General features: G+C 65.4%; 56 protein-coding genes. 35 read left to right on the forward strand and 21 right to left on the reverse strand.

Features of this window, described 5'->3' with window-relative positions; translation table 11 throughout:
* Positions 1–413: transposase (locus EZM81_RS15745; protein WP_371685765.1), on the forward strand; the 413-nt coding region annotated here is incomplete at its 5' end.
* A gap of 149 nt (positions 414–562) precedes the next feature.
* Here EZM81_RS15745 and EZM81_RS15750 read toward each other — a convergent pair.
* Positions 563–1,477, reverse strand: coding sequence for an SMP-30/gluconolactonase/LRE family protein (locus tag EZM81_RS15750; protein WP_136646365.1), 915 nt, complete (start codon positions 1,475–1,477; stop codon positions 563–565).
* A gap of 90 nt (positions 1,478–1,567) precedes the next feature.
* Here EZM81_RS15750 and EZM81_RS15755 point away from each other — a divergent pair, with 90 nt between their 5' ends.
* The 8 genes from EZM81_RS15755 to EZM81_RS15790 are packed head-to-tail and all read left to right on the forward strand — an operon-like array spanning position 1,568 to position 9,015.
* Entirely contained in the window at positions 1,568–2,275 is a 708-nt protein-coding gene (locus EZM81_RS15755) for a FadR/GntR family transcriptional regulator (RefSeq protein ID WP_135451252.1), read from the forward strand.
* A gap of 7 nt (positions 2,276–2,282) precedes the next feature.
* The gene (locus EZM81_RS15760; RefSeq protein ID WP_136646366.1) at positions 2,283–3,488 is read left to right on the forward strand and encodes a mandelate racemase/muconate lactonizing enzyme family protein; all 1,206 of its coding nucleotides are present in this window, start codon (positions 2,283–2,285) and stop codon (positions 3,486–3,488) included.
* 23 nt (positions 3,489–3,511) lie between these two features.
* Positions 3,512–4,492: a sugar ABC transporter substrate-binding protein gene (locus tag EZM81_RS15765; RefSeq protein ID WP_136646367.1), complete on the forward strand. Its 981-nt coding sequence runs from the start codon at positions 3,512–3,514 to the stop codon at positions 4,490–4,492.
* Between the two features lie 59 nt (positions 4,493–4,551).
* Positions 4,552–5,532, forward strand: coding sequence for an ABC transporter permease (locus EZM81_RS15770; RefSeq protein ID WP_135451249.1), 981 nt, complete (start codon positions 4,552–4,554; stop codon positions 5,530–5,532).
* A 3-nt stretch (positions 5,533–5,535) separates the two neighbouring features.
* The gene (locus EZM81_RS15775; protein ID WP_135451248.1) at positions 5,536–6,288 is read left to right on the forward strand and encodes an ATP-binding cassette domain-containing protein; all 753 of its coding nucleotides are present in this window, start codon (positions 5,536–5,538) and stop codon (positions 6,286–6,288) included.
* A 10-nt stretch (positions 6,289–6,298) separates the two neighbouring features.
* Positions 6,299–7,009 carry an SDR family oxidoreductase gene (locus tag EZM81_RS15780; RefSeq protein ID WP_136646368.1) on the forward strand — a complete coding sequence of 237 codons (711 nt, stop codon included), beginning with the start codon at positions 6,299–6,301 and terminating at the stop codon, positions 7,007–7,009.
* A 10-nt stretch (positions 7,010–7,019) separates the two neighbouring features.
* Entirely contained in the window at positions 7,020–7,895 is an 876-nt protein-coding gene (locus EZM81_RS15785) for an aldose 1-epimerase (RefSeq protein ID WP_167851058.1), read from the forward strand.
* Positions 7,873–9,015, forward strand: coding sequence for a fumarylacetoacetate hydrolase family protein (locus EZM81_RS15790; RefSeq protein ID WP_136646370.1), 1,143 nt, complete (start codon positions 7,873–7,875; stop codon positions 9,013–9,015). The genes EZM81_RS15785 and EZM81_RS15790 overlap by 23 nt, the downstream gene beginning before the upstream one ends.
* 55 nt (positions 9,016–9,070) lie before the next feature.
* On the opposite strand, the gene EZM81_RS15795 is transcribed toward EZM81_RS15790, so the two are convergent.
* Complete coding sequence (locus tag EZM81_RS15795) at positions 9,071–10,429, reverse strand: ATP-binding protein (protein ID WP_136646371.1); 1,359 nt, start codon at positions 10,427–10,429, stop codon at positions 9,071–9,073.
* A complete protein-coding gene (locus tag EZM81_RS15800; RefSeq protein WP_136646372.1) occupies positions 10,426–11,085 on the reverse strand; it encodes a response regulator transcription factor in 660 nt (219 codons plus the stop codon). The genes EZM81_RS15795 and EZM81_RS15800 overlap by 4 nt, the downstream gene beginning before the upstream one ends.
* Positions 11,086–11,238: 153 nt before the next feature.
* Between EZM81_RS15800 and EZM81_RS15805 the strand changes: the two genes are divergently transcribed.
* The 6 genes from EZM81_RS15805 to EZM81_RS15830 all read left to right on the forward strand — a co-directional run bounded on the left by EZM81_RS15805 (position 11,239) and on the right by EZM81_RS15830 (position 16,463).
* Positions 11,239–11,547, forward strand: a complete 309-nt coding sequence (locus tag EZM81_RS15805) for a PepSY domain-containing protein (RefSeq protein ID WP_136646373.1) — start codon at positions 11,239–11,241, stop codon at positions 11,545–11,547.
* Positions 11,540–12,202, forward strand: coding sequence for a cytochrome b/b6 domain-containing protein (locus EZM81_RS15810; protein WP_248298246.1), 663 nt, complete (start codon positions 11,540–11,542; stop codon positions 12,200–12,202). The genes EZM81_RS15805 and EZM81_RS15810 overlap by 8 nt, the downstream gene beginning before the upstream one ends.
* Positions 12,203–12,365: 163 nt before the next feature.
* On the forward strand, positions 12,366–12,749 hold the full coding sequence (locus EZM81_RS15815) for a hypothetical protein (protein WP_136646374.1): 384 nt from the start codon (positions 12,366–12,368) through the stop codon (positions 12,747–12,749).
* A 64-nt stretch (positions 12,750–12,813) separates the two neighbouring features.
* On the forward strand, positions 12,814–13,281 hold the full coding sequence (locus EZM81_RS15820; RefSeq protein WP_135451278.1) for a DUF2271 domain-containing protein: 468 nt from the start codon (positions 12,814–12,816) through the stop codon (positions 13,279–13,281).
* 13 nt (positions 13,282–13,294) lie between these two features.
* Entirely contained in the window at positions 13,295–15,502 is a 2,208-nt protein-coding gene (locus EZM81_RS15825) for a PepSY domain-containing protein (protein ID WP_136646375.1), read from the forward strand.
* Entirely contained in the window at positions 15,483–16,463 is a 981-nt protein-coding gene (locus EZM81_RS15830) for an FAD:protein FMN transferase (protein ID WP_136646376.1), read from the forward strand. The genes EZM81_RS15825 and EZM81_RS15830 overlap by 20 nt, the downstream gene beginning before the upstream one ends.
* A gap of 676 nt (positions 16,464–17,139) precedes the next feature.
* Here the strand turns inward: EZM81_RS15830 and EZM81_RS15835 are convergent.
* From EZM81_RS15835 to EZM81_RS15845, 3 genes are all read right to left on the reverse strand, one after another.
* Positions 17,140–18,465 carry an MFS transporter gene (locus EZM81_RS15835; protein ID WP_136646377.1) on the reverse strand — a complete coding sequence of 442 codons (1,326 nt, stop codon included), beginning with the start codon at positions 18,463–18,465 and terminating at the stop codon, positions 17,140–17,142.
* Positions 18,466–18,675: 210 nt separating this feature from the next.
* Positions 18,676–19,158, reverse strand: a complete 483-nt coding sequence (locus EZM81_RS15840) for a DUF411 domain-containing protein (RefSeq protein ID WP_136646378.1) — start codon at positions 19,156–19,158, stop codon at positions 18,676–18,678.
* A gap of 43 nt (positions 19,159–19,201) precedes the next feature.
* Complete coding sequence (locus EZM81_RS15845; protein ID WP_136646379.1) at positions 19,202–19,588, reverse strand: DUF302 domain-containing protein; 387 nt, start codon at positions 19,586–19,588, stop codon at positions 19,202–19,204.
* Between the two features lie 630 nt (positions 19,589–20,218).
* Between EZM81_RS15845 and ftsH the strand changes: the two genes are divergently transcribed.
* The 7 genes from ftsH to EZM81_RS15880 all read left to right on the forward strand — a co-directional run bounded on the left by ftsH (position 20,219) and on the right by EZM81_RS15880 (position 28,580).
* Entirely contained in the window at positions 20,219–22,036 is a 1,818-nt protein-coding gene (gene ftsH, locus EZM81_RS15850) for an ATP-dependent zinc metalloprotease FtsH (protein ID WP_136646380.1), read from the forward strand.
* Positions 22,037–22,040: 4 nt separating this feature from the next.
* Positions 22,041–22,568, forward strand: a complete 528-nt coding sequence (locus EZM81_RS15855; RefSeq protein ID WP_135451159.1) for a phosphate-starvation-inducible PsiE family protein — start codon at positions 22,041–22,043, stop codon at positions 22,566–22,568.
* Positions 22,569–22,593: 25 nt separating this feature from the next.
* Positions 22,594–25,422 carry an ATP-dependent Clp protease ATP-binding subunit gene (locus tag EZM81_RS15860; RefSeq protein WP_135451160.1) on the forward strand — a complete coding sequence of 943 codons (2,829 nt, stop codon included), beginning with the start codon at positions 22,594–22,596 and terminating at the stop codon, positions 25,420–25,422.
* A 287-nt stretch (positions 25,423–25,709) separates the two neighbouring features.
* Positions 25,710–26,129 (forward strand): Hsp20/alpha crystallin family protein, encoded by a 420-nt coding sequence (locus tag EZM81_RS15865; RefSeq protein ID WP_135451161.1) that lies wholly within the window; start codon positions 25,710–25,712, stop codon positions 26,127–26,129.
* Between the two features lie 17 nt (positions 26,130–26,146).
* Positions 26,147–26,548: an Hsp20/alpha crystallin family protein gene (locus EZM81_RS15870; protein WP_136646381.1), complete on the forward strand. Its 402-nt coding sequence runs from the start codon at positions 26,147–26,149 to the stop codon at positions 26,546–26,548.
* Positions 26,549–26,569: 21 nt separating this feature from the next.
* On the forward strand, positions 26,570–27,070 hold the full coding sequence (locus EZM81_RS15875; protein ID WP_135451163.1) for an Hsp20/alpha crystallin family protein: 501 nt from the start codon (positions 26,570–26,572) through the stop codon (positions 27,068–27,070).
* 94 nt (positions 27,071–27,164) lie between these two features.
* Complete coding sequence (locus EZM81_RS15880; RefSeq protein ID WP_136646382.1) at positions 27,165–28,580, forward strand: Do family serine endopeptidase; 1,416 nt, start codon at positions 27,165–27,167, stop codon at positions 28,578–28,580.
* 285 nt (positions 28,581–28,865) lie between these two features.
* Here the strand turns inward: EZM81_RS15880 and EZM81_RS15885 are convergent, their stop codons facing one another.
* The 3 genes from EZM81_RS15885 to secG form a co-directional block, all read right to left on the reverse strand.
* Entirely contained in the window at positions 28,866–29,789 is a 924-nt protein-coding gene (locus tag EZM81_RS15885) for a porin (RefSeq protein WP_136646383.1), read from the reverse strand.
* Positions 29,790–29,985: 196 nt separating this feature from the next.
* Positions 29,986–31,629 carry a CTP synthase gene (locus EZM81_RS15890; RefSeq protein WP_135450336.1) on the reverse strand — a complete coding sequence of 548 codons (1,644 nt, stop codon included), beginning with the start codon at positions 31,627–31,629 and terminating at the stop codon, positions 29,986–29,988.
* A gap of 149 nt (positions 31,630–31,778) precedes the next feature.
* Positions 31,779–32,186 carry a preprotein translocase subunit SecG gene (gene secG / locus EZM81_RS15895; protein ID WP_136646384.1) on the reverse strand — a complete coding sequence of 136 codons (408 nt, stop codon included), beginning with the start codon at positions 32,184–32,186 and terminating at the stop codon, positions 31,779–31,781.
* 407 nt (positions 32,187–32,593) lie between these two features.
* Here secG and EZM81_RS15900 point away from each other — a divergent pair, with 407 nt between their 5' ends.
* Positions 32,594–33,886 carry an adenylosuccinate synthase gene (locus EZM81_RS15900; protein ID WP_136646385.1) on the forward strand — a complete coding sequence of 431 codons (1,293 nt, stop codon included), beginning with the start codon at positions 32,594–32,596 and terminating at the stop codon, positions 33,884–33,886.
* 35 nt (positions 33,887–33,921) lie between these two features.
* A complete protein-coding gene (locus tag EZM81_RS15905) occupies positions 33,922–34,164 on the forward strand; it encodes a DUF2842 domain-containing protein (protein WP_135450350.1) in 243 nt (80 codons plus the stop codon).
* Positions 34,165–34,182: 18 nt separating this feature from the next.
* On the opposite strand, the gene EZM81_RS15910 is transcribed toward EZM81_RS15905, so the two are convergent.
* The gene (locus tag EZM81_RS15910; protein WP_136646386.1) at positions 34,183–36,327 is read right to left on the reverse strand and encodes a hypothetical protein; all 2,145 of its coding nucleotides are present in this window, start codon (positions 36,325–36,327) and stop codon (positions 34,183–34,185) included.
* A gap of 136 nt (positions 36,328–36,463) precedes the next feature.
* On the opposite strand from EZM81_RS15910, the gene EZM81_RS15915 reads away from it, so the two are divergent.
* Positions 36,464–37,147, forward strand: a complete 684-nt coding sequence (locus EZM81_RS15915) for a thiamine diphosphokinase (RefSeq protein WP_136646387.1) — start codon at positions 36,464–36,466, stop codon at positions 37,145–37,147.
* On the opposite strand, the gene EZM81_RS15920 is transcribed toward EZM81_RS15915, so the two are convergent.
* The 4 genes from EZM81_RS15920 to EZM81_RS15935 form a co-directional block, all read right to left on the reverse strand.
* Positions 37,107–38,039: a DMT family transporter gene (locus EZM81_RS15920; protein WP_248298247.1), complete on the reverse strand. Its 933-nt coding sequence runs from the start codon at positions 38,037–38,039 to the stop codon at positions 37,107–37,109. The genes EZM81_RS15915 and EZM81_RS15920 overlap by 41 nt on opposite strands.
* 172 nt (positions 38,040–38,211) lie before the next feature.
* Complete coding sequence (locus tag EZM81_RS15925; protein WP_136646388.1) at positions 38,212–39,591, reverse strand: L-serine ammonia-lyase; 1,380 nt, start codon at positions 39,589–39,591, stop codon at positions 38,212–38,214.
* The gene (locus tag EZM81_RS15930) at positions 39,591–40,256 is read right to left on the reverse strand and encodes a glutathione S-transferase family protein (protein ID WP_240784126.1); all 666 of its coding nucleotides are present in this window, start codon (positions 40,254–40,256) and stop codon (positions 39,591–39,593) included. The genes EZM81_RS15925 and EZM81_RS15930 overlap by 1 nt, the downstream gene beginning before the upstream one ends.
* Positions 40,253–40,933 carry a glutathione S-transferase family protein gene (locus EZM81_RS15935; protein ID WP_135450331.1) on the reverse strand — a complete coding sequence of 227 codons (681 nt, stop codon included), beginning with the start codon at positions 40,931–40,933 and terminating at the stop codon, positions 40,253–40,255. Before EZM81_RS15935 ends, EZM81_RS15930 begins: the two co-directional genes overlap by 4 nt.
* 281 nt (positions 40,934–41,214) lie before the next feature.
* On the opposite strand from EZM81_RS15935, the gene rpiA reads away from it, so the two are divergent.
* The 6 genes from rpiA (at position 41,215) to EZM81_RS15965 (ending at position 47,423) form a co-directional block, all read left to right on the forward strand.
* Entirely contained in the window at positions 41,215–42,003 is a 789-nt protein-coding gene (gene rpiA / locus EZM81_RS15940; RefSeq protein ID WP_136646389.1) for a ribose-5-phosphate isomerase RpiA, read from the forward strand.
* A 112-nt stretch (positions 42,004–42,115) separates the two neighbouring features.
* Positions 42,116–43,474 carry a glutathione-disulfide reductase gene (gene gor / locus EZM81_RS15945; protein WP_136646390.1) on the forward strand — a complete coding sequence of 453 codons (1,359 nt, stop codon included), beginning with the start codon at positions 42,116–42,118 and terminating at the stop codon, positions 43,472–43,474.
* A 77-nt stretch (positions 43,475–43,551) separates the two neighbouring features.
* Positions 43,552–44,736, forward strand: coding sequence for an FtsH protease activity modulator HflK (hflK, locus tag EZM81_RS15950; protein ID WP_136646391.1), 1,185 nt, complete (start codon positions 43,552–43,554; stop codon positions 44,734–44,736).
* Positions 44,736–45,641 (forward strand): protease modulator HflC, encoded by a 906-nt coding sequence (hflC, locus tag EZM81_RS15955; RefSeq protein WP_371685766.1) that lies wholly within the window; start codon positions 44,736–44,738, stop codon positions 45,639–45,641. Before hflK ends, hflC begins: the two co-directional genes overlap by 1 nt.
* Entirely contained in the window at positions 45,638–45,826 is a 189-nt protein-coding gene (locus tag EZM81_RS15960; RefSeq protein ID WP_135450326.1) for a DUF2065 domain-containing protein, read from the forward strand. The genes hflC and EZM81_RS15960 overlap by 4 nt, the downstream gene beginning before the upstream one ends.
* Positions 45,827–45,965: 139 nt before the next feature.
* Positions 45,966–47,423, forward strand: coding sequence for a Do family serine endopeptidase (locus EZM81_RS15965; RefSeq protein WP_240784124.1), 1,458 nt, complete (start codon positions 45,966–45,968; stop codon positions 47,421–47,423).
* Positions 47,424–47,514: 91 nt separating this feature from the next.
* On the opposite strand, the gene EZM81_RS15970 is transcribed toward EZM81_RS15965, so the two are convergent.
* Positions 47,515–47,910 (reverse strand): OB-fold nucleic acid binding domain-containing protein, encoded by a 396-nt coding sequence (locus EZM81_RS15970; RefSeq protein WP_135450325.1) that lies wholly within the window; start codon positions 47,908–47,910, stop codon positions 47,515–47,517.
* Positions 47,911–48,017: 107 nt separating this feature from the next.
* Here EZM81_RS15970 and EZM81_RS15975 point away from each other — a divergent pair, with 107 nt between their 5' ends.
* Positions 48,018–48,341: a 2Fe-2S iron-sulfur cluster-binding protein gene (locus EZM81_RS15975; RefSeq protein ID WP_136646392.1), complete on the forward strand. Its 324-nt coding sequence runs from the start codon at positions 48,018–48,020 to the stop codon at positions 48,339–48,341.
* A 68-nt stretch (positions 48,342–48,409) separates the two neighbouring features.
* Here the strand turns inward: EZM81_RS15975 and EZM81_RS15980 are convergent, their stop codons facing one another.
* Positions 48,410–48,817 carry a hypothetical protein gene (locus tag EZM81_RS15980; RefSeq protein ID WP_136646393.1) on the reverse strand — a complete coding sequence of 136 codons (408 nt, stop codon included), beginning with the start codon at positions 48,815–48,817 and terminating at the stop codon, positions 48,410–48,412.
* Between the two features lie 81 nt (positions 48,818–48,898).
* Positions 48,899–50,101, reverse strand: a complete 1,203-nt coding sequence (locus EZM81_RS15985; protein WP_135450322.1) for a pyridoxal phosphate-dependent aminotransferase — start codon at positions 50,099–50,101, stop codon at positions 48,899–48,901.
* A 97-nt stretch (positions 50,102–50,198) separates the two neighbouring features.
* Here EZM81_RS15985 and EZM81_RS15990 point away from each other — a divergent pair, with 97 nt between their 5' ends.
* The 3 genes from EZM81_RS15990 to EZM81_RS16000 all read left to right on the forward strand — a co-directional run bounded on the left by EZM81_RS15990 (position 50,199) and on the right by EZM81_RS16000 (position 51,481).
* The gene (locus EZM81_RS15990) at positions 50,199–50,612 is read left to right on the forward strand and encodes a helix-turn-helix transcriptional regulator (RefSeq protein ID WP_136646394.1); all 414 of its coding nucleotides are present in this window, start codon (positions 50,199–50,201) and stop codon (positions 50,610–50,612) included.
* Positions 50,613–50,627: 15 nt separating this feature from the next.
* Complete coding sequence (locus tag EZM81_RS15995; RefSeq protein WP_371685767.1) at positions 50,628–50,906, forward strand: succinate dehydrogenase assembly factor 2; 279 nt, start codon at positions 50,628–50,630, stop codon at positions 50,904–50,906.
* Between the two features lie 77 nt (positions 50,907–50,983).
* Entirely contained in the window at positions 50,984–51,481 is a 498-nt protein-coding gene (locus tag EZM81_RS16000; protein WP_135450320.1) for a MarR family winged helix-turn-helix transcriptional regulator, read from the forward strand.
* 132 nt (positions 51,482–51,613) lie between these two features.
* Here the strand turns inward: EZM81_RS16000 and EZM81_RS16005 are convergent, their stop codons facing one another.
* The 4 genes from EZM81_RS16005 to EZM81_RS16020 all read right to left on the reverse strand — a co-directional run bounded on the left by EZM81_RS16005 (position 51,614) and on the right by EZM81_RS16020 (position 55,061).
* Positions 51,614–52,243 (reverse strand): HAD family hydrolase, encoded by a 630-nt coding sequence (locus tag EZM81_RS16005; RefSeq protein ID WP_135450319.1) that lies wholly within the window; start codon positions 52,241–52,243, stop codon positions 51,614–51,616.
* The gene (gene kdsB / locus EZM81_RS16010) at positions 52,240–53,001 is read right to left on the reverse strand and encodes a 3-deoxy-manno-octulosonate cytidylyltransferase (RefSeq protein ID WP_136646395.1); all 762 of its coding nucleotides are present in this window, start codon (positions 52,999–53,001) and stop codon (positions 52,240–52,242) included. Before kdsB ends, EZM81_RS16005 begins: the two co-directional genes overlap by 4 nt.
* A gap of 76 nt (positions 53,002–53,077) precedes the next feature.
* Positions 53,078–54,418 carry a 3-deoxy-D-manno-octulosonic acid transferase gene (locus tag EZM81_RS16015; RefSeq protein ID WP_169052394.1) on the reverse strand — a complete coding sequence of 447 codons (1,341 nt, stop codon included), beginning with the start codon at positions 54,416–54,418 and terminating at the stop codon, positions 53,078–53,080.
* 199 nt (positions 54,419–54,617) lie between these two features.
* Positions 54,618–55,061, reverse strand: coding sequence for a DUF1178 family protein (locus tag EZM81_RS16020; protein WP_136646397.1), 444 nt, complete (start codon positions 55,059–55,061; stop codon positions 54,618–54,620).
* Between the last annotated feature and the right edge of the window lie 41 nt (positions 55,062–55,102).

Below are 55,102 nucleotides of genomic sequence, written 5' to 3' on the forward strand. Positions count from 1 at the left end.
CGCGCCGCCTCCTACACCATCACCCGGGGCACTATCCCGAGTTCACCTCGAACGCGATCCTGAAGTTCGCGGATGACCGCAAGTTTGACTGCCACTACATCGCCCCCGGCAAGCCAACCCAGAATGCCTTTATCGAGAGCTTCAACGGCCGCCTGCGCGATGAGCTGTTGAACGAGACCCTGTTCCCGTCCCTGCACCATGCCCGCGCCACGCTGGCCGCCTGGCGCGCCGACTACAATAACGAACGCCCCCACTCCCGCCTCGGGTGGCAAACGCCGGCCGCCTTCGCCCAAACCTTCACCCCGCAACGGGGCCTGACGCTGCGCGACCCGCAAAGCTCCGCGCCAGCCCCCGTTGCCCAACCCGCCCAAATGGGCAAAACTCAGACCAGGAGTCTCGCTCACCCTGGATAAAAGTTGGGGGCAACGTCACCGCGTAACTAACGCTAATCAGTCTCCGGCAAACCCAGTACGGTTCAGTTGCCCAATTCAAGGCCGTTTCGAGATGGCCGGCCAGTTGGTTCTCCCTGGCCTCAAGCGCAATAAAATGGGCACTCCACCGTTCAGTCCGTATCGGCCGGGAACGTCGACGGTTCACCGAAGCGAAAGGCTGGACAGCCGGGCGCGGGCGGGGTCAGGGCGAACAGACCGCCTTCCCACGGATGGGCAGCAAGGTGGTCGGGCGTCATGGTGAATCGGGCCGAGGTGACATAGAGCGTCGCGAGGTCCGGCCCGCCGAAGGCGCAGCTCGTGGGCCAGGTGCAGGGCAGGTCCACGACGGCGATCACCCGGCCTTCTGGGTCGGTTCGTGTCAGGCAGGCGCCGCCGGCGACGCGGGCCGTCCAGATGCAGCCTTCCGCATCAAGGCAGGAACCATCCGGCAGGCCACGCCCGAAGCCGGACTGGAACGGGCGTCGGTCGTGCAGCCGGTTGTCCCGGACAGCATAGGTATAAAGCGCATCGTCCAGCGTGTCGGCAGTGATCAGCCGATCCGGTTCCGGCCAGACCAGCGTGTTGGTGATGCCGAACATGTCGTCCGAGACGCGGGAAAGCGTCAGGTCCGGGGCCAGCCGGTAAAGCCGGCCACGTTTGCCCTCGATGGCAAGGGGGGCGTCGTCCGCGCCTATGTTGTTCTGCATGGAGCCGACCCAGAAGGCGCCGTCCGGCCCCACGACGCCTTCGTTCAGGCGGTTACCGGGCAGGTCGGGCTCTACCTCGAAGAGGATGCGAAAGTCGCCGTCCCAGTCCCACAGAGCGATGTGGCGTTCAAGCCCCACGATTGCGCCGCCGTCCTTGCGCAGGCCGATCGAGGTGACGCGCCCCGGCGTTGGCCAGGTCTCGTGGGCGCCGGTTTGCGGGTCCAGCCGGTGGATGCGCCGCCCGATGATGTCCACCCAGACCAGGCAGGCGCGCGCATCGTCCCAGACAAGGCTTTCGCCGACGACATTGGCCGAGGGCAGGATCAGGCGGGCAGTCATAACATGGTCCCCAAAGCAGTTGACAACAGCCTAGTGCGAATCTATTAGCAATTCAACATCAACCTGTATGACAACTTTGTGGTGAAACGTATGGGGGAACTGACGGATCCCGGCGGCGGGCTGGTTTCCAGCACTGTCGGCGCGATCACCCGGCTGATCCGGGAGCAGGATCTGATGCCGGGCGACCGTCTGCCCTCCGAGGCGACGCTGTCCCGGGATCTTCAGGTGTCGCGCACGGTTGTGCGCGAGGCGTTCCGGTCGCTGGCCGCCATGCGGATCATCGAACTTGCAACCGGGAAGCGCGCCACCGTCGCACCGATCGACCATGGTGCCATGTCGTTGATCATCGAGCACGGGGTGCATACTGACCAGATCAGCATCCAGCAGATCTATGACGTGCGTCGCACCATCGAGACGCGGATCGTGACCCTCGCCTCGTTGCGGCGCAGCGACGACGAGGCGCGGATCATCCGGGAAGAGGCCGAGGCGATGCGCGCCAGTATCGCGACCCCCGAGGAGTTGATGCGCCATGACCTCGCCTTCCACATGGCCCTGGCGCGCGCCTCCAAGAACCCGGTCTTCGCGCTGATCGTCGGAGCCTTCCAGGGCATCACGTCGCAGACCTGGCCGATCGGCTGGCGAAGTCGCACCTCGGCCGAGGGGCGCGAGGCGATGATCGCCAACCATGAGAAGATCGCCGAGGCTGTCGCTGACGGCGATCCCGAACGCGCCGTTGCGGCGATGTCGCAGCATTTCGACGAAAGCGTGCGCGCCCTGATTTCGGCCGGCCTGACCTGAGGAAGCCATGAGGATCACCTCCATCGACACCATCCGCATCGCCGAACGGCCCAACCTTCTTTGGATCGAGGTCGGCACGGACGAGGGGATCAAGGGGCTGGGCGAGACCTTCTTCGGTGCCGCCACGGTCGAGGCGCACGTGCACGAATGGATCGCCCCGCGGGTGATCGGCCGCGACCCCCTGCAGATCGACCGGCTGTCCGCAGATCTGGTTGGTTATCTCGGGTTCCGTTCCTCGGGTGCCGAGGTGCGCGGGAATTCAGCCTTCGACATCGCGCTGTGGGATATCTTCGGCAAAGCCGTCGGCCAGCCGGTCGCGCAGGTTCTGGGCGGCTTCTCGCGCGACCGGATCCGCACCTACAACACCTGCGCCGGCACCGACTACATCAAGAAGGCCACCGGCCAGACGACTGCGAACTACGCCCTTTCCGGCGGCGGGCAGGATTACGACGACCTGAACGCCTTCCTGCACCGGGCCGACGAACTGGCGCAGTCCCTGCTGGAGGAAGGGATCACCGCGATGAAGATCTGGCCCTTCGACATCGCAGCCGAGCGCACGCGCGGGCAGTATATCTCTGTCCCTGACCTGAAGGAGGCTCTGCGCCCCTTCGAGAAGATCCGCGCCGCTGTGGGTGACCGGATGGACATCATGGTTGAGTTCCATTCGATGTGGCAGCTTCTGCCAGCGATCCAGATCGCAAAGGCGCTGGCTCCGTTCAATACCTTCTGGCACGAGGATCCAATCCGCATGGACAGCCTTGCCAGCCTGAAACGCTATGCCGAGCACAGCCCCGCGCCGATCTGCGCCTCGGAAACGCTGGGCTCGCGCTGGGCGTTCCGCGATCTGCTGGAAACCGGTGCCGCAGGGGTCGTGATGCTGGACATCAGCTGGTGCGGCGGGCTGTCCGAGGCGCGCAAGATCGCCGCCATGGCCGAGGCCTGGCATCTGCCCGTCGCTCCACACGACTGCACCGGGCCGGTGGTGCTCTGCGCCTCGACCCATCTTTCGCTCAATGCGCCGAACGCTCTTGTTCAGGAGAGCGTCCGCGCCTTCTACCGCACCTGGTACCGCGATCTCGTGACCGCCCTTCCCGAGGTGAAGGACGGCATGATCACGGTGCCGCCCGGTCCCGGTCTCGGGATGGAACTGCACCCTGATATCGGCCGGGCCTTCACCCTGTCGCGCAGGAGGTCGGACGCGACCACGATCTGATTGAAACCCTAGGGAGGAAACCCATGAAAAGGACCAACGGACTGGCGGCCCTGACAGCCGCCTTGCTGATGACGTCTGCCTTGTCGGCAAGGGCGCAGGACGCAATCGACATCGTCTTCACGCACCATTCGTCGGCCTCGAACACCTTCTGGCAGGCGGTCAAGAAGGGCTTCGACGACGCCTGCGGCAAGGTCGGGGCAAATTGCCAGATGCTGTTCACCCAGACCGAGGGGTCGATCCAGGATCAGCTCGCCAACATCGAGGCGGCGATCGCGCAGCAGCCCGATGCCATCCTGACCTCGATCGTGGACAACACCGCGCTGGATGAGGTGCTGAAACGGGCTCGCGATGCCGGCATCACCGTGATCGGTGTGAACGTGGACGATCTGGAAGGCGCGGCCGGCAATCCGCGGCAGGCCTTTGTCGGGCAGGGCTTTCTTGCGGCTGGCTATTCGCTGGGCAAGGCGCAATCCGCGAACTTCCCGGCCGAGGGGCCGATCAAGGTGCTGGTCGGCATCTCTGCGCCGGGGCAGAATTGGTCGGAACAGCGCGGGCAGGGCGTGATCAACTTCCTCGAGGAGTACAAGGCCAGCTCGGGCCGCGACATCACCTGGGAGAAGATCGACAGCGGAACCGATCTTGCCGTGACCGCCGACCGCGTGGGCGCCTATCTGGCCGCGAACCCCGACACCACGGCCTATTTCGACACGGGGTTCTGGCATGCCGCCGTCGCACGCGTGCTGGCCGACCGCGGCATCGAGCCGGGCAAGGTTCTGCTCGGCGGGTTCGACCTGGTGCCCGAGGTCGTCGAGCAGATGCAGAAGGGCTATGTGCAGGTCCAGGTGGACCAGCAGCCCTACATGCAGGGCTTCATCCCCGTCATGATGGTCTATCTCAACGAGACCATCGGCCTTGCCCCCGCAGATGTTGATACCGGGCAGGGCATCGTCACGCCGGCCGATGCCGACGCAATCATGGAACTTTCGGCGCAGGGCTTGCGCTGATCCCACGGGCTTCCGGGCACATGCGGCCCGGAAGCCCATGCTGCCAAAGGACATGCCGGATGCGACTTCTGGTCAAGACATTCCTTCAGAAACCGGAGCTTGCGGCGGCACTGCTGCTTGTGGCTCTGGTCGTGCTGTTCCAGATCCTGTCGAACGGCATCTTCCTGTCGACCGCCAACCTGCGCGGCGTCCTCGGGCTGCTTCCCGAAATGGCGCTGGTTGCGGTCGGCGTCACGCTGTTGATGATCTGCGGCGAATTCGATCTTTCGGTCGGCTCGGTCTTCGCGCTCATGCCGATGAGCATGGCCGTGCTGATGGCACAGGGCTGGCCCTTCCTGCCATCGGTCGCCATCGGGCTTCTGCTCTGCGCGGCGATCGGCTTTGTCAACGGCTGGCTGACCATCCGCTTCGCCATACCGTCCTTCATCACCACGCTAGGCATGCTGTTCATGGCGCGGTCTCTGACGGTGGTGATCTCGGGCGGCTTCCCGCCCCGGCTGGACATGGAGCGGATCCCTGAACAGATCTTCATCTCGTTCGTCGGCCCGGGAGAGTTGATCCGTGCCTCGTTTATCTGGTTCGTGGTGATCGCGGCCCTGGTAAGCCTGCTTCTGTCGCGCACGAACTTCGGCAACTGGGTGCGCGCGACGGGCGGCTTCCTGCCGGCGGCCAATGCTATGGGTATTCCGACCGCCCGGGTGAAGATCGCCTGTTTCATGATCTGTTCGGTTCTGGCGGGCTTTGCCGGCATGATCCAGGTGCTTCGCGTCGGCTCTCCGTTGCCTTCGATGGGCGAGGGGATGGAGCTTGCCGCCGTCGCCGCCGCAGTGATCGGGGGCACGGTGCTGACCGGAGGGATCGGGTCCATCCTCGGCGGAATCATCGGAGCCATCCTCATCCGCGTCATCGACAACGGCCTCGTCCTCAGTCGGGTCGACTCCAATTGGTTCAAGTTTGCCATCGGGGCGCTGACGATCCTTGCCGTGGTCGGCAACGCCTGGCTGCGCAAGCGCGGCCGCGCGATGAAGGTGGAGGGCTGAGATATGAGCACGGAGTTCCGCAGGGCCGCAGATCCCGTCATCTCGGTTCGCAACCTGCACAAGTGGTATTCCGGCGTGCATGCCCTGCGCGGCGTCAGCCTCGACTTCGAGCGCAACGAGGCCGTGGGCCTTGTAGGCGACAACGGTGCGGGCAAATCCACCCTGATCTCGATCCTGGCCGGCCTGCATCAGCCCGACGAGGGCGAGGTCATGGTCGATGGCCATCTAGTGCGAATGCGGGGCCCACGCGACGCGATGGACCAGGGGATCGAAACGATCTACCAGTACAACTCGATGGTTCCCAGCATGTCGATCGCTCGCAACCTCTTCATCGGGCGCGAGCCGCTGAAAGCCTCTCTGTTCGGCATCGGTATCCTGGACGAGGCACGGATGCGCGCCGAAAGCGTGGCCGCCATCGCCAGCGTGGACCTGCACCTGCGATCCCCCGATGCGCTGGTGGGCGAGTTGTCCGGTGGCCAGCGGCAGGGCGTGGCCATCGCCCGCGCCATGCACTTCAAGTCGAAGGTGCTGATCCTGGACGAGCCGACTAACCACCTTTCGGTCAAGGAGACGAACAAGGTCATCGGCTTCGTGAAATCGCTGGCCGCGCAGAAGGTGACCGGCATCTTCATCAGTCACAACATGCACCACGTCTTTGCCTGTTGCGACCGGGTGGTGGCCATGGCGCATGGCCGCGTGGTGCTGGACAAGCGGATCGAGGAGACCTCGATCGAGGAAGTCCACGACGTTCTCTAGGGAGGAAGCGATGAAAGCCGGCAGACATGTCGTGATCACCGGGGGCCTTGGCACGATCGGCCGGGCCATGGCGGCGGCCTTTGCCGCGGAAGGCCACCGTGTGACGGTGCTCGACCGCCCCGGCGGCGCGGCGCCGGGAGGCATGGTCTGGCTGGGGGTGGACCTGAACGATCTTGCCGCCACGCAGGAAGCCGCTTCGCGTCTTGCCGCAGACGATCCGGTCGATGTCCTGATCAACAACGCTGCGCTTATCATCAACAAGCCGCACGACGCCTTCAGTCTTGCCGAATACGAGGACCAGATCCGGGTCAACTCCTCGGCCGCCTTCGTGCTGACGCGCGCGCTTGCGCCCGGCATGAAGGCAAAGGCTTGGGGCAGGGTGATCAACCTGACCTCGATCACGCTGAACGGGCAGTGGGACGGCTATGTGCCCTATGTCGCCTCGAAGGGTGCGATGCTGGGGCTGACCAAGGGCTTTGCGCGAGAACTGGGCCCGCACGGGATTACGGTGAACGCCATTTCGCCGGGTGCCGTGGTGTCCGAGGCCGAGAACCGCGTGTTCGCCGACCGGCTGGAGGAATACAACGCCTGGGTTCTGGAACGACAGTGCATCAAGTCGCGCATCCAGCCGCAGGACGTGGCAAACCTTGCGCTCTTCCTGTGTTCGGATGCGGCGCGGATGATCTCGGGGCAGAACGTCGCCATCGATGGCGGCTGGTAGAGCGCACCGGATGATCGAACTGCGCGCCGGGCCGGCGCGGGCTTTGGTCGGTCCCGACCATGGGGCGGCGCTGGCGGTACTGGAAACGAATGGTCTGCCCATCCTGCGACCACTTGCGCCGGCGCGCGAGGCCGACCCCTTCGCCTGGGCCATGAACATCCTTGCGCCCTTCTCGAACCGGGTCTCTGTCCCGATCATGGTGGCTGGCAGTCCCGTTGCACTGGAGCAGAACCTGCCGGGAGAGGCCTTCCCGATCCACGGTGATGCGTTCCAGCGACCGTGGCACATCGTGGGGCATGCGCCTGACTCTGTCTCTCTCGACCTGCCTGCCGGCGCCTTCGGCCCGCTTCTATACAGTGCCCGGCTGAGCTATGGCCTGCGGCCCGACCGTCTTGATGTACGGCTTGTCCTGCGCAACCGGGCTGCCTGCGTCCTGCCCTTCGGGGGAGGCTTCCACCCCTGGTTCCCGCGGGATGGCGGAACGCGTGTCGCCTTTGCCGTCGCTGGCTGGTGGCCCGAGGACGGGCGGCACCTGCCTGCCACGCGAGAGCCCGCCGCGCTTCCCTCTGACCTGCAGTTCGACAGGCCGCGGCCGCTTCCCGATGGCTGGATCAACGCCGGCTTCTCCGGCTGGTCGGGCGCGGCAGAAATACGGCAGGGCCAGAGCGGTCTGACGATCCGGCTGACCGCGCCCGGCATGTCCACGGTGCTGCTCTATTCGCCGGGGCGGGAATCGGACTTCTTCTGCCTCGAGCCGGTCTCGCATCCGGTCGATGCCCATGCACTGCCGGGCTTTCCGGGGTTGCGCTTCCTGGCGCCGGGTGAAGATATGATCCTGTCGATGACAATGGAATGGACCCGAAATGACCGAAGCCCTGCCTCCTGACGCTCTCCTGATCGGCCGGATCTGGAACCCTGCCCTGGGCGGGCCATCGGTGGTGACCGTGCGCGACGGGCAGGTGGTGGACATCACCAGCCGCGCTGCGCCGACGGTGCGCGACATCTGCGAAATGGACGACCCCGTGGCCCATGTGCGCCGGGCCGAAGGGACGCCGGTCGCTCCGTTGGATGTGCTGCTCGCCGCGCCGGCAGGCGACCTATCGGTGGCGCATCTTCTTGCGCCTTGCGATCTTCAGGCGGTCAAGGCCTGCGGGGTAACCTTCGCCGGATCAATGGTCGAACGGGTGATAGAAGAGCGTGCGGGCGGCGATCCGGGCCGGGCCGAGGCGATCCGTGCCCGGATCGGCGCGGCGATGGGGGCCTCGCTGCGCAATATCCGCCCCGGTTCGCCCGAGGCTGCTGCTGCCAAGGCCGCGCTTCAGGCCGAAGGGCTTTGGAGCCAGTATCTCGAGGTCGGGATCGGTCCGGATGCCGAGGTCTTCTCGAAGGCGCAGGTGCTGTCCTCGGTCGGCCACGGGGCGGCCGTCGGGCTGCACCCTTCCTCGAAGTGGAACAACCCCGAGCCAGAGGTGGTGCTGGCGGTCTCGTCGCGCGGGCGGATCGTGGGGGCCGCCCTCGGTAACGATGTGAACCTGCGCGACGTCGAGGGGCGCTCGGCGCTCCTCTTGTCCAAGGCCAAGGACAACAACGCCTCTTGCGCGATCGGGCCCTTCATCCGGCTGTTCGACGCAGGCTGGGACCTGGACGCGGTGCGCAGGCTGGAGCTTCAGCTGCGCGTCGAGGGGCCGGAGGGCTTCGTGCTCGACGGGCGTTCCTCGATGGCCGAGATCAGCCGCGACCCCGAGGATCTGGTGGCCCAGACGATCGGGCGGCATCACCAGTATCCTGACGGGCTGATGCTTTTCCTTGGCACGCTTTTCGCGCCCACGCAGGATCGCGATGAACCGGGCGGCGGCTTCACCCATCGGATCGGCGACGTGGTAACGATCTCTGCCCCTGGCCTGGGTGCGCTGCGCAATACGGTGCGGCTTTCGACCGAATGCCCGGAATGGACCTTTGGCATCCGCGCACTGATGGGCAATCTGGCCGGGCGCGGGCTGCTTTAGAACGGGGAATGTGACCGGCAGGGCATGGTCGCAGACGGCCGCGAGGGCAGAAGCATCATTCCTGGGCGTTCCTTGACCGCTCGGGCCTGACATCGGGGATGCGGTAGATCGCCTCGAACCCTGAATCCCCGCCCGCGCGCGGTGATCGGATCTCGAAACTGCTGCCGGTCCGTTCCGCGATGGAGCGCACGATTGCCAGCCCAAGTCCGCTGCCCGTGGCACCGGACTTGGCCCGTTCGAACCGCTGCGTCAGTCGGGCAAGATCGTCTGCGGGCACGACAGGCCCCTCATTGGCGACGATCAGCGTGCCGTCCCCCGATAAGACCACATCGACCGGGCAGTCAGCGCGGCCATGCCGCAGGGCATTCTCGATCAGGTTGCGCAGCAGGATCGCGAAAGCGTCGGGGTCAAGATCCGTCAGCACGGCGGTTGCAGGCAGTGTGAGGCGGATGCACCCGGGTCCGCCAACCCGCGCGAGCTCGTCCACGATCAGCCGGGCCACAGGTCGCACATCGGCGACAAACCCGCGCCGCAGACGACCGCCTTCGGCGCGCGCAAGCTGCAGCAGGCGTTCCGCAAGGCGCGTCAGGCGCTTCAGGTTCGCCTCGATCTCGCCCGCCCTGGCCCTGGCATCCGCATCCCGCATTTCGGCCTGAAGCCTCTGGGCCTGCGCGATCGCCCCGGCCAGCGGGGTGCGCAATTCGTGTGCGGCATTCGCGGCAAAGCTGCGCTCTGATTCGAAGGCCGCATCCAGCCGGGCGAGCAGGCTGTTCATCGTTTCGGCCAGAGGTGCGATCTCGCTCGGCAGGTCGGTGCTGGCGACCGGGCTCAGGTCGCTTGCACCCCGCGCTGCCAGCCGGTCGCGGAACTTGCGCAGGGGGGCAAGGCTGGCGCGGACGGCCATGACGATGGCGATCAGCGCAACCGGCAGAACGACCAGCAGCGGCAGGCCCAGGCCCATCTGGATATCCCATGCGACAATGGCGCGATGGGCCAGCGGTTCCGCAACTGTGATGCGGATCGTGCCCTGCACGGCTTCGTCATTGTAAAGCCTGTGGGTCGCCGTGCTGCGGAAGCCCGCTCCGTCCCATGCGGGAAAGACCGTCGGGTCGGCAGCATGGGATTGCAGCAGGATGCGCCCCTGATCGTCACGCACGATGTAGGTGAAGTATTCGTCGTGCTCGCGGATGGCGGCCAGGCGCTGGCTGATCCCGGCTTCCTCGCGGTTCAGGATATCGACCACGGCAAGTGGCAGGATGCGCTGCGCGGTTTCCTGCAGCGCCGCGTCGAAGACCTGTTCGATCTCGCCCCGTGCGATCAGGGCGGTCACGCTGGCCGCAGCGACCCAAAGGGCGGTCAGCGCCAGGCCCAGCCAAAGGCCGAGACGCCCCTGAAGGCTGCGCGGCGCCTTCATGCGCGGCCAAGCCGGTAGCCGAGGCCGCGCTCTGTCTCGATCACGCCGGCGCCAAGCTTCTTGCGCAGGCGGCTGACATGCACTTCGATCGTGTTGCTTTCGATTTCGTTGCCGAAGGCATAAAGCTTGTCCTCTAGCTGCGCCTTGGACAGCAGCTGGCCGGGGCGGGACAGGAACGCCTCGAACAGAGCCCATTCGCGGGCGGTCAGGCTGATGGGGCGGCCGTCGCGGTGGACGGTGCGGGCCGCAAGGTCGATTTCCAGCGACCCGTGCGTGACGATGGGATTGGGGTTGCCCGCATAGCGCCGCGCGACCGACCCGATCCGCGCCGACAGTTCGGCGAGGTCGAAGGGCTTCACCAGATAGTCGTCGGCCCCGGCATTCAGCCCCTCGATCCGGTCGCTGATCTGGTCCAGCGCGGTCAGGATAATCACGGGCGTCACGTCGCCCTTTGCCCGCAGGCGGCGAAGGAACGGGATACCCCGGCCGTCCGGCAGCATCAGGTCAAGAAGCACAAGGTCGAAGTGCGCACCTGTCAGGGCATCGCCTGCGGCGTCCAGGCGCTGCACCCAATCGACCGAATGGCCATCGGCGGCAAGCTGGTCGCGCACCGCCGCGCCCAGGACCGTGTCATCCTCGATCAGCAATGTGCGCATAGGTCTCCCGCCGTTGCCTTGGCCCGTGTCGCCCCATGTTTTGTCGCCTAGGCCTGACATCAGGCTGAAGCCGGGATCCGACCGGCTTCAGCCTGCCGTCAGCTTCGGCGTTCATCACGGTGTCCGGACGTGCCCTAGCCCGGAGTGTGGCCGATGCGAAAGATCATGACAATTCTTGCCTTTCTGACAGCTATCACTGGCGGTGCGGCCTTTGCCGACGACGATTGCTTCGTGCCGATGGCCAACTGGCAGCCACGCGAGGCGGTCGCACGCCTTGCGGCCGAGCAGGGCTGGACCGTTCGGCGCATCAAGATCGACGACGGCTGTTACGAGATCGACGGCCGGAACGCCGATGGTCGTGCCATCGAGGCGAAGATCCATCCCGGAACACTGCAGATCCTGGAGGTCGAGTTCGATGATGATGAACACGACAAGGAACGGAAGGAACCGGAAAATGATTGATCCTGCATCCGGCCATGACGCGGGCGCGGCGATGGTGCGGGTCTGGGATCCCTTGGTGCGCGTCTTCCACTGGGGCCTTGTCGCGGCCTTTGCGACCGCCTGGCTGGCCGCCGACGAGGTCCAGCCGGTGCACGAGTTGGCAGGCTACACGGTGGCGAGTCTTGTCGTCTTTCGGCTGGTCTGGGGGTTCGCAGGCAGCCGTCATGCGCGGTTTGCCCAGTTCGTGACGGGTCCGGCAGCGACGCTCGCCTATCTTGGCGCCATGCTGCGTGGGCGCGAGCGCCGGTATCTCGGCCACAATCCGGCAGGCGCGGCAATGATTCTGGTCCTTCTGCTGACGCTGTCGGGGACGGCCTTCACCGGTTGGCTGATGACCGATCCGGCCCGCCAGGCCAGGCTTCCGGCCCTGCCGCAGACCTTGGCACCCGCCTGGGCGGATGACGACGAGGACGACTACGGCGAGGCCGATGGCTGGCAGGGCGACACAGACGGACCGCTCAGGGCAGCCCATGAAACCCTTGCGAACCTGACACTTCTTCTTGTCGCGCTCCACATCTTCGGTGTCGTCCTGGCCTCGGTCCGTCACCGCGAGAACCTCGTCCGCGCCATGCTGACCGGCGATAAACGGCCTGCCGACCCGGGCGATGTGGCCTGATCCTGTTCCCCGACCGCCTGTCCCGCGGTCCGACTGGCCCCGCCTTTTACCGGCGGGGCCCTTTTCTTCCTGACGCCATGCTGAAGCAGAAAACGCACGCGCGTCAGGAACCGCTCAGGTCCGGGGCACAGGTTCCGGGCAGCAGATCAAAGGAGACCAAGCCATGACATCCAGACTTTCCCTTCTTGTTGCCTCGTCAGCCCTGACGCTGACGCTTGGCCTTCCAGCCCTGGCCGCCTCACAGGGCCGGGGCGCTGCCACTGTGCAGTGCAGCAGCGTCTGCACCGCCGTATTCAGCTCGGACGACGGGTCCACGCAAGTGATCCGTGTGAGCGGTGATGATGACGATGAGGACGAGGGCGGATGGGGCCAGCTTTGGCAGGATGACGACGAAGGCGACGATTGCGACGAGGAAGACGATGAGGATGAAGATGACGATTGCGGGGGGGCCGGCGCGCGAGGCAATCCCGCACCAGCCGGCACCGTCGCGCCGCCGGCCAACGGCCTTTTCGGCAGCGGCGCGCCGCCCGTCGCCGTGACCAAGTGAGCCCATCTTCCTGTCATCCGGTCCCGGTAGAACCGGGACCGCAGCCAACGCCAGAGGATCTGTCATGAAATCCCTTCTCGCCACTCTTGCCCTGACCACCGCGCTGACCCTTCCGGGGCTGGCGATGGCGCGTCCCGTGACGCTGACGACCACGCTGAACAACTACGGTGGCGACGGGGCCTATCTGGCCTTTTACGTCACCGATGCCTCGGGCGCCTATGTCGGCAGCCTTTGGATGGCAGGCCACAAGTCCAAGTATTATGAACACCTGAGCAGCTGGTATGCCGCCACAGGCGGCGACGCGGCGCAGATCGACGGCATCACCGGCGCCAGCGTCGGCGCAGGCCGCTCGCTGGAAATCACGCTGGATCTGGCCGATGCGCTGTTCGATGCGGGCTACACGCTGCACATCGATGCGGCTGTCGAGGACATGCGCGACAGCCCGAACGAGATCGCCGTTCCGCTGACCACCGCAGGCGCGGGCCAGCCCGTGCAGGGCCGGCGCTACATCGCCAGTTTCGTCTATCGGTAGGGGGAAGGCCACCATGATCCGCGCGCTTCACCGCTGGCCGGGGCTTTTGGCCCTTGCGCTGCTTGCCGTCCTTTCGCTCAGCGGTGCGGCGCTGTCGGTCTTTCCTGCGGCCGAACGCCTTTCGGCACCGCAGCCCGGAGCAGGGCAGAGCGTGGCAGATCTTGCAGCGCTGGTGGCGGCAACCCATCCGGGGCTGGAGGAAATCCGCCGATCGCCCTCGGGCAGGATCACCGCCTGGTGGTTTCAGGGCGGCACGGCTGGCTCGGCCGTGGTCGATCCGGTGACCGGCGGCGATCTTGGCCCGGCCGACCCGAACCCGGTGGAACGGTGGCTGACCAACCTGCACCGTTCCCTCTTCCTTGGTGATTCAGGACGGCTGGCGATGGCGGCGGGTGCTGCGGCGATGCTGGTACTGGCTTTGTCGGGGGCGGCCTTGATCGCCCGTCGAGTCGGCGGCTGGCGTCACTGGTTCGCGCGCCTGCGGGGTCCAATCGCCGGTCGACTGCATGCCGAGATTTCCCGCATCGCCGTCTTCGGCCTTCTGTTTTCTGCAGGCACAGCGTTGTGGATGACGGCCTCGACCTTCAATCTTCTTCCCGATGACGCGCCTCGCCCGCCTTTGCCGGCGGCCATCAGCGGCACGACCAGACTGCCGATCGACCGGATGGCGGCACTGAGGTCGGTTCCGGTCGATTCGCTGCGAAAGCTGAGCTTTCCCCAGGAAGGGGATCTGCAGGATCTGTTCACCCTGGTCACCGATTCGGGCACGGGTCTGATCGACCAGGGCACCGGCGAAATGCTGGCATGGGCCGAGGCTACGCCCTGGCAGAAGGTGTCGGAAACCATCTACATGCTGCATACAGGACAGGGCGCGGCCACGTTCGGCCTGATCCTTGGCCTGCTTGCGCTCAGCGTTCCGATCCTGGGCATGACGGGCCTGCTGGTCTGGGCTCAGGGGCGTCGCGGCTGGACCCACCCGAAAGACAATGCTCCGGCCGCGCGGGCCAGGGACGTGATTCTTGTCGGCTCTGAAGGGGGCAGCACCTGGGGCTTTGCCGAAACACTGGCCAGGTCGCTTCGCGAGGCGGGGCAGGCCGTCCACGTTGCGCCGATGACTTCTTTTGAACCCGATCGCTACCCCCGTGCCGAACGTTTCCTGATCCTTGCCGCCACCTATGGCGACGGCGGTGCCCCTGAAACTGCGAAGGGGTTCCTCGATCGGCTGGGTGGCATGCGCAAGCCACCCGCAGCCCCCTTTGCCGTTCTGGGCTTCGGCGACCGCAGCTTTCCCGCCTATTGCGCCTTTGCGGCCGAGGTGGACCGCCTTGCCCGTGCGAAGGGCTGGGCCAGCCTTCTGCCGATGGATACGGTCGATCGTCAGTCGCCGCAGGATTTCGCTCGCTGGGGCAGGGCGCTGGGCGATGCCCTGGGCCTAAGCCTGGAGCTGGCCCACCAACCTGCCATACCCGATGGCTTTACACTCGATCTGATTTCGCGGCGCGATTACGGGGCAGAGGTGCAGGTGCCGATGGCGATCCTGCGGTTTGCCCTGCCGCGTGTCACGCTTTGGCAGCGTCTGACCGGTCGTGGCATGGCGCGGTTCGAGGCCGGAGACCTGCTTGGCGTCCTGCCCGAAGGCTCGCCTGTGCCGCGTCTCTATTCTCTGGCGTCGGGGGCAAGCGACGGATTCATCGAGATCGTTGTTCGCAAGCACCCGGGTGGTCTGACTTCCGGGCAGCTTGTGGCGCTGAAGCCGGGCGCGCGCGTCCGCGCCTTCCTTCGCCGCAATCCGCGGTTCCACGCCGGGCAGGATCGGGCACCGCTGATCCTGATTGGCGCGGGTACTGGCGTCGGCCCGCTGGCCGGGTTCATCCGTGCCAACGCCCGCCGCCGTCCGATGTATCTGTTCTTCGGGATACGCAACCGGGACAGCGACTTTCTGTATGGCGAGGAACTGGCCATCTGGCAGACCGAGGGGCGGCTTGCGCGCCTGTTCACCGCGGTTTCACGCGGAGCAAGGCCGCACTACGTTCAGGATGCACTGCGGGCCGAGGCTGCGCTGGTGGCTGATGCAATCCGCCAGGGTGCAAGGATCATGGTCTGCGGTGGACGTGACATGGCGCAAGGCGTTGCCCGCGCCCTTGAGGACATACTTGCGCCCTCGGGGCTTACGCCGGCGGTTCTGAAGGCTGAGGGGCGCTATGTCGAAGATGTCTACTGACCTGATCCGTCACGCCCTGAACGGCCCCACCATGGGCACCCGCTGGTCGGCACTGTTCTTCGCGCCCGATGGTTTCGACCCCGCCCCGGTGCGTGTCGCGCTGCAGGCAGCGGTCGATGCGGTTGATGACCAGATGTCCACCTGGAAGCCGGACAGCGACCTGATGCGCCTGAATGCCGCCCCTGTGGGCGCCTGGCAGAAACTGCCGCAGGATCTGGCCAGGGTGCTGGCACTGGGGCTGGCCATTGGCCGAGCATCTGAGGGGGCCTTCGACATCGGGCAAGGCGATGCCGTGTGCGCCTGGGGGTTCGGGGTGTCGGCCGCCGATCCGCTGGCGATCCGCACGGCCATGCAGGCCACCCGCCACCTGGCCCACGAGGTGCTGGAACTGGATGCGGGCCGTGTGCGCAAGACCGCCCCCGTTACCCTGGACCTGAACGGGATCGCTAAAGGATACGGAGTGGACCGGCTGGCCGAGACGTTGTTCGCCCATGGCATCCGCGATGCTTTGGTCGGGATCGATGGGGAAATGCGCGCAATGGGACTGCGCCCTGACGGGCATCCCTGGACCATTGCGGTCGAACGACCCGATCGCAACCGCCGCGCGCCCCATTCCATACTGACGCTTCAGGATGCCGCAGTGGCGACCTCGGGCAACTATCGTCACTGGGTCACGGTCAACAGTCGGCAACTGTCGCATACGATCGACCCTGCACGGGGCGCGCCGCTGCTGTCCCCGCCCGCATCGGTGACGGTGATCGCACCCACCTGCGCCGAGGCTGATGCCTGGGCGACGGCGCTGATGGTCAGGGGGGCCGAGGCGGGCGCAATGCTGGCAGAGAAGTCGTGTCTCGACGCCCTTTTCCTGACGCGCGATGATGCAGGCGGCACCAAAGCCCTTCCGGTTGGCAGACTGTTTTCCGGAACTCTCGCTGCGACGGCCGGGGCTGTCGAAGGTTAGACCCGCGGAGCCGCTGCTTCATCTCGTGAGGCAGCCCACGCGTGCGCAGGGGGGATGCCCATCGCGCATCGTGGCGCGGTGGTCGCTGCAGTGATGCCGCCAATCCGTTTTGTCCTCGCGCGGGGCGAGCCGCGCCTTGGCAGCTTTATGGCCATGCCGTGGCAGGGCACATTCACGCAGGCTTCGCCATCGCCATGGGCGGCGTGTTGATCCGTCCTGCTGCTTGGTGAGTTCGTCGTTGTTTTGGGCGCGGTGAAGGCAGTAATCAGCATCGCCGCCGATCGGCTGTCGGACCGGGTTGGGCGGTTCCGGCGCAACATGCCGGCCATGTGGATCTGCGGCGTCGGCGCGGCGATGGTGGTCCCGGGCACAGGTGCGCGGCGGGGGGCGGGCTTCGGCATGGCGCTGCCCTATCCCAAGCTCTCTGCCGCGGTGGCCGACATCACGCCGCGAGCCTGGCGCAGCATGGCCGCCGGCATGAACCATTTCCGGCGCGACCTTGGCCATGCCGTAGGCGCGCTGGAGCCTTGCTTCCCTGCAAGCCTTACGCAGGGGACATCGACCGCGTTCCGGTTCGTGGCGCTGTCGATGTTTCCCTCGGGCGCTGTGCTGTTCCAGCTGGGCAAGGAAGCCCAGCCACGGGTTGCCTGCGGACAGGTCCGGCCGGAAGCCGTGGTCAGACGGCCGGGCACGAGCCCTGAGGTGGCCAGAACGGGTGCAGCGCGTCGCGTACCGCAGGGTGGCAGTGCGGCGCGAATCCGTGTTCGCGCAGGTGCGGATGGTCGTGGGGCAGGTCCGCGTGGCTGTGGGTCAGCGCGGTTTCCTCGGCTGCGGGCCATAGGCGCCATGCCAGCAGGGTTCCCGCTGCGGCAAGTACCGCCATGACAAGGAAGGTCGCAGGCAGCCCGATCGCCGCCCCGGCCCGGCCCGCCAGCGGATAGGCGATCAGCCAGCAGGCGTGCGACAGCGCGAACTGTGCGGCAAACAGCGTCGGCCGCTCCTCGCCCGGGGCCGAACGGCGCAGAAGCCGCCCGGTGGGTGTCTGCACCAGCGCATAGCCGAAGCCCGTGACCAGCCACAGCGTCATCAGCGCGGGCAGCGCCCCTACCAGCGGTCCGGCCAGCATCGCAAGCGTAAGCAGCGCCCCCCCACCCAGCATCGCCGGGCGGTCGGGCATTCGGTCCAGAAGCTGCGGCAGGATCAGCGCCGCCGCCATCGACCCTGTCCCGAAGGCCGCGAGCGAAAGCGCCACCTGCGGCTCGCCCAGGCCGAGGCCGGCCTTCACGATCACCACGGTGTTGACAATCACCATTGCCCCCGCCGCCGCCACCGCAAGGTTCAGTGCCAGAAGGCCCCGCAGCCGCGGCGTGGCGAGATAGCGGCGCAGGCCCGCCGTGGTGCGGGCCCAGACCCCGCCCGCAGCCGGGGCTTGCGGCGCGGGCAGCCGCACCGTCATGACCAGCGCGGCCGAGGCGAGGAAGCCGATCACCGTGCCGCCGAATAGCGCCGGGAAGCTGACCACCGTGAGCAGCGCCGCCGCGAGCATGGGCGATACGAGGCTTTCGAGGTCATAGGCCAGCCGCGACAGCGACAGCGCGCGGGTATAGTCCGCCTCGTCGGGCAGGATGTCGGGAATGGTCGCCTGAAAGGCCGGGGTGAAGCCCGCCGAGGCCGCCTGCAAAAGGAAGATCAGCGCATAGACCTGCCAGACCTCGGTCACGAAGGGCAAGGCCAGCGCCACGGTGGCACGGATCAGGTCCAGTCCCACCAGCCAGGCCCGCCGCGGTACCCGCACCGCCAGCGCCGCGGCGAGCGGCGAGAGGGCCACATAGGCCACCATCTTGATCGCCAGTGCGGTGCCCAGAACCGCGCCCGCGTTGTCGCCCGCGATCCGCCAGGCCAGAAGCCCCAGCGCGACAGTGGCAAGTCCGGTGCCCACCAGTGCGATGACCTGGGCTGCAAAGAGGTGCCGGTAGGTTCGGTTGGAAAGAATCGAAAGCATGATATGTCCCCGGAAGGGTCGCACGAGTTGGCAGAGGCCGTCGAGGTCTTCAGGTTCCGGCACTGCCGGACTGTTGCCCCCGCTGTCATGACGCTGCCGATCAGGCACTATTGGCGGCAGATACGGTCCTTGCGGCAAGCCCGCAGTCGGGGCGTTCCCTCCCTTCACGTCAGGCGATAGCCAGGCCGCACCGCCTGTCCCAGGCCGTCGTCATCCCGCCGCAGGATAATGCGCGAAGACCTCCGCGGTTCCGTTCCTGCGGATCAGCAGAACGTCATAGGCCTCGCGCGCGCTTTCCGGACCCATTCCCGGAGAGCCATAGGGCATGCCGGGGACCGCCAGCCCGAGCGCATCGGGGCGCTCGGCCAGCAGCCGGCGGATATCGGCGGCCGGAACATGGCCCTCGATCGTGTAATCGCCGATGATGGCGGTGTGGCAGGAGGCAAGTTCATCCGGGATGCCGCGCTCGCGCTTGAAGGCCGACAGCGCGACGGGGCCGCGCTCTTCGAAGCTGACGGTGAAACCGTTGTCGCGCAGATGCCCGATCCAGCTGTTGCAGCAGCCGCAGTCCGGATCCTTGACCACATGGATCGTATGGGCGGCGCCTTCCGCAGCGGCCGCGAGCGGTGACATGGCCAGCAGCGCCGTTGCGCCCTTAAGCACCTTGCGGCGGCAAAGGTTGTGGCTGGACATCCGGTCCTCCTGTCCGTTTGCGCAGTCTTGCCCGGGCGAAGCATCAGATGGCCGCGACTGCCTTGGCCAGCAGGTCACGCACCTGCCCAGCCACGGCTTTCAGTCGATCGTTTCCGATGGCCTGCATCGAGGCCACCGGATCTATCGCGCTGACCTCGACCCCGCCCTGCACCTCGCGCAGGATGACGTTGCAGGGCAGCATCGCGCCGACGCGGGGCTCCAGCCCGATGGCCTGATGCGCCATCTTCGGATTGCAGGCGCCAAGGATGCGGTAGGCCGGCATCTCGACGTCGAGCTTCTTCTTCATCGTCGCCGCGACGTCGATTTCGGTCAGGACGCCGAAGCCGTGATCCGCCAGCGCCTTTCGCGTCCGCGCATCGACATCGTCAAGGCTGGACCCGGGGATCATGCGGTCGATCGTATAGGCCATTGCCACCCCGTATTTTCTATTTCCGAAGGTATTTGATCAGCGCCGCAATGGCCAGAACCAGCAACACCAGCACCAGCAGGCCCACAATCCAGCCAAAACCCATTCCCGGCCCCATTCCATATCCGTTCATCATCCGCTCCTCCTGATCGTCCGGTTGCGCATGCCGGCCGGCGAAATACCTTTGCCGCGGCCCGGGCCGGATGGTCCGCTGCGGCATCGATCACACGACTTCGCCGGCACCGGGTGCCAATTCCGTCATCGGCGGCGCCCAATTCCTGCGCTGCTGCGCGTGCCGACCGTTTGGCCGTTCGCTGCCTGGACCCGGATGGCCTGGCCGCGACGCGCGATCTGGCGTATCGGGCCAATCCCTGCAATCTGCGGGCCGGTGGTGGTCTGTGCGCGGCATCCGGCTGTCACGCTGGATCCGCACGATGAGTCCCGTCAAGCGTTTTCTGCAGCAGGGCCCTCGGCAACCAGCAGGCGACGCAGCGGGGCAAAGCAGCTCACTCGTGAGGGAATGCGGCGCGCATCCTGCGATCAAGGTTGCATTTGCCTGATGCAACCCGAAGTTTCGCTGATAAGTTCAGGCGAGGGCCGCAGGGAATGTGGCCGGAACCGGAGATTTTCAGGATGAACAAGCAGCAGCAGATCAACATCTGGTATTGGATCGCGGCCTTCCTGTTTCTGATGCTGTTCCAGTCGTGGTGGCAGGGGGCAAGCGTGACAGAGCGCATTCCCTATTCGCGCTTTCTGCAGCTTCTCGAGGAAAATCGCATCGCCGAGGTCCAGGTCGAGACAGAGCGGATCTTCGGCAGATACAAGGAGCCCCAGGACGGCGCGGAATTCTTCGTCACCAACATCGTGCCCGACGACCTGACCCGGCGGCTGGAACAGTCGGACGCGGCCTACGACGGCACGGTGACCAACACCTTCCTGAACATGCTCTTGTCCTGGGTGGTTCCGGTGGTGGTTCTGTTTGCGCTCTGGTCGTTCTTCTTCCGCCGCTTTGCCGAAAAGCAGGGCTTCGGCGGCATGATGACGGTCGGCAAGTCGAAGGCCAAGGTCTATGTCGAGAAAGACACGGGCGTCACCTTCGACGACGTGGCCGGCATCGACGAGGCGAAGGCTGAACTCCAGGAAATCGTCAGCTTCCTTAAGGAGCCGCAGAAATACGGCCGGCTGGGCGCGCGCATCCCCAAGGGCATCCTATTGGTGGGCCCGCCCGGCACCGGCAAGACCCTGGTCGCCCGCGCGATCGCCGGCGAGGCGGGGGTGCCCTTCTTCTCGATCTCGGGCTCGGAATTCGTCGAGATGTTCGTGGGCGTGGGCGCGGCGCGGGTGCGCGACCTGTTCGAGCAGGCGCGCAAGGCTGCCCCCTGCATCATCTTCATCGACGAGCTCGACGCGCTGGGCAAGAAGCGTGGCGTGGGCGCCTTCGGCGGCGGGCATGACGAGAAGGAGCAGACGCTGAACCAGCTTCTGACCGAGCTTGACGGCTTTGACCCGCGCGAGGGGATCGTGCTGCTGGCTGCGACCAACCGGCCCGAGATCCTGGACCCCGCGCTTCTGCGCGCCGGCCGGTTCGACCGGCAGGTGGTGGTGGACCGGCCCGACAAGGGGGGGCGCGCGGCGATCCTGAAGGTGCATCTGAAGAAGGTGAAGCACGAGGGTCTGGACGTGGACCAGATCGCCGCGCTGACACCGGGCTTTTCCGGTGCGGAACTGGCGAACCTGGTCAACGAGGCGGCGATCCAGGCCACCCGGCGGGGGGCCGAGGCCGTGACCATGCAGGACGTGACCGCCGCCATCGAACGGATCGTGGCGGGGCTGGAGCGCAAGGGGCGGCTTCTGAACCCGAAGGAACGCGAGGCCGTGGCCTGGCACGAGATGGGCCATGCGCTGGCGGCCGCTTCGCTGCCCGGCGCCGATCCCGTGCACAAGGTCTCGATCATCCCCCGCTCGATCGGCGCTCTGGGCTACACGATGACCCGGCCGACCGAGGACCGGTTCCTGATCACCCGGCAGGATCTGGAAAACCGCATGGTGGTGCTGCTGGCGGGCCGTGCGGCCGAGGATCTGGTGCTGGGCGAGATCTCGACCGGCGCGGCGGACGACCTTGCCCGGGTGACCGACATCGCCCGGCAGATCGTCACCCGCTTCGGGATGCATCCCCAGCTGGGCCAGGCGGTTCTGGAGGCGCAGCGGGCTAGTTTCCTGGGCGAGGACGGTGCGCCCGGTCTGACTGCGCGCGACTATTCCGAGGCGACAGCGCGCGAGGTGGACCTCGCCGTGCGCGACCTGATCGACCGCGCCTACCAGCGGGCAAAACAGGTGCTGACCTCCCGCCGCGCCGACCTGGAGGCGGGCACAAGGCTGCTGCTGGAGCGCGAGACGATCACGCCCGACGATTTCCCGGCCCTGCGGCCGGCACCGCTGGCGGCGGAGTAGGGCGATGTCGATCCGGTCGGACTGGAACGCCTTTGCCGACCGCTGGGCGGTGCTGACGCTGTACCAGCGGTTTGAACAGGCTGTCACGCTGTCGTTGTCGCTGCTGCTGATCGTCGTCATCCTGGCGGCGATGTGGAACCTGTTCCTGCGGGTGATGGTCGGGCTGGTCCTGGAAGGGTCGCTCGACCCGGCCGACCACCAGGTGTTCCAGTCCGTGTTCGGCGCGATCTTCACCGTGATCATCGCGCTGGAGTTCAAGCGGTCGATCGTCGTTTCGGTCGAAAGCCACGACACGGTGTTCCATGTCCGCACCGTGGTGCTGGTGGCGCTCCTCGCGCTTCTGCGCAAGTTCATCATCCTCGACCTGGACAAGACCGGGGCAGCCACCATTGCCGCCCTTGCCTTTGCCACGCTGGCACTGGGCGGCATCTACTGGATGATACGCTGGCAGGATGCAGGGCGCGCCCCGGCGCGTGACCTTGCGGCAGATCAAGGTGCGGCCGACAGGTCGATTCTACACAGACACGAATGATTGAACACCTGACGGAGGGTAAAGCATGCAAGGCAAATGCGACATCTGCGGAAAGCCGGCAACGGTGCGGGTCCGCGCCTCGGTCAACGGGCGCACGCAGAACATGGAACTGTGCGACGAGCATTACAGGGAGGTGTTGCGCCGGCAGGGACGCACGGCCTCGCCTCTGGAATCGCTGTTCGGCCGGCGCGGCGGCTTGTTCGAGGAATTCTTCGGCGACCAGCCCTTCCGCAGCCTGATGGAGGATGCGGGCTTCGATCTGCCGCCCCTGGGGGCTGCGGCCGGCGATGGGGACGATGACGAGGTGGTGGATGCCACCTTCGGCGACGAGGCCCCGCGTGCCCGCAGCGCCCGCCGTCAGGGGGGGGGCTTTGCCAGCAAGATCAGCGAGCAGGCCGAAAAACTGTTGCAGGAGGCCGCGCGCCATGCCGCCGACATGGGCCGGTCCGAGGTGGATACCGAACACCTGCTGCTGGCGCTGACCGGATCCGAAGTGGTGCGTACCGTGCTTGACCAGTTCAAGATCTCGGTCGATCAGCTGAAGTCCCAGATCGAGGCCGAGGCGAAGCGCGGCGAAAAACCGCACGAGGGCGAGATCGGCGTCAGCCCGCGGGTGAAGGATGCGCTCAGCCGTGCCTTCGGGGCCTCGACCGACCTCGGCCATTCCTATGTCGGCCCCGAACACCTGCTGATCGGCCTGGCCGAAGAAGGCGAGGGCCTGGCCGCCAACATGCTGAAAAAACTGGGCCTGACGCCACAGGCGCTGCGCCAGCAGGTCGCCCGCGTGGTGGGCAAGTCGGGTGCCGAGGACGGCAAGGCCGAAGCGCCAACCAACACCCCGGAGCTGGACAAGTATTCGCGCGACCTGACGAAGATGGCGCGCGATGGCAAGCTTGATCCGGTGATCGGCCGCGCGGCCGAGATCGAGACCACGATCGAGATCCTCGCCCGGCGCAAGAAGAACAACCCCGTGCTGATCGGCGAACCCGGCGTGGGCAAGACGGCCATCGTCGAGGGGCTGGCGCAGCGCATCGTCGAGGGCTCGGTACCCGAGGCGATCCGCGGCAAGCGTCTGGTTGAGCTGAACATAAACTCGATGGTCGCGGGGTCGAAATACCGCGGCGAGTTCGAGGAGCGGGTGCAGAAGATCCTCAAGGAAGTGACGGATCATCAGGGCGAGATGATCCTGTTCATCGACGAGCTGCACACCATCGTCGGCGCCGGCCAGGGCGGAGGCGAGGGGGGCCTCGACATCGCCAACGTGTTCAAGCCGATGCTGGCGCGGGGCGAACTGAACCTGATCGGCGCGACCACGCTGAACGAATACCAGAAGCACATAGAGAAGGACGCGGCCCTTGAACGCCGTTTCCAGCCGGTGATGGTGCCCGAACCGACCGTGGCCCAGGCGATCATGATCCTGCGCGGCCTGCGCGACACCTTCGAGGCGCACCACAAGGTCACGATCACCGACGAGGCCATCGTGGCGGCGGCGGAACTGTCCGATCGCTACATCCAGGGCCGCTTCCTGCCCGACAAGGCGATCGACCTGATCGACCAGGCCGCGGCGCGGGTGAAGCTGTCGGCCACGGCCCGCCCGGTCGAAGTGCAGGAGATCGAGGCCGAACTGCATCAGCTGCGGCGCGAGCAGGACTATGCCGCAGCGCGCAAGAACTATGACAAGGCCGCCGAGATCGGCAAGCAGATCGAGGCGAAGGAAGCGACGCTGAAGGAGCTGACCGAGGCCTGGGAAAAGGCGCGTGCCACCGGGACGGCCGAGGTGCTGGCGACCCATGTCGCGCAGATCGTCTCGAAGCTGACCGGCATCCCGGTCGATGAACTGACCGAGGAGGAACGCGCCAAGCTTCTGAAGATGGAAGAGCGTCTCCACGAACGGGTCATCGGACAGGAAGAGGCGATCCGGGCTGTCTCGGACGCGGTCCGGCTGGCGCGCGCGGGGCTGCGCGAGGGCTCGAAACCCGTCGCCACCTTCCTCTTCCTCGGTCCGACCGGCGTCGGCAAGACCGAACTCGCCAAGGCGCTGGCCGAAGTCGTCTATGGCGACGAGGATGCGATGATCCGCATCGACATGTCGGAATACATGGAAAAGCACACCGTCGCCCGCCTGATCGGCGCCCCGCCGGGCTATGTGGGCTATGACGAGGGCGGGCAGCTGACCGAGAAGGTGCGCCGCAAGCCCTATTCGGTCATCCTTCTGGACGAGATCGAGAAGGCGCATCCCGATGTCTACAACGTCCTGCTTCAAGTCTTCGACGACGGGCGCCTCACCGATGGCAAGGGCCGCGTGGTGGACTTCACCAACACCATCATCATCGCCACGTCGAACCTCGGCGCCGACCGGATCCAGAAGCGGCTTCTCTTGCGCGGCACGGCGGCCGAGCAGCCCGAGAAATTGAAGGCCGAGCTGATGGAAGTGCTGCGCGGCCACTTCCGACCCGAGTTCCTGAACCGGCTGGACGACATCATCGTCTTCCACAGCCTGACAAAGGACGAGATCCGGCAGATCGTGCTGTTGCAGCTTGGCAGGGTCACGCGCACGGCTCAGTCGCAGGGGGTGAAGATCATCTTCGACGACAGCCTGATCGATATGCTCGCGGCCGAAGGCTTCCGCCCGGAATATGGCGCGCGCGAGTTGAAGCGTCAGATCCGCAGTCTGGTCGAGACGCGCCTTGCCCGCGCCATGCTGGGCGGCGAGGTGGCGCAGGGCGATCAGGTGCGGATCAGCTGGGACAAGACGGCCGAGCAGGTGCGGATCGAGCCGGTGACGACCGCAAGACCAGCGGCCGAAGCGGCGGAAAACCCGCCTTCGGGCGGGAAACCGGAAGCCGGTGCCTGAAGGATCGACGGCGGTGGCGCAGGCCACCGCCGTTTTCGCAACCATATGAAAACGAATATGAATATTCGGTCCGTCAGCCTCTTGAAATCACCGCGGGGCCTTCCTTCATTAAGGCCGAACGCCCGCGAGGGGTTCACGCAAGGTGACGGGTCTGGCCCAAGCGGCAGGCCACCGGGGGTGCCGATCTGGACCCCGCAAGGTGACGTCCGACTCCAGAGCGGGGGGCAGTCGAACGCCTCCCTCCCGTCCTTCGTGGCCGCCTTCGGGCCGTCCACAAGGAGGTGAACATGCTCTACAGGACTGCACTTTACCCTGCTGATCCCTTTGCTCTGATGCGGCGGCTGTCCGAGGATCTGGACAGCGCCTTTGGTGCGCCGCGCCCCTTCCCGGCGCTGAACGTCTGGCAGAATGACGAAGCAGCGGCCATCACCGCCGAACTTCCCGGCGTCGAACCCGCCGACATCGACATCCAAGTGAAGGACAATATCCTGACGCTATCAGGCGAACGCAAGGCGCCCGAACTGCCCGAAGGCGCAACCTGGCATCGACGCGAGCGGGCCTTCGGCCGCTTCACCCGTGCGATCCGGTTGCCCTTCCGCGTCGATCCCGAGAAGGTCGAGGCCCGCTTTGCCGACGGTGTGCTGCGCATTGCCGTGGGCCGCCCGGAAGAGGACAAGCCCCGCCGCATCGAGATCAAGGCCGCCTGAAAGAGGAGGACCAGACAATGACCACCGAAGTTGCGAAGGCCCCCGAACAGACCCCGGCCGAAGCTGCGGCCGAAACCACCCGCAACCGCCCGGTCTGGCGGCCGCTGACCGATATTGTCGAGACCAGGGAAGGCGTGACGCTGATGCTCGAACTGCCCGGCGTGGCGGCCGATGACGTGGATGTCGCGTTGGAAAAGCGGGTGCTGACCATCCGCGCCCGTTCGCACGATGCCGGCCCCGACAAGCTGCGCCTGGCCCATGCCGAGTATGAGCCGGGCGATTACGAACGTGCCTTCACTCTGTCCGAGGATTTCGATGCCGAGCGCATCGAAGCTGAAATGAAGAACGGCGTGCTGACCCTGCGCCTGCCGCGCAGCGAGGCCACCCAGCCGAAGATGATCAAGGTCAAGGCCGCCTGAGCCAAGGAAAGGAGGATTGTGATGAAGATCAAGGATCTGATTCCCTGGGCGCGCAAGGACGAACCCGCCCGCCCCGAAACGCAGGACAACCCCATCGCCGTCCTGCAACGCGAAATGAACCAGGTCTTCGAAGGGTTCTGGAACCGCTTCGGCAAGTCCTTCGGTGACCTCGACTGGCCCTGGGGCCATTCCGAGGCAAAGTCGGACGTTGTGCAGACCGACAATGCGATCGAAATTTCGATCGAGCTGCCCGGCATGAGCATGGAGGATGTCGAGGTCACTGTGACCGACGACCTGCTGACCGTGAAGGGCGAGAAGAAGATCGAGCGGCAGGAGGAGAAGAAGGGCTATTACCTCTCCGAACGCAGCTACGGCGCGATCTGGCGGACGATCCCGCTGCCGCCCGGAACCGACGGGTCGAAGGCAGAAGCAACCTTCAAGAACGGCGTGCTGACCGTGCGTCTGCCGCAGACACCCGAGGCACAGGCCCGCGTCAAGCATATCGAGGTCAAGGCCGGATGATCCGGCGCTGGGTGCGGACGCCGCCATGGCGCCCGCCCCCCGTTCTTCCAAGACGTGACTTTCCCTTTTCGTTCTGCATCATCAGGAGTTTGGCATGTCATCCCGAACATTCCTCGCGCGCGGTCGGGCCGCGCTGGTCGCCCTGTCACTTGGGGTAAGCGCGGCAGTCGCCGAGGTGCCGGCGCTGCCGTCGGGCAACTTCGACGCCGATGCTCGCGGCATTCCCACGCTTGCGCCGGTGATCGGCAGGGTGGCTGAAGCCGTCGTTAACATATCGGTCCTTTCGGAACGACCGGCCGCGACGACCCCGTTGTTCCGTGACCCGTTCTTTGCGCCCTTCCTGCCGCCGGTTCCGCCCGAAGGACCCGTCGAACGCCAGATGAGCGCCGGATCTGGCGTCATCGTGGACGCGGAAAAGGGTTACGTGCTGACCAACAACCACGTCATCGCCGATGCGACCGAAATTCGCGTCGGACTGCGCGACGGGCGCAGCCTGACGGCAGAACTTGTGGGCACCGATCCGGCAACCGACATCGCCGTGCTGAAGGTTCCGTCCGAGGGTTTGACCGCAATCGAACCGGGGGATTCCGATCAGCTTCTGGTGGGCGACTATGTCGTGGCGATCGGAAATCCCTTCAACCTGGGCCAGACCGTGACCCTTGGCATTGTTTCGGCGCTGGGGCGGTCGGGGATCAACCCGCAGGGATACGAGGATTTCATTCAGACCGATGCCTCGATCAATCCCGGCAACTCCGGTGGCGCGCTGATCACGCTGGACGGCAGGCTTGTGGGTATCAACACTGCGATCATCGCGCCGAATGGTGGCGGAAATGTCGGCATCGGCTTTGCCGTCCCGGTCAACATGGCACTGGCCGTGATGGAACAGCTGGTCGAACACGGTGCCGTCAGCCGCGGCAAGCTGGGGGTGGCGATCCAGGATCTGACCCCTGATCTGGCCGAGGCGATGGCGCTGGATGCCGAAGCAGGGGTTGTGGTCGGCAGCGTCGAGCCGGGCAGCGCCGCCGACAAGGCTGGATTGCGCGCAGGCGACGTGATCCTGTCGATCGACGGCCACACCCTGCGCGGTTCGGCCGATCTGCGCGGTCGGGTGGGCATGAAGCGGCCGGGCGACGAGGTTACCCTGGACGTGCTGCGCGGCCAGGAGCGTCTGCGGATCGCCGCCAGACTTGATGAGCTGGGGGCAGGGGGCGCGACCCTTCAATCCGGCGCGGGTGGCGAAGTCGAACTTTCCGGTCTGCTGTTGCGCCCACTTGGCCCGGACATGCCCGGCTATGGCCTGGTCGAAGGATTATCGGTCGTGTCGGTCGCCCCGCAAAGCCCGGCAGAGCGTGCCGGCATCCGCCCGGGCGACGTGGTGCTGGCGGTGAACCGGCGTCCGGTTGCCACGCCCGAGGATCTGGCCGCCGCGCTGGATGCATCGCGAGGCAACGCGGTGGCACTGCTGGTCTGGCGTGACGGCAGAGAGCAGTTCGTGATCCTGCCGCGCTGAAGCTGCACCGCCCTGCACGGACTGCGGGGCGGTGTTCCCCCCGGACTTTGCGCTGTAGCTGAGGCAGAAAAGGCAAGCGCCGACGGCGCAGGCACATCACCCGGTCTCGTGCACCAGATGAACAGGCTGGTGCATCCGTCTGATCCTCCGGGGCATGGCGGGCCCGGCCTAGGTTGGCGTCGGCATGGTCGCGGGGCCGGAGATGACACTGGCCATCGCCGCGCGGGCAAGTTGAAAACGGGCGGCGCATGTCAGCGCCACCCGTTTGTTTTGTGCGCAGACCGCTCAGAACGCCGAGGTCAGGCCGGCATTGATCGCGCTGTGACGCGGGTTGAAGACCGAATCTGCAACGCTGTTCAGCGGTGCTTCCGTCCCTTTCGAGCCAAGCGGGATCGTCAGACCCAGTCGGATCGTGTCCATATTGCCGACGTCGGTGCCAAGCACCGACAGATCGGTCCGCGCCAGTTCCAGCGACACGGTCGAGTTGACACCGCCCATTTCGGGCAGGGCATAGCCCAGGCCAAGACCCATGGTCGTTGCGTCGGCCTCGATGAGGTCCAGGGACGTCTTGCTGACACCACCGAAGACCGAAATCTGGTCACTCACGGAATAGCTTGCCGCGAGGCCTGCGAAATCCAGATCGATGTCTATGCCGGGGGTGTCGATGGTCGTCCGCAGGAAGGCCGCACCCAGTGTCAGGCCTGCGACAGCGGAGTATTTCGCCGTAAGCCCGAAATCCTCGAAATCAATATCAGGGCTGAGCGATGGACTTGTCTTCGACTGGCCAACGAAGGCACCGAATTCCAGACCTTCCATCTGGTAGCCGGCTGTGACCCCGGTCGATTTCAGCGAAATGTCGATCGGCAGGATATCCGCGCCAGCGTTCAGCTGCTCGTGATAAAGCCCAAGCGACACGCCACTTGCAAAGCCGTAGCCCCCACGCAGTCCGACGAAGTCGGCGCTAAGGTCGAAGGGAACGTCGTCGATCTTGACGCCGACATGGCCTGCATCGACGCCGAAAGTGAACCCGCTCTCAAAGGTAAAGTCCAGTCGCCCTTCAAGGCTGTTGGTCCGGATATCCTGCGAGATATCAGAAAGGTCGTGGAAACCAAGACCAAGAGTTGCCGCGCCAGAGAATGAGATGTCCTGCGCTGCGGTCAGCGTGGGTGCCGAAATCGCTGCAAAACACAAGAAAAGCTTGCCTGTCATTGTATGCCTCTCAGTTTATGCGCCAGAATTATCTGGCGGGTTATTGTATATTAACTTTTTGAGAGGCCGCCCGCACGTTCGCAACCTTGGGATCGGTTGCACCCGACAGCTTGGCAAACCCTGTACCAGATTTGCATCACCTGCCAAACCGCTGCCCTGCCGGGTGGACTAATGGCCGTGCCTCGCGACACTGCCTTCAGACCAGCCTCGACACCTCTACTGCGGCCCGGATGAAATCGGCAAACAGGGGGTGCGGGGCGAAGGGTTTTGACTTCAGCTCGGGGTGGAACTGTACGCCGATGAACCAGGGGTGATCCTTCACCTCGACGATCTCGGGCAGTCGGCCGTCCGGGGACATGCCGCTGAAGATCAGGCCGCATTTTTCAAGCTGGTCGCGATACTGGATGTCCACCTCATAGCGGTGGCGGTGGCGTTCCTCGATCGTGGTTGTCCCATAGACCTGCGCCGCCTTAGACCCTTCCTTCAGGTTGGCGGTGTAGGCCCCCAGCCGCATCGTGCCGCCCTTGGCGTCATCGGCCTTGCGGCGGACGGTGTGGTTGCCCTGGATCCATTCCTTGAGGTGATAGACAACCGGAGTGAACCGTTTTTCGCCGGCCTCGTGATCGAATTCCTCGGACCCCGCATTCGCCAGACCCACCAGGTTGCGAGCGGCCTCGATCACTGCCATCTGCATGCCAAGGCAGATGCCGAGATAGGGGATCTTCTTTTCCCGGGCATAGCGGGCAGCCTTGATCTTGCCTTCCGTCCCGCGTTCGCCGAAGCCGCCGGGGACAAGTATGGCGTGAAAGCGCTCCAGCCAGGGCGCGGGATCTTCGCGTTCGAAGATCTCGGCATCGATCCATTCGGCGCGAACCTTCGTGCGGTTTGCCATTCCGCCGTGGGTCAGCGCCTCGGCGATCGACTTGTAGGCGTCTTCCAGCTGCGTGTACTTGCCGACGATGGCCACGCGCACCTCGCCCTCGGGGTGGGTGAGGCGGTCCATCACGTCTTCCCAGCGGGCGAGGTTGGGTTTTGGTGCCGGCGTGATGCCGAAGGCGTCAAGCACCGCCTGGTCAAGGCCGGCGCGGTGGTAGGCAAGGGGTGCCTCATAGATGGTCTTCAGGTCGTAGGCGGGGATTACCGCCTCTTTCCGCACGTTGCAGAACAGCGCGATCTTTTCCCGTTCGCGGTCAGGGATCGGATGCTCCGAGCGGCAGACAAGGACATCGGGCGCAAGTCCGATGCTTTGCAGTTCCTTCACGCTGTGCTGGGTGGGCTTGGTCTTGAGTTCGCCCGAGGCCGAAAGATACGGCAGAAGCGTCAGGTGCATCAGGATCGACTGGCCGCGCGGGCGTTCGTGGATGAACTGGCGGATCGCCTCGAAGAAGGGCAGGCCCTCGATGTCGCCGACCGTGCCGCCGATCTCGCACAGCATGAAATCGACCTCGTCGTCGCCGATCCTCAGGAAGTCCTTGATTTCGTTGGTGACGTGCGGGATGACCTGGATCGTCTTGCCCAGATAGTCGCCGCGCCGTTCCTTCTCCAGCACGTTGGAATAGATCCGGCCGGAGGAGATGGAATCGGTCTGCCGCGCATGCACCCCGGTAAATCGTTCATAGTGGCCGAGGTCCAGGTCGGTTTCCGCCCCGTCGTCGGTGACGAAGACCTCGCCATGCTCGAAGGGCGACATCGTTCCGGGATCGACATTCAGGTAGGGGTCAAGCTTGCGCAGCCGCACGGTATAGCCGCGTGCCTGCAACAACGCCCCAAGGGCAGCAGAGGCCAGACCCTTGCCCAACGAGGAAACCACGCCGCCAGTGATGAAGATGTATCGCGCCAAGGCCGGGCCTCCCGTGTATCAAACGCGATTCGGGCCAGGTGGAATCGCGGCACCACGGGAGTTGAGGTATATCCGCTCCCGTCAGAATAGGCAACGCCCGCCGCTAGATGATGCGGGCATCACGGTGGTCGGAACCACAGATTGTGGCCTCAGGGCGTCCCTGACTGTCCGGCCGGGGCAGGTTCGTCGGCCCGGGGCGCTGTTGCGGGTGCATCGCCCACCTTCGGCGGGAGCAGGTCGCCGGTCAGGCCCGGGGGCAGGGCAGGGGCCTCCGTCGCGGGAGTCTGACTTGCCGGAGCCTCGGTTGAAACGCGATCGACGACCGATCCCTGGTTGGACCCGCGCGTGGCCAGGATTGTCAGCGTGATCGACGTGATGATGAAGCAGATCGCAAAAAGCCAGGTCAGCTTGGTCAAAGCCGTCGCCTGTCCGCGGGCCGACATCGCACCGCCACCGCCGCCAATCCCTAGGCCGCCGCCTTCCGAGCGCTGAAGAAGCACGACGCCGATAAGCAGCAGGGCAAGGATCAGGTGGATGGTGAGGACGACGTTTTCCAAGGGGCGCTCCAGCGGCTGACGCGCCTATCTAGGCGGAAGGGGGAGACTGTGCAAGCCTTCTGCCCTGCCCCTACCGACCCGGGCGCAAACTGACAGGGCATCGATCCGTGCCGGATTGGTGCGGCCGTCAATTCTGCGCGGCTGGCCCGTCCGCGAAACGCGGCGGTTCCATCGGTCGAAGTATCCACCGGAAATCATGGCCGATGAAGGGAAGCTTCGGGCAGACGGTCAAGGGCCGGGTTCGCGGGTCTGATCCCAGAGTTGGACCCCGGCGCCGCGCCTTAGTTCGCCGGGCGGTGGACATCGCCGCGCGATTGCCTGTTGAACCTCTTCGGCGATTTCCGGGTTTCCCCCCCGCTTGCCGGTCGCTATACCCCGCATGGTTTGTGTCAGACTCGGGGAAGAAGATGGCCAACGTCGTCGTGGTGGGCGCCCAGTGGGGCGATGAGGGCAAGGGCAAGCTGGTCGACTGGCTGTCCGAGCGCGCCGACGTGATCGCCCGGTTCCAGGGTGGGCACAATGCCGGGCATACGCTGGTGATCGGCGACACGGTCTACAAGCTGTCTCTGCTGCCCAGTGGCATCGTTCGGTCGGGCAAGCTGTCGGTGATCGGCAACGGTGTGGTCGTCGATCCGTGGCATCTGGTGGCCGAGATCGAGAAGCTGCGCGGTCAGGGGGTCGAGATCACGCCCGAGAACCTGATGGTCGCCGAAAACGCAAGCCTGATCCTGCCGATCCACGGCGAGCTGGACCGGGGCCGCGAGGCGCAGACTTCGGTGGCAAAGATCGGCACCACCGGGCGCGGGATCGGTCCGGCCTATGAGGACAAGGTCGGTCGCCGGGCGATCCGGGTGGCGGACCTGTTCGATGCGGCGACGCTGGATCTTCGGATCGGGCGGTTGCTGACCCACCACAACGCACTGCGGGCCGGTCTGGGGCTTGACCCGGTGGATCCGGAAAAGCTGAAGGCACAGCTGCTTGAGATCGCGCCCAGGCTGAAACCCTATGCGGGCCCGGTGTGGAAGGTGCTGAACGAAGCGCGGCGGACGGGCAAGCGCATCCTGTTCGAGGGGGCGCAGGGTTCGCTTCTCGACATCGACTATGGCACCTATCCCTATGTTACCTCTTCCAACACCATCGCCGGGCAGGCGGCGACCGGGACGGGGCTGGGGCCGACGGCCATCGACTTCGTGCTGGGCATCGTCAAGGCCTATACGACGCGGGTCGGCGAAGGTCCGTTCCCGGCGGAACTGCATGACGAGGACGGCCAGCGGCTTGGCGAACGCGGGCACGAATTCGGCACCGTGACCGGGCGCAAGCGCCGCTGCGGCTGGTTCGACGCGGTGCTGGTGCGGCAGACCTGCGCCACCTCGGGCGTGTCGGGGATCGCGCTGACCAAGCTTGACGTGCTGGACGGGTTCAAGCGGCTCAAGATCTGTGTGGGCTACGATCTGGACGGGCAGCGGCTGGATTACCTGCCGATCGCCGCCGAAGAACAGGCGCGCTGCAAGCCGATCTACGAAGAGATGGAAGGCTGGTCCGAAACCACCGCAGGGGCGCGGTCCTGGGCAGAGCTGCCCGGCGCGGCGATCAAGTACGTGCGACGGATCGAGGAGTTGATCCAGTGCCCGGTCGCGCTACTGTCCACCTCGCCCGAACGCGACGACACGATCCTGGTGACCGACCCCTTCGCCGACTGACGGCGGGGGTTGACGGCCCTTTCGGAAGGATGAACATGGCTCTCAGCTACAAGGCCCGCAAGCGTTGGGCTCTGGTGATCCTGCTGGTCGGAATGCCGATTTATGTGGTGGTGGCCGTCAATCTGATCGACCTGATCGAGCGGCCTTCGGTTCCGGTCGAACTGGCGATCTATGTGGGGCTGGGCTTTCTCTGGGCCTTGCCGTTCCGGTTCATCTTTCGTGGTATCGGGCAAGCCGACCCCGATGCAAAGGCAGACGGGAACGACCCGTCCGCCTGATACCGGCCTGCTGCCCTGTCAGGCAAGACGCCGTGCTTCGGTCAGGTAGGGCGAATGTTCGGCCAAGGCATACTGACCACGGCTGACCTTTTCGATACGGCCGGTGCGCAGAAGCGTGCCGAAGCTTCGCAGACCTTCCTCGCGGCTGACCGGCTTGCCCCCGGCGCTGGCCATCAGACGGCGCATCAGTTGCGGCCGGGTGAACTGCTCGCGCTTTTCGACGCAGGTGGCATAGGCAGCGGCAGCCTCCAGCATGTCTGTCATCGACTTGACGCCGACCATGTCGGCGAAGCTGGCAAGCCCTGCCTCATGCACTTCGGGCAGATCCTCGTCCAGGTCTTCTTCGTCGTCGAAGTCGGTGGTGCCGGTCCGGGCTGGCTGTTCCAGCACGACCTTCTGTTGCGGCATCATCGTGCCGGACATGGCCGCGCCCACGCCGATCGCGCCGGTCAGGCGTCCGGATCGTGCGCCAGCCGCTGGCTGCGCATCCGCCGCGGGTTGTGCGCCCGGCACCGGTGCGGGCGTTGCCGGCGGCGCATCGATGCGGTCAATGCGCTGTTCCGACACCAGAACCAGTGGCGGCGGGCTGACCATGCCGGGACGGATCGTGCCGGGGCGGGTCTCCTGAGGGCGAACCGACACGGTCTTTCGGCGTGGCTTGACGTTGGTCGTGTCGGCTGCGGAAGGTTCGGGATCGGGCTGCACCACCTGTGCAAGGACATCGCGGTAGGGATCCAGCCTGGTTTCCGCATCGGGCTTCGGCGGCTTTCCGGTCGCGGCGCGGTCCGCCTCGGTCGCCGCGACGGCAGCTTTCATGTGGGCGATCGAGTCAAGCCTGCGACGGTTGCCTTCTTCGGCCATGACATCATCGGCCTGACGAAGAAGGCGTGCCACCTCGGCATCTTCGCCGTCCGGCTTGACGGTGCGGGTTGCGCTTGCTTCCTCGGATGCTTCATCGCCGGGATGGATGCGCACCACCCGCGAGTTGACCCGCCTTGCCTTTCCGGCCTGTTTCGCCCCGGCGTGCGCAACGTCCTGGTCGGGCGAGGCTTCGGTCTCATCCGGTTCTGCGCTGCTGCCGAGGCCTGTATCCTCGCCAACGGCAGCGGCCTGCGAAAGGGCGGGCGCCTCTTCTGTCGCGGTGATCGTTTGCGCAAGATCGGTGGACTGGGCAGGCACATCATCTGTGCCTGACGCCGTGCCATCCGCCATGGCTTCGGCAAGCGGATCCTCGAGCAAGGCCACGTCCAGGGTTGCCGGCGTCTCGGGGGAATCCTCCGGCAGGATGTCTTCGACGATCGAACCGGCCTCTGCCACGGTTCCGGCAGGCCCTTCGGCCGGCTCCTCTGAAAGGCTGGCGGCAATCCCCGTCTCGTCAGATGCGGACGGTGTTACTGCCGGCGTCGCAACGGGTTCGACATCGGGCAGATCGGCGGACTGAACAGCATCGGACACGTCCGAAAGAAGCAGCGCCTCGTCGGTTTCGACCAGCCAGCTGTCAACAGACGAGGCGTTTCCGGCTGCCTGCCCCGCAGGTTCCTCTGTGGCCTGCCCGGTCGTTCCTTCGTCGGGGGCGTGGAGCAGGGTGCCGAGCCGGCCGAGGATGTCGCTGCCGGCATCGGCCGCAAGATCGGCGGTCAGATCCACCGCTTCGATATCGTCGCCGGCGGCCACGAATGGTGCCAGCGCCTCTTCGGCCATGGGGGCGGTGATCGACCGGGGATCAACTGACTGACGGATGCGCGCAAGCTTGGCCGCCACGCCGGAGGGGATGATTTCCTGCAATGCGGGTTCGGCTGAGACAGCTGCAAGTTCGGCGACCTTGGCCGCAGGGGCCGGTGCAGCGCCTTCCTGCGGAAGGCGCGGGCGGCCGGTGATTCGTGCCTTGGGGCCTTCGGCTTCTGGTTCGGGTCGCGGTCGAAGGGTTACGCCGGTGTCGCGCACCTTGGCGTCCACAAGGCGGGAAACCTCGCGTTCGGCGATGCGGTGCAGCATGGCAGCGTCCGGTTGCGGCGGTTCTGCCCCGAAATACCGATCTTCGGCCGCAAGGTCGCGGAAATATTCGGCGATTGCCTTCATCGTGTCGAATGGGTCATCGAAACCCTCCAGCGTGCAGCTGAATGTGCCGTAGGACACTGTCAGGATCTTGCTTTCACTGGTCATGACTGGACAGCCTCTCGCCTGGTCTGCGGAACATTCTACCCGCACCGCGCCCCAATGCATGGACAGACGTGGGTAATTTAATGAATTGATTGTGGCCGGACACCGAGAATCCTGCCTTAATTGGAGACAGTCTTTCATGAAGCCGCCGATTGTCCAGACGGACCGGGGAATTACCCTTGCGGGTGGCGGGCCGTTCGGGCGCCGAGACTTGTCGATGTGCCTGTCCCGCGCCCCGGTGCCGGTGGCTGCGGACAGCGGCGCTGACCGGTTGCTGCAACTGGGCGTCATGCCCGAGGCCGTGATCGGCGATTTCGATTCGCTTTCCGATGCAGCGCGATCCCGGATTCCCCGTGAACGTCAGCATGTTGTGGCAGAGCAGGTCACGACCGACTTCGACAAGGCCCTGCGATCCGTGTCGGCGCCGCTGATCCTTGCGCTGGGGTTTGCCGGGGCACGGCTGGATCATGGCCTGGCCGCGATGTCCACGCTGATTGCCCGTATAGAGCGGATCTGCATCCTGATCGGTCCGAAGGATTTCGTCTTTGCCGCCCCTGCGCGGCTGGAACTGGACATGGCACCGGGCGAGCCGCTGTCGCTGTTTCCCATGACAAAGGTGACCGGTATCAGCGCAGGGCTCGAGTGGCCGATTCACGGAATCGATTTCGCGCCGGACGGCATGATCGGCACCTCGAACCGGGTCGTGGCGCAGCGGGTCGTGCTGGAGTTCGATGTGCCCGGCATGCTGGTCATCCTGCCCCGCCGCCGGTTGGACGCGGCGATCAGGGCGCTGCGGTCAGCGCCTCGGCCGTCCGCGCCCTGAGACGGGCCGACATCCGTTCGCGGTGGATGATGTATAGGCCCGACGAAACGATGATGGCGATCCCGGTCCAGGTCATCGCGTTGGGGAAGTCGCCGAAGATCAGGTAGCCCAGGATCACGGCGACGACGATTTCCGAATAGTGCAGGGGTGCCAGCGTGGCAGAGGGCGCGTATTTGAGGGCATAGGTCATCGACATGTGGCTGACCGAGGCCCAGAAGCCCACGCCCACCAGCCAAAGCCAGTTCAGCCCCTCGGGCCAGACCGGGTCGAGCGGGCCGATGCCCGAACCTTCGGCGAAGATCATCACCGGCAGACACATCAGAAGCCCCGTCCACGAGGTGTGGAACTGCATGGCGACCGGATGCATGAAGGCAGAGATCGATCGGGTCACGAGCATGTAGAAGGCGAAGAAGAAGGCTGTGCCCAGCGGCCATAGCGCGACAAGGCCGAAGACCTGGATCGAGGGCTGGATCACCAGCAGCGCCCCGCCGAAGCCCACGGCGCAGGCTACGATCCGGCGCGGGCCGACCTGATCGCCGAAGATCAGCGATCCCAGGATCAGCAGGATGAAGGGTTCGACGAAGGCGATGGCCAGCGCGTCGGCAACGGGCATCACGGCGATGCCCGATACGAAGGAAAAGGTGGACAGGATCAGGAAGAAGGCGCGCAGGACCGAGAAGGCAAGCGCACGTGCCGTAAGCGCAAGAGACAGCCCCATCATCAGGACGATGGGCAGCATCAGCAGCCCCTGGACGATGAAACGGCCGGTGGTGATCTGGCCGACAGGGATGCCGCCTTCGGCCGCCAGCTTGGCCGAGACATCCAGCAGCGGCGCAATCGCACAGAACAGCAGCATCAGAAGGATGCCGCGAAGGGTCATATCCCGGGTCATGGCTCTGCCTAGCTTGGCGCCGCGTCCGCTTCCAGCCTGAAAGCGACATCGCATCGGCGGGTACTTGAGGGAAGAACGGTCGTGCCACGGGCCAAGAGCGCATTCCCTGGCGGCTTCCGCCAACGCGCCCGGACACCCCGAAGGCATGTCCCGACGGCAATTCCTTTCGCACTCAGCAGTTCGGGACGTTCACGGCCAGGCCACCAAGGCTGGTTTCCTTGTATTTCTCGTGCATGTCGCGGCCGGTCTGGCGCATCGTCTCGATGCAGACATCGAGACTGACCAGATGCTTGCCGTCACCCCGAAGCGACAGCGACGCGGCCGAGACCGCCTTGATCGCGCCCAGGCCGTTCCGTTCGATGCAGGGCACCTGCACAAGGCCCTTGACCGGGTCGCAGGTCATGCCGAGGTGATGTTCAAGCGCGATTTCAGCGGCGTTCTCCACCTGCTCGGGCGTCCCGCCCAGAACCGCGCACAGGCCTGCGGCGGCCATGGCGGCGGCGCTGCCCACCTCGGCCTGGCATCCGCATTCGGCGCCGGAGATGCTGGCGTTGTGCTTGCACAGGCCCCCGATCGCCGCAGCCGTAAGCAGGAAATCGCCGATCTTCGCCGGCGAGGCGCCGGGAACGTGGTCAAGCCAGTAGCGGATCACGGCCGGAACGACGCCGGCCGCGCCATTCGTAGGAGCGGTGACGACCTGACCGCCGGCGGCGTTTTCCTCGTTCACCGCCATGGCGTAAAGCGACATCCAGTCGTTGATCGTATGGGGCGGTGTAAGGTTCAGCCCGCGTTCCGCAATCAGCGCATCGTGGATGCCCTTGGCGCGCCTGCGCACCTTGAGGCCCCCGGGCAGGATGCCTTCGCCCTTCATGCCGCGGTCGATGCAGGCGTTCATCACCTCCCAGATCCGGGCCATGCCTCGGTCAAGTTCGTCAGCAGATCGGAACTTCAGCTCGTTCTGCCGTTTCATCTGCGCGATGGACAGGCCGGAGGCGCGGGCCATCTCCAGCATCTCGGCGGCGGTCTCGAAGGGGTAGGGCACATCGGCCCGGGCCCGCGCCTTGGCGCCGCCGGCCTCGGCCAGTTCCGCCTCTGTCAGCACGAAGCCCCCACCGATGGAATAATAGGTTTCCTGAAGGATCACGTCACCCTGGGCGTCGGTTGCCTTCAGGATCATGCCGTTGGCGTGGCCCGGCAGCGCGGGGCCGAAGTCGAAATGCAGATCCTTGGCCGGATCGAAATGCAGTGAGGGCAGGCCTGGAGGCTCTATCCGCTTCGTCTCGCGGATGCGTGCCAGGGCCGCTTCGGCCTTTTCGGCATCGTAGGTGTCGGGCGCGAATCCGGCCAGCCCCAGGATCGTCGCGCGGTCGGTGGCGTGGCCGACGCCGGTGAAGGCAAGCGAGCCGTGCAGCGAGGCGCGCAGCCCGTGAAAGTGGAAGGGCGATGCGCGCATCAAGTCGAGAAAGCGCTTGGCGGCGACCATCGGCCCCATCGTGTGCGAAGATGACGGGCCGATGCCAACCTTGAACATGTCGAAGACAGACAGGAACATCAGGGCCTCGGGTTGGTGAAGGGGGTGGGGCCAAGCGCATCGGCGGCGGCCACGCGCAGGGCGGCAGGGCGCGATTCATGTGCGGCAAGCACGGCTTTCAGCGCGGGAAAGTCCCGCAGGTCCAGACCGTAGGGCGGCGGAGGCAGCAGGATCAGCCAGCGTACTAGGATGCCGATGTAATAGCCCAGCACCCCCGGATGGTCGGGCGACAGCCAGCGCGGCGACTGGGTGGCCACCATGGTTTCGATCAGGCCGAGCCGTGCGATGATCTGGTCATGTGCGGCGGCCTGGGCAGCCTCGGTATTCGCCTCTCCGGCCGGGCGATGCGGGTAGAACATCGCCAGCGCCGCCTGATGCAGCGCATTCGAGGTGAAGAACAGCCATGACAGGAAGGCGCCCCGGTCGGGATCCCGGGGCCCGGGTCCGAGACGGCCGGTCTGGTCCACCAGCCACAGAAGGATCGCGGCGGTCTCGAAGATCGGGCCGTGTTCGGTTTCCAGCGCAGGGATCAGGCCAACCGGGTTGACCCGGCGATATTCCGGGCTGGCCAGCGCGCCGCCGTCGATGTCGGCCAGAGCGATGACGTGGGGCATCTCCAGCTCTTCCAGCGCGAGACGCACTATGGTTGAGGCAAAGTCGGGGGCGTGGTGCAGGATCAGGGTCACAGGACGGAGCCTTCCGGGGGGTTGGGCTGTTCGGGGCGGGTGAATGGGTGGGCGCCGAGACCCTCGGCCCGGGCGATGACGGGTGTCTCGACCCTGGCCTCCTGACCGTGTGCAAGCGCCCGCAGGGCGTCGAACACCTCCAGATCGAACCAGTGCGGACTTTCCGGCGGGTAGAGCGCCGCCCAGCGGCTTAAGGTGACCGCATAGGCGCCAAGTGGTGTGGCCGGGGCAAACAGCGCCGGGTGGCGGGTGGCGGCGTCGTTGATCAAGGCGAAATGGCGCTTCAGGCGCGCGGTCGTGATCTCGTGAAAGGCCGGGTGCGTGTCGGCCGGGGCATACTGGTGCGGATAGAAGACCATCCGCAGGTCGGCGTGAACGGTGTTCGACAGGAAGAACAGCCACTTCAGGAACACCGGCCGGTCGGCATGACCTGGCGCAGGCCCCAGCTGGTGGGTATCGGCCAGCCACAAGAGGATCGCCCCGGTTTCCGAGATCGGCCCTTGCGGGGTTTCAAGGGTCGGGATCAGGCCGGTCGGGTTCAGACGGCGGTATTCGGGGCTGTCCTGCTGGCGGCGGGAGCGGTCCAGCAGAACAGTGCGATAGGGCAGCCCGGCACCATCGAGGACGAGCCTGATGATCAGCGAGGCGTTGTCTGGTGCGTAGTGCAGCGTGTACATCGGTTTCGCAGGCCCTGGTTGCGGCGAAGCTGCTCCAAGTCATCGCCGCTCGCTGGGCAAAAAGCGACTCTCTTCCGCACATATCGGATGCCTACGGTGCCAGGATCGTTTCCGGAACCGCAAGGACAGGCTTGCGGTATTGTGTTTCCTTCCATCCCAGCGCGATGTGTCCCGGCCGTGAATGCCCGGGCGCGACCTGACACGACGATCGGAACGGCGGACAGAACCCCCTCGCCCTGAACGAGCCTTTGCGCTAATGGGGGGAAAAGGGGAGTGATGCGATGACTGCCGAGCTTTCGCCTATGGACAAGGCAAAATATGCGGCCGCGCGCCGTTCGGTGGATTTTGTCGAGGACGGCATGAAACTTGGGCTGGGAACCGGCTCGACTGCCGCGTGGATGGTGCGCTGCCTGGCTGAGCGCGTGAAGACGGAGGGTCTGAAACTGACCTGCGTCGCGACCTCGCGGCGCACGGCGGAACTGGCGACCGGGCTCGGGATCCGGGTCGTTCCCATGGACGACGTGAAATGGTTGGATCTGACAATCGACGGCGCTGACGAATTCGACCCGCACCTGAACCTGATCAAGGGTGGCGGTGCGGCGCTGCTGCAGGAAAAGATCGTGGCCACGGCAAGCGACCGCATGATCGTGATCGCGGATGCGGCCAAGGAAGTGGCGCAGCTGGGTGCCTTTCCCCTGCCGGTCGAGGTGATACCCTTCGGCTGGCAGACGACGAAGGCGCTGATCGAGGAAACGCTTTACAGCCTCGATGTGCTGAATCGCGAGGTGAGCCTGCGCCTTGACCGCGACAAGCCGCTGAAGACAGATGAGGGGCATTACATCCTTGATCTGAATCTGAAGCGGATCGGCAACCCCCGCCAGCTGGCGCTTGTGCTGAACCAGATTCCCGGCGTGGTGGAGAACGGCCTGTTCATCGACATCTGCGACATCGTGGTGATCGGCAACGGCGACGGGCGGGTCACGGTGCGCGACATCAATTCGGGCATGGTAGAGGATGTCGCGATAGACGTGGCGCAGACCTTGAACATCTTCGCCGATCTCGGCGACTGAGCGGCGGCGGGCCTTGCCGGGGAAACGGCAGGGCGCGATGCCTGCAACCCCTTTCGTGTGCCCCGGCGCCTGACCAGCGTGCCGGGCGAAACAGCGGCAGACGGAATCGGAAATGACCTTCGACTACGATCTCTTCGTCATCGGTGGCGGCTCGGGCGGGGTGAGGGCGGCGCGCGTTGCGGCAGGTGACTGGGGCGCGAAGGTGGGCCTGGCCGAGGAAAGCCGGATGGGCGGCACCTGCGTCATCCGGGGCTGCGTGCCGAAGAAGCTGATGGTCTATGCCTCGGGCTTTCCGGCAGCCTTCGAAGAGGCCCGCGCCTACGGCTGGGAGATGTGGGATACCCGCTTCGATTGGGCAGCCTTCCGCGGCCGGCTGGAAACCGAACTGGACCGGCTGGAAAATGCCTATCGCAATACGCTGATCAATGCCGGGGTGACGCTTCACGACACACGCGCCACGCTTGTCGATCCGCACCGGGTGCGGCTTGCCACGGGGCAGGAGGTCACGGCCAAGCACATTCTGGTTGCCACGGGTGGCCGCCCATTCGTGCCTGACATTCCCGGGGCCGAGCTTGCCGTCACCTCGAACGAGATGTTCCACCTTCCCGCCCTGCCGGACCGTGCGCTGATCGTGGGCGGTGGCTATGTCGCCAGCGAATTTGCCTGCATCCTGAACGGTCTGGGGGTGAAGGTCACTCAGGTTTACCGCGGTGCGCAGATCCTGCGCGGGTTCGATGACGAGGCACGCGGCCATGTCGCCACCGGCATGCAGGCCGCCGGGATCGAGATAAGGTGTGGCACCGACGTGATGCGGCTGGAACGCACATCGGGCGGCATCCGGGCGGTGACGACCGACGGGGCGGACCGGGAATATGACCTGGTGCTGTCGGCCACCGGCCGCCGGCCCAATACCGAAGGCCTGGGCCTGGCCGAACTTGGCGTCAGGCTTGGCCGCATGGGAGAAGTGATCGTCGACCGGTTCAGCCAGACTGCCGTGCCATCGATCCATGCCGTCGGCGACGTGACCGGCCGCATTAACCTGACCCCGGTGGCCATTCGCGAGGGCCATGCCTTTGCCGATACCGTCTTCGGTGGGCGTCCCACTGCCTTTGACCACGAACTTGTCGCCTCGGCGGTCTTTACGCAGCCCGAACTGGGATCGGTCGGCCTGACCGAAGAGGCTGCGCGCGAGCAGGAGCCGATCGAGGTTTACGCCACGGCCTTCCGTCCGATGCGCAGCGCCTTTGCCGGGCATGGCGACCGGGTTCTGATGAAGCTTGTCGTCAGTCGGGCAACGCGCAAGGTTCTGGGTTGCCACATCGTGGCGCCCGAGGCGGGGGAACTGATCCAGATGGCGGCCATTGCAATTCGCATGGGGGCGACGAAGGAAGACTTCGATCGGACCTGCGCGGTTCACCCCACCATGGCCGAAGAACTGGTCACGATGCGAAAACCGGTCCGAACGGCCTGATTGTGTCATTTCATCGGCTTGATTTCCGGGCAGAGATGCACAGCTAAGGCAACAGAAGAATAGAGAGGTTCTGATCAATGGCAGGAAGCGGAGGTCCCTGGGGGGGCGGAGGCGGTTCGGGCGGCGACGACCGGAACAGGGGCGGCGACGACGACCGTCGCGGCGGGCGTCGCGGCGACCCGGGCCCCCAGATCCCCGAGATCGACCAGCTGATGAAGCGCGGTCAGGAACAGCTGCGCGTGCTGATGGGCGGTCGCGGCCGGGGCGGCTTTGGCGGCGGTTCGGGCGGCCCGAGCGGCGGCGCGGGCGGGCCGATGATCACCCGGCAGGGTGTCGCGCTGGGCGCACTGGCGGCGGTGGCGCTGTGGAGCTTCATGTCGTTCTACACGGTCCGGCCCGAGGAACGGTCGGTCGAACTGTTCCTGGGCGAAAGTGCGGGTGTGGGCAATCCGGGCCTGAACTTTGCGCCGTGGCCGGTCGTGACGTACGAAAAGGTCCAGGTGACGGGCGAACGGACGACCGACATCGGCATCTCTGCGGGCGGCAACGACAGCGGCCTGATGCTGACGCGCGACCAGAACATCGTGGATATCGGCTTTCAGGTGGTCTGGAACATATCGGACCCCGAGAAATACCTGTTCAACCTGGCCGACCCCGAGGACACGATCCGCGCCGTCAGCGAAAGCGCGATGCGCGACATCGTGGCGCGGTCGGAACTTTCGCCGATCCTGAACCGTGACCGGGGTGTGATCGCGGCGGACGTGCAGCAGTCGATTCAGGGCACGCTGGACAGCTACAATGCCGGCATCAACGTGATCCGCGTGAACCTGCAACGTGCCCAGCCCCCGCGTGAGGTGATCGACGCCTTCCGCGAAGTGCAGGCTGCTCAGCAGCAGCGCGACACCCTGGAGAAGGAGGCCGACGCCTACGCGAACCGCGTGACTGCGGGTGCCCGCGGCGCGGCAGCGCAGCTTCTGGAAGAGGCCGAGGCCTATCGCGCCCAGGCGGTCAACACTGCCCAGGGTGAGGCCGCGCGGTTCCTTTCCGTATACGAGGAATATGTGAAGGCCCCCGAGGTCACCCGGCGGCGGCTTTACATCGAGACGATGGAACGGGTGTTCGGTGGCATGAACAAGGTCATCCTTGACGGCGTTGCCGGCGGCGAGGGCGGACAGGGTGTGCTGCCCTTCCTGCCCTTGAACGAACTTGGACGGGGCACGACCGCACCCGCGGCCGCGTCTTCGACGGGAGGAACCAACTGATGCGCGCGATTGTCATTCTTCCCGTAATCGCCGTGCTCCTGGTGATCGGCCTGTCGTCGATCTTCATCGTGGACGAACGCAAGAAGGCGCTGGTGCTGCAATTCGGCCAGGTCGCCCAGGTGAAAGAGGATGCGGGCCTTGGCTTCAAGCTGCCCTTCATTCAGGAGGTCGTCTACTACGAAGACCGTATCCTCGGCCTGCCGACCACGCCGATCGAAGTCACGATGCTGGATGACCGCCGCCTCGTGGTCGATGCCTTCGCGCGCTGGCGCATCGTCAACCTGGTCGAGTTCCGCGAAGCCGTCGGCACCGGCGGCGAAACGGCGGCACTGCGGCGCCTTGAAGGAATCGTGAACCCCGCGATCCAGGAAGTATTGGGTTCGGTGCCTTCGAACCGCGTGCTGTCGGAAGATCGCACCGCGCTGATGAACCGCATCCGCGACATCGCCCGGCGTCAGGCCGCCAACCTTGGCATCGAGGTGATCGACGTGCGCCTGACCCGCACAGACCTGCCCGAGCAGAACCTGGCAGCGACCTTCGCCCGCATGCGGGCGGAACGCGAACGCGAAGCGGCCGACGAGATCGCCCGCGGTGGCGAAGCGGCACAGCGTGTTCGCGCCGCCGCAGATCGGACCGTGGTCGAGTTGACCTCGGACGCCCGGCGTCAGGCCGATGTCATCCGCGGTGAGGCCGATGCGGAACGCAACCGGATCCTGGCGGAAGCCTATGGCCTGGATCCGGAGTTCTTCGCCTTCATCCGGTCGCTGTCGGCCTACGAGGCCAGTCTGAAGGGCCAGAATTCGTCGATCGTAATGCAGCCCGACAGCGAGTTCTTCGACTATCTGCGCAGCGACAGGGCGCCTGCTGTGGCCGCGCCTGCCCCGGTGGCGCCCGCGGCACCATGAGCTTCGTGCTTCTGGCCATTGGGCTGGTGCTTGCCGTCGAGGGGCTGGTGCTTGCACTGGCCCCTCGCCGCATCGAGGATGCGCTGCGTCTGATCCTGACCTTCAGCGAGGAACGCCGGCGGATGATCGGGCTGGGCGCGCTGGCCCTGGGTGTGGTTCTGGTCTGGCTGGCGCGCGGCGGGTGACAAATTCCTTCACATGGCCTTGATGCCTTGTGACGGGGTTTGCATTGCGCCGCCGCTTCACTAATTGTTCTTTCGTCCGTGTCTCGCCGGGCGCGACCAGCGCGTCCGCCACTCCGACCGATGAACAGGAGTCAACGTCGTGCCCGATCTTACCCCCTCAATCCGCAACGCGCTTCGGTCCAGCACGCTTCTGGCGCTGGTTCTGGGCTTCGGTCTCAGCCTCGCTCCGGCCGCCGAAGTGCAGGCGTTCGGGGCGCCGGAAAGCTTTGCCGACCTGGCACAGCAGGTCAGCCCGGCGGTCGTGAACATCACCACCTCGGCGCTAGTCGCCGCTCCGACGAACGGAATGCCGCGTTTGCCCGAGGGCAACCCGTTCCAGGACTTCTTCGACGATTTCGGTGGGCCGGGTGGCGGTGGTGGTGCGCAGCGGTCCGAAGCCCTGGGTTCGGGTTTCGTGATCTCGGAAGACGGCTACATCGTGACGAACAACCACGTCATCGAAGGCGCCGATGAAATCATGATCGAGTTCTTTTCGGGCAAGAAGCTTCCCGCCAAGGTCGTGGGCAAGGATCCCAAGACCGACATCGCGCTGCTGAAGGTCGAGGCGGGCGAGCCTTTGTCCTTCGTCACCTTCGGTAATTCCGACCTCATGCGCGTGGGCGATTGGGTCATGGCGATGGGCAACCCCCTTGGCCAGGGGTTCTCGGTCAGCGCCGGGATCGTTTCGGCCCGCGGCCGCGAGTTGAACCGTGGGGCATATGACGACTACATCCAGACCGATGCCGCGATCAACCGCGGCAACTCGGGCGGCCCGCTCTTCAACATGGACGGGCAGGTGATCGGCGTGAACACGGCAATCCTGTCCCCGAACGGGGGGTCGATCGGGATCGGCTTCTCGATGTCATCCAATGTCGTGGCGAAGGTTGTGGATCAGCTGAAGCAATTCGGCGAAACGCGCCGTGGCTGGCTGGGCGTGCGCATCCAGGACGTGACACCGGATGTCGCCGAGGCGATGGGCCTGGCCGAGGCCGCGGGGGCGCTGGTGACACAGGTGCCGGACGGTCCGGCAAAGGAAGCCGGTGTGCTGGCAGGGGATGTCATCACCGGTTTCGATGGTCAGCCGGTGACCAGCGCGGGTGACCTGACCCGTCGTGTGGCCGATGCCCCGATCGGAAAGGCCGTGCCGGTGATCGTTCTGCGGAACGGCCGGACCGAGACGCTTTCCGTGACGCTTGGCCGGCGCGAAGAGGCCGAGGCCGCGGCCGTTCCTGCGTCCGCGCCGGGCGCCGATGAGCCGAAGCAGACCGAGACGCTTGGCCTGACGCTTGCACCTCTGGATGACGAGATCCGTTCACGCCTGGGGCTGGAAGCCTCGGCGCAGGGGCTCGCAATCCTGGCGGTGGATCCGTCATCCGAGGCCTTCACGAAGGGGTTGCAGGAAGGCGAGGTGATTACCGAAGTCGGGCAGCTCCCAGTTACAGGACTCCAGGATCTTGAGGATCGGATCGCCGAGGCCAAGGCCGCGGGCAGGAAGTCGATTCTTGTCATGGTCCGCCGCGGTGGTGATCCGCGCTTCGTCGCTCTGTCGATCGAATAGTGGCAGGTTGAACCGACATGGCGGCGGGCGTTGTCTTGCCGCCAAGAGGCGCAGGATCAGCTTGTGCCGACGAAGGTGCCCGGTGGGGTCTTCAGGGTTGATCGCCCGCCCGCACACCGTCGGGACGGAAGCCGGGGTCCAGAAGGTGGTCGAGCAGCGGGGAAAGATCCTCGATAAGCTCGGCGACCACGTGAACCACCCCTGCCTCGCGTTGCAGCCGTCCGGTGACGCGCAGCAGCCGCCCGGCGATCACCGCGCGGCGGAAACGTTCGTAGACCTGCGCCCAGACGACCACATTTGCGGTGCCCGTCTCGTCCTCCAGCGTGACGAAGATCACCCCCTTGGCCGTGCCCGGCCGCTGCCGCACCAGAACCAGCCCTGCCACCGTGACCCTTGCGCCATGCGGCGGCTCGGCAAGCCGTGCGGCAGGCAGGGCCAGGGGCGGGCGGGGCCAGTTGCGGCCAGGGGGCGGGGGACAATCAGGCATAGGAACAATAATAGAACATCCGCGAGCAGCGGCAAGCGCCGCGCCCCTCTGGCAAAGCCGCGGAATTTGGCCTATGTCCAATGCCAAAGACCCCCCGGGAGACGAGAATGGCAAAGATCACCTATGTCGAACACTCCGGCCGCGAACATGTCGTGGACGTGCCGAATGGCCTGACCGTGATGGAAGGCGCGCGCGACAACGGCATTCCGGGGATCGAGGCCGATTGTGGCGGTGCCTGCGCCTGTTCGACCTGCCATGTCTATGTCGATCCCGCCTGGGTGGACCGGCTGCCCCCCAAGGACAGCATGGAGCAGGACATGCTGGATTTCGCATGGAACCCCGACCCGGTGCGGTCGCGCCTGACGTGCCAGCTGAAGGTTACCGACGCGCTTGATGGGCTGCGGGTGCAGATGCCGGAAAAGCAGATCTGAGCCAAGGCGCGCCGATGACGTCATGTCCTTGCCGGCCGGCAGGGACAGGGCGTCGAACGAACAGGGGGTCAGTCGCCGGGTTTGGTCAGCCGTTCGGCCTTCTTGCGCACCAGGACCGAGCGCAGGTCGTGCATAGTCAGCAGCAGCACGTCCGTCACCGCCTCCAGCTGTTCGTCCGTCGCCCGCGACTGCACCCATTGCGTCGTCAGGTTCAGGTGATCGACCGTGCGCAGGATGTCATCCACCTCGCGCGCCGCAAGCTGGGCCTGACGGGCCGCAATCCAGTTCTTGATCGCGGCCATGTCCGCATCGGTCAGCGTGACACTGCCATGCGGCTTGATGGTGCCGTTCCTGACGTTCACCACCGCGATCTCGTCCATCTCGATCCGGCGCTGGCGGTTTTCCGTGCCGACCCGGAAGACCACGGCACCGTTCTCGCGGACGCGAAAGTAGTACTCGGGCAACTCGATGCTCATGCATGACTCCGGTATGGCTGGGCGGCACCACCACGCCCGCCATTCCTTCCCCAGTGCGGCCGGTCCGTCAAGCCGTGCGGATCAGACCAGAGAGGCACAGAAGCGCTGGATCCGGGCGCAGGCCTCGCGCAGCACCTCGTCCGAGGTGGCATAGCTGACGCGGAAATTCGGCGACAGGCCGAAGGCTGCGCCAAAGACCACGGCAACGCCGGTTTCCTCCAGAAGCGCAGTCGCGAAGACCTCGTCGTTGGTGATGACGGTGCCTGCTGGCGTGGCCTTGCCGATCAGGGCCGAGATGTCGGGATAGACATAGAAGGCGCCTTCCGGTTTCGGGCAGCGGATGCCCGGCGCCTGGTTCAGCATCGACACCACCAGATCGCGCCGCCCCTGGAACACCCGACGCCAGTCGGCCAGAAAGTCCTGCGGTCCCGACAACGCCTCCAGCGCGGCATACTGGCTGATGGAACAGGGGTTCGACGTCGATTGCGACTGGATCGTTCCCATGGCCTTGATCAGCGCCACGGGGCCGGCAGCATAGCCGATCCGCCAGCCGGTCATCGCATAGGCCTTGGATACGCCGTTGCAGGTCAGCGTGCGGTCGTAGAGGCCGGGTTCCACCTCGGCCGGGGTGCAGAATTCGAAGTCATCGAAGACGAGGTGTTCATACATGTCGTCAGACATCACCCAGACATGCGGATGGCGCATCAGAACCTCCGTCAGCGCCTTCAGTTCGCTGCGCGTGTAGCCCGCGCCCGTCGGGTTCGAAGGGCTGTTGAAGATGAACCACTTGGTCTTCGGCGTGATCGCGGCTTCCAGCTGGTCGGCCGTCAGCTTGAACCCGGTCTCGATCCCCGCCACGACCGGCACCGGCGTGCCGCCGGCCAGCAGCACCATGTCGGGATAGCTTACCCAGTAGGGCGCAGGGATGATGACCTCGTCGCCCGGATTCAACGTCGCCATCAGCGCGTTGTAGAGGATCTGCTTGCCGCCGGTGCCCACCGATACCTGCCCAGGCGTGTAGGTCAGGCCATTTTCCTTCAGGAACTTGGCGCAGATTGCGGCCTTCAGCTCGGGGATGCCATCGACCGCCGTATAGCGCGTGCGCCCGGCATCGATCGCGCGTTTGGCAGCCTCGCGGATGTGCTCGGGCGTGTCGAAATCGGGCTCGCCCGCGCCCAGTCCGATCACGTCTCGGCCCTCGGCCTTCAGCTGTGCCGCCTTGCTGGTCACGGCGATGGTGGGCGAAGGTTTGACGCGGGAAAGCGTGTCGGACAGGAAGGCCATCGGCGGTAACTCCGTCAGGCGGTTTGCGATTTTCGGCTGCAGGTCTTAGGGTGGCCCCCCAACCGACACAAGCGATATCGCAGTAAGGAGAGGCCTGATGGCGGAAAGCAGCCCCGAAACCCCGCAGAACGACTGGTATGCACCCGACGTGGCAACTTTCGGCGACCGACTGGCCGGCGCGCGCGAGGCTGCGGGCCTGACCCAGGCAGATCTGGCCCAGCGTCTGGGGGTTCGCCTGACCACCTTGCAGAACTGGGAGGAAGACCTGGCCGAGCCGCGGGGCAACCGGTTGCAGATGTTGGCTGGAATGCTGAACGTCTCGATAGGCTGGCTGCTGACCGCTGAGGGCGACGGTCTGGCCGGCCCCGTCGCGTGCCCCATACCCCTGACGCCGGCGGCCGAGGCAACCTTGGCCGATCTGCGGCGTATGCGGGCGCGTGCCCTGGAGCTTGCCGAGGATCTGGCGCAGCTAGAGCGTGACATGCGGCAGGCGATGCGCTCTGCGGCCTAGGAAGACGGTGCTGACATGACGGGCGAGATGGTGGAAACACGGCTGAAGCGGATGTCGATGCGGTCCTGGAGGCGGGGGACCAAGGAAATGGATCTGATCCTTGGCCCCTTTGCCGATGCGCATCTGGCCAGTCTGGACGAGACGGACCTCGCCACCTACGATGCGATCCTGTCAGAGAACGACCAGGATCTGATGGCCTGGATCCTTGGCCAGTCGGCGCCCCCGCCGACGCTGGCTCCGTTGCTGGAACGGATCGCCGCTTTCGCCCGCGCGCGGCTTTTCCGGGATATCTGAGGCAGGCGTCAGCGAAGTTTACGGAATGTTTTCCGGTTGTGCCGATTCTGTGCCGATCCGAACGGTGGAGAAACGGTATGTCAAACCTTGCCCCGGTGCTGGACGGTTCGCAGAAGGCATTCCTGTCCTGCTATCTTGACAATCTCGGTCTGGTAGAGCGGCTGCATCGCCTGTTGCTGGATGTGATCAAGGACGAATTCGAACGTCTGGGCATTCTGGAAATCAATTCGGTCCAGGCGCTTCTGCTGTTCAATATCGGCGAGAACGAGGTGACGGCGGGTGAGCTGAAGTCGCGCGGCTACTACCAGGGATCGAACGTCAGCTACAACCTGAAGAAGCTGGTGGAGCTGGGCTACATGCATCACCAGAGATCCGAAATCGACCGCCGTTCGGTGCGGGTGCGGCTGACCGAAAAGGGGCGACAGGTGCGCGGGCTGTTGTGCGATCTCTTTGCCCGGCATGCCGAAGGCATGCAACGCCGCAACCTGATCGATGCCAAGGGGATGGACGACATCAACCTTGCGCTCAGACGGATGGAACGGTTCTGGGCCGACCAGATCCGCTATATCTATTGACCCCGGTGTGCGTGACGGCGGCCACGGGCGTAGCAGCGGGCCTGCAAGGATTCAGGTCAAGCGCGGGGCGGGTCGCTGGCTGTGATGATGCTCAGTGCCCCGGGCAGGCATTGGCGATGATTCCCGGCAAGCTCAGAAACTGGATGCCACTTCCGCAAGTGTCGCGACAGTGCGCAATGGGTTGCGGAGATTGGCAGGCAAACGGTTGCGGCCCTGGTTGGTGAACATCAGGAATTGCAGTCCGCCGTTGATTGCGAACTGGAGGTCGAAAACCATGTCCCCGACATAAAGCACCTCGGCCGGTGCCAGGTCAAACCGGCTGCAAAGAAGGTGGGCTGACATCGGGTCTGGCTTGCCGCGCGCAACATCGTCGGCGCAGATCAGCAGATCGACCGCAAGACCAAGATCGCGCAACAGCGGTTCGGCATTGGCTCGCGGCTTCGATGTGATGACGGAAGACCCAAACCCGCGCTGCCGCACTTTGTCCAGAATCTCTGCCGCACCTTCAACGACAGTGATCCGGTCTTGCCGGGCGCGCGTGCCCGCAAAGTAGAGAGAGGCCAGTTCGACCCGCATGTCCGAAAGGCCGAGGTTGTCGAGAATCCGGTCGAATGGCAGGCCGACATAGTTCCGGTAGCGTTCGAAGCCGCACCGGATGCCCAGTTCGCGGGTCGCTGCCTCCCAGGATTCGCGCATGACGTCGAAGGAATCGATCAGTGTTCCATCCAGATCGAAGGAGACGTGCCTGACCACCGTCGTCATGTCCTGGCCCCCGCGATCTGCTCAAGAAAAAGGGTGTCCCGCTCCATCATCCGGCAGGCCAGCCTGTAGTCCTCGGGTGTGTCGACAGACAGGCTGGAGCCTTCCTGGGGAAAAGTTCCGATCGGTTCGCCCAGCTCGATCAGCCGCATCAGCTCGATCCGCTCGATGTCTTCCAGCGGGGTTGGCCGGGCGGCGGCGAAGGCGCGCAGGGCGGGCAGACGGAAACCGATCACGCTGAGGTGCTTTTTCAGCGGCTGGCGCAAGGCTCCGAAATAGCAGGGAATATCGCTGCGCGAAAAATAGATGACCCGGTCGCCGCTGGCCACGATCTTGACCCGGTTGACGTTGTCGTAGTCGTCCATCAACTGATAGGGCACGACGCAGCGGTAATCAGTCGATGCCATGAAATCGGCGACCTGCTCGACATATTCAGGGCGAACGAAGGGCTCGTCCCCCTGAACGTCGATGATGATGTCTTGGTCGGTCAGTCCAAGGGCTTCGCTGGCCTCGGCGATGCGTTCGGTACCGTTGACATGGCTGGCACGGGTAAGGCAGACGTCCACTCCGTGCTGTTCGCAGGCCAGCAGGATCTCGACGGAATCCGTGCAGACGACCACCTGATCCACACGGTTCGACAGCAAGGTGCGCCGCGCAACATGAACGATCATCGGCAGGCCGCAGATGTCGAGCAGCGGCTTACCCGGCAGCCGCGAACTTTCCATGCGGGCGGGAATCAGGGCAACAATGCGGTCTGGCATGTGGACTATCGCTGAAGAATGCTCCTCGGACAGCTGTACGCCAGTCGGGGGGCGCGGGCCAGCAAGTTGTGCCGTATCAGCCAACGGTGCGTGATCCGCCGCGCAGGGCCAGCATCTCCTCCGTCATCCGCGCCGAAAAGCCGCGCGCCGCTTCGTGCCCTTCGAAGCCACGCTGCCGCAGCGCAGGATCCCGCCACAGCCGCAGGGCCGTTCCGGCGACTGCGGCGGCATCCGGGGTCACATGACACAGGCCCTGGTCGGCCAGATACTGGTAATCGGCGTGCAGAAGGCTTGGGATTGAGCCTGACAGGATCATCCGGCGCTGGGCTATCGGTTCGAACGGGTTGTGACCGATGCCCCGGTCGAACGTATGGCCCATGAACACCACGAAGGCGAGGTCGATCCAGTTACCCATTTCGCCATAGCTGTCGGCAACAAGGACGACATCCTGCGGTGCCGGCAGCTTACCTGCCGACCGCCGTGTGAAAGGCATGCCTGTTTCGCGGACCTGATCGGCAATCGCAGCGCCCTGATCGATCCAGCGTGGCACGAGGATCAGCCGCAGATCGGGAAGATACTGCCGCAGGATCCTTGTCGCTTCCAGCAGGCGGCCGATCTCGGAATTGGCAACCGAGGCACAGGTCAGGACTGGCGCACTACCCCAGGCTGCCCGCACCGCGCCGGTGATTTCGGTCGAGACCGGCAGAGCGGGTGCATCCATCTTCAGGTTGCGGGCAACGACGATCTGGCAGTCCTGGCGGAACCAGTCTCTGGCTTCGCGCGCTTCGGCTTCGGTGAGCAGATGCAGATAGTCGATATGCGCCGCCATCCACCTGGCGATGCCGGGCTTCCGGCGCAGTGCCCGGCCCAGCCTGCCGTTCAGTTGGGCGTTCACCAGCGCAACCGGCACGGCCCGCGCCTTCAGTTCCGTCAGCGCGTTCGGCCAGGTTTCCAGCTCGCCGTAGATTGCAAGTTCGGGGCGCCAATGGTCAAGGAAGCGGCGGATCGCCGACGGCTTGTCCAATGGCATGAGCTGTACGATGACACGATTCAGGCCACGGAAGCGGGCGAACACCCTCTGGGCCGAGGCCGTGCGTGTCGTGACCAGACAGATGGTCGTGTCGTCATGTGCCAGAACCGCCCGGATAAGCGGCAAGAGCATGGTGGCGTCGCCAGGGCCTATGGCGTTCATCCAGACCAGCCGGCCCTCGGGTCGCGCCGCCATGCCAAGGGCCAGACGTTCGCCGATCCTGTCAGGGTCTTCTTCGTCGGGTTTTCGGTCGGCGATACGGCGCAGGACCATTGTTATCAGCCTGTCCGGAAGAAGCCGGGTTACCAGACGATAGAGGTGCAGGAGCAGCCGCTCCTGCACCCGCATGTCGGCCCAGGCCTTGCGTTCCGCTTCCGTGAAACCCATTCGCGATCCCTTGCCAGCCGCCGCAGATCTGCCTGACAGGATCAGGCCAAGGCAGTCGAAGAACGGCATCTCGGAAATCCGTTGCCCTGATCCTGTGACGCGCGGCTTGAACCGGATTTCCGGCAAGGTCAACGCCTGTCGATCGCGCTGCCGGGCAGAACGCGATGGCGTTTCGGCCGATCGTTGGAGAGCGTGAGCCTCAGTTCACCTTGCGGGCAGGCAGGAAGGGCAGGGGGGCAACCGGCACCCCTTCCTCGATCAGCTTTCGCGCTTCTTCAAGCCGCGCCTCGCCGTGGATCGGACGTTCCGGCACTTCGCCAAGATGCATCCGCCGTGCCTCGGTGGCAAAGTTCATGCCGACGTAGTCGGAATTCTCTTCGATCTGGCGGCGCAGGGCTGCGATGGCGGCTTCCAGCTCCGACTGAGGCTCGGTCAGTGCGGGGGCATCCGCCCGCATGGCCCGGGCCTCTGCCTTCCGGGACGGGCGCACGGCAGGGGCCATGAGTGACTTTTCGACCGAAGCCGTGCCGCAGATTGGACAGGCCACCTGGCCGGCGGACTGAAGCGCCGAGAAGGCCTCGGCATTCTGGAACCAACTGTCAAAGCCGTGCCCGGCCTTGCATTTCAGACTGTAGCGGATCATCGCCCGGGTCCTGCGGTCACAACGGGCAATAGCTAAGGATT

Origin of the sequence: Tabrizicola sp. YIM 78059, from assembly GCF_004959785.1 — a bacterium.
GTDB classification, from domain to species: domain Bacteria; phylum Pseudomonadota; class Alphaproteobacteria; order Rhodobacterales; family Rhodobacteraceae; genus Tabrizicola; species Tabrizicola caldifontis.

Coding starts and splice junctions, on each gene's coding strand:
- EZM81_RS15750 (WP_136646365.1), bottom strand. CDS start 1,477: ATGACTGCCCGCCTGATCCTGCCCTCGGCCAATGTCGTCGGCGAAAGC.
- EZM81_RS15755 (WP_135451252.1), top strand. CDS start 1,568: ATGGGGGAACTGACGGATCCCGGCGGCGGGCTGGTTTCCAGCACTGTC.
- EZM81_RS15760 (WP_136646366.1), top strand. CDS start 2,283: ATGAGGATCACCTCCATCGACACCATCCGCATCGCCGAACGGCCCAAC.
- EZM81_RS15765 (WP_136646367.1), top strand. CDS start 3,512: ATGAAAAGGACCAACGGACTGGCGGCCCTGACAGCCGCCTTGCTGATG.
- EZM81_RS15770 (WP_135451249.1), top strand. CDS start 4,552: ATGCGACTTCTGGTCAAGACATTCCTTCAGAAACCGGAGCTTGCGGCG.
- EZM81_RS15775 (WP_135451248.1), top strand. CDS start 5,536: ATGAGCACGGAGTTCCGCAGGGCCGCAGATCCCGTCATCTCGGTTCGC.
- EZM81_RS15780 (WP_136646368.1), top strand. CDS start 6,299: ATGAAAGCCGGCAGACATGTCGTGATCACCGGGGGCCTTGGCACGATC.
- EZM81_RS15785 (WP_167851058.1), top strand. CDS start 7,020: ATGATCGAACTGCGCGCCGGGCCGGCGCGGGCTTTGGTCGGTCCCGAC.
- EZM81_RS15790 (WP_136646370.1), top strand. CDS start 7,873: ATGACCGAAGCCCTGCCTCCTGACGCTCTCCTGATCGGCCGGATCTGG.
- EZM81_RS15795 (WP_136646371.1), bottom strand. CDS start 10,429: ATGAAGGCGCCGCGCAGCCTTCAGGGGCGTCTCGGCCTTTGGCTGGGC.
- EZM81_RS15800 (WP_136646372.1), bottom strand. CDS start 11,085: ATGCGCACATTGCTGATCGAGGATGACACGGTCCTGGGCGCGGCGGTG.
- EZM81_RS15805 (WP_136646373.1), top strand. CDS start 11,239: ATGCGAAAGATCATGACAATTCTTGCCTTTCTGACAGCTATCACTGGC.
- EZM81_RS15810 (WP_248298246.1), top strand. CDS start 11,540: ATGATTGATCCTGCATCCGGCCATGACGCGGGCGCGGCGATGGTGCGG.
- EZM81_RS15815 (WP_136646374.1), top strand. CDS start 12,366: ATGACATCCAGACTTTCCCTTCTTGTTGCCTCGTCAGCCCTGACGCTG.
- EZM81_RS15820 (WP_135451278.1), top strand. CDS start 12,814: ATGAAATCCCTTCTCGCCACTCTTGCCCTGACCACCGCGCTGACCCTT.
- EZM81_RS15825 (WP_136646375.1), top strand. CDS start 13,295: ATGATCCGCGCGCTTCACCGCTGGCCGGGGCTTTTGGCCCTTGCGCTG.
- EZM81_RS15830 (WP_136646376.1), top strand. CDS start 15,483: ATGTCGAAGATGTCTACTGACCTGATCCGTCACGCCCTGAACGGCCCC.
- EZM81_RS15835 (WP_136646377.1), bottom strand. CDS start 18,465: ATGCTTTCGATTCTTTCCAACCGAACCTACCGGCACCTCTTTGCAGCC.
- EZM81_RS15840 (WP_136646378.1), bottom strand. CDS start 19,158: ATGTCCAGCCACAACCTTTGCCGCCGCAAGGTGCTTAAGGGCGCAACG.
- EZM81_RS15845 (WP_136646379.1), bottom strand. CDS start 19,588: ATGGCCTATACGATCGACCGCATGATCCCCGGGTCCAGCCTTGACGAT.
- ftsH (WP_136646380.1), top strand. CDS start 20,219: ATGAACAAGCAGCAGCAGATCAACATCTGGTATTGGATCGCGGCCTTC.
- EZM81_RS15855 (WP_135451159.1), top strand. CDS start 22,041: ATGTCGATCCGGTCGGACTGGAACGCCTTTGCCGACCGCTGGGCGGTG.
- EZM81_RS15860 (WP_135451160.1), top strand. CDS start 22,594: ATGCAAGGCAAATGCGACATCTGCGGAAAGCCGGCAACGGTGCGGGTC.
- EZM81_RS15865 (WP_135451161.1), top strand. CDS start 25,710: ATGCTCTACAGGACTGCACTTTACCCTGCTGATCCCTTTGCTCTGATG.
- EZM81_RS15870 (WP_136646381.1), top strand. CDS start 26,147: ATGACCACCGAAGTTGCGAAGGCCCCCGAACAGACCCCGGCCGAAGCT.
- EZM81_RS15875 (WP_135451163.1), top strand. CDS start 26,570: ATGAAGATCAAGGATCTGATTCCCTGGGCGCGCAAGGACGAACCCGCC.
- EZM81_RS15880 (WP_136646382.1), top strand. CDS start 27,165: ATGTCATCCCGAACATTCCTCGCGCGCGGTCGGGCCGCGCTGGTCGCC.
- EZM81_RS15885 (WP_136646383.1), bottom strand. CDS start 29,789: ATGACAGGCAAGCTTTTCTTGTGTTTTGCAGCGATTTCGGCACCCACG.
- EZM81_RS15900 (WP_136646385.1), top strand. CDS start 32,594: ATGGCCAACGTCGTCGTGGTGGGCGCCCAGTGGGGCGATGAGGGCAAG.
- EZM81_RS15905 (WP_135450350.1), top strand. CDS start 33,922: ATGGCTCTCAGCTACAAGGCCCGCAAGCGTTGGGCTCTGGTGATCCTG.
- EZM81_RS15910 (WP_136646386.1), bottom strand. CDS start 36,327: ATGACCAGTGAAAGCAAGATCCTGACAGTGTCCTACGGCACATTCAGC.
- EZM81_RS15915 (WP_136646387.1), top strand. CDS start 36,464: ATGAAGCCGCCGATTGTCCAGACGGACCGGGGAATTACCCTTGCGGGT.
- EZM81_RS15920 (WP_248298247.1), bottom strand. CDS start 38,039: ATGACCCGGGATATGACCCTTCGCGGCATCCTTCTGATGCTGCTGTTC.
- EZM81_RS15925 (WP_136646388.1), bottom strand. CDS start 39,591: ATGTTCCTGTCTGTCTTCGACATGTTCAAGGTTGGCATCGGCCCGTCA.
- EZM81_RS15935 (WP_135450331.1), bottom strand. CDS start 40,933: ATGTACACGCTGCACTACGCACCAGACAACGCCTCGCTGATCATCAGG.
- rpiA (WP_136646389.1), top strand. CDS start 41,215: ATGACTGCCGAGCTTTCGCCTATGGACAAGGCAAAATATGCGGCCGCG.
- gor (WP_136646390.1), top strand. CDS start 42,116: ATGACCTTCGACTACGATCTCTTCGTCATCGGTGGCGGCTCGGGCGGG.
- hflK (WP_136646391.1), top strand. CDS start 43,552: ATGGCAGGAAGCGGAGGTCCCTGGGGGGGCGGAGGCGGTTCGGGCGGC.
- hflC (WP_371685766.1), top strand. CDS start 44,736: ATGCGCGCGATTGTCATTCTTCCCGTAATCGCCGTGCTCCTGGTGATC.
- EZM81_RS15960 (WP_135450326.1), top strand. CDS start 45,638: ATGAGCTTCGTGCTTCTGGCCATTGGGCTGGTGCTTGCCGTCGAGGGG.
- EZM81_RS15970 (WP_135450325.1), bottom strand. CDS start 47,910: ATGCCTGATTGTCCCCCGCCCCCTGGCCGCAACTGGCCCCGCCCGCCC.
- EZM81_RS15975 (WP_136646392.1), top strand. CDS start 48,018: ATGGCAAAGATCACCTATGTCGAACACTCCGGCCGCGAACATGTCGTG.
- EZM81_RS15980 (WP_136646393.1), bottom strand. CDS start 48,817: ATGAGCATCGAGTTGCCCGAGTACTACTTTCGCGTCCGCGAGAACGGT.
- EZM81_RS15985 (WP_135450322.1), bottom strand. CDS start 50,101: ATGGCCTTCCTGTCCGACACGCTTTCCCGCGTCAAACCTTCGCCCACC.
- EZM81_RS15990 (WP_136646394.1), top strand. CDS start 50,199: ATGGCGGAAAGCAGCCCCGAAACCCCGCAGAACGACTGGTATGCACCC.
- EZM81_RS15995 (WP_371685767.1), top strand. CDS start 50,628: ATGACGGGCGAGATGGTGGAAACACGGCTGAAGCGGATGTCGATGCGG.
- EZM81_RS16000 (WP_135450320.1), top strand. CDS start 50,984: ATGTCAAACCTTGCCCCGGTGCTGGACGGTTCGCAGAAGGCATTCCTG.
- EZM81_RS16005 (WP_135450319.1), bottom strand. CDS start 52,243: ATGACGACGGTGGTCAGGCACGTCTCCTTCGATCTGGATGGAACACTG.
- kdsB (WP_136646395.1), bottom strand. CDS start 53,001: ATGCCAGACCGCATTGTTGCCCTGATTCCCGCCCGCATGGAAAGTTCG.
- EZM81_RS16015 (WP_169052394.1), bottom strand. CDS start 54,418: ATGGGTTTCACGGAAGCGGAACGCAAGGCCTGGGCCGACATGCGGGTG.
- EZM81_RS16020 (WP_136646397.1), bottom strand. CDS start 55,061: ATGATCCGCTACAGTCTGAAATGCAAGGCCGGGCACGGCTTTGACAGT.